A 57,671-nucleotide genomic window follows, 5' to 3' on the forward strand; every position below is an offset into this window, starting at 1 on the left:
AAAGGCTTTTCCCGAACGGAGCCCTACAGGAAAGAACCATGAATATTGCCCCCATGTATGTAAATTATGGAGAAGATTTTCTTTCTTCGTGCATTGAAAATTTCGAACCATTAGGCGGCGATTTTACGGTTTTATTGCCATAATTTTTAAATAATTCCGTCATTGCGAGGCACGAAGCAATCCTACAACTTTCGCTAAATTGAGCGCATTAAGATTGCTTCGTGCCTCGCAATGACGACTAATAGTATAAAATGAACTTCATCACCTTTACCGAAACCAACTTACGCGCCTTCACCTTCAACGTTTTTAAAAAAATGGGCTGCTCTGATGAACATGCTGAGCTGGCAACTGATGTGTTAATCCGTTCAGATTTACGTGGCATCGATTCGCATGGTGTGGCCCGGTTAAGTGGTTATGTTCGTCTTTGGGAAAAGAAAAGAATCAATGCTACACCAGATATTAAAATCGTACACGAAACGCCAACTACGGCAACGGTAGATGGCGATGCGGGTTTAGGTTTGGTGGTCGCGCCATTTGCAATGAAAGTTGCGATAGAGAAAGCCGAAAAATACGGAAGCGGCTGGGTATCGGTTAAAAATTCCAATCATTTTGGCATTGCGGGCTATCATGCTTTAATGGCGGTAGAAAAAGATATGATCGGTATCAGCATGACGAATGCCAGTCCGCTGGTTGCCCCAACTTATGCCAACGAACGTTTATTGGGTACAAACCCGATGTGTTATGCGTTCCCTGCGGGAAAATATCCTCCTGTAATTGTAGATATGGCCACAGCTGCAGCAGCAAATGGTAAACTGGAAATTGCCCAAAGAGCCAATAAAAGCATTCCGGATGGCTGGGTTCAGGATAAAAACGGCGAAAACTCTACCGATCCGAATGAGCTGAAAAGCGGCGGTTCCTTATTGCCACTGGGCAGCGATAAAGATCATGGCAGCCATAAAGGTTATGGACTGAGTGCCACAGTTGATATTTTATCTGCTGTGCTTTCAGGCGCCAATTACGGTCCCTGGGTGCCACCATTTGTTGCTTTTTTAGAACCTTCTGCAAACCCGGTTGGCGAAGGCCTGGGTCATTTTTTAGGTGCCATGCGGGTTGATGGTTTCAGGCCAGCGGCCGAATTTAAAGATCACTTAGATAATTGGGTAGAACGCTTTAAAAGTGCAAAAACCATTGATCCTGATAAAAAATTAATCATCCCCGGCGAACCGGAACATGAATTTGAACAGGAAAGAAAAATAAGCGGTATCCCGTTAATTGATATAGTGGTAAAAGACCTGAATGAGCTTGCAGTGAAATTGGGGATAGAAGAGTTGAAGTAAACTTGGGTTAACTGGTTAATTGTTGAAATTGGTTAATTGCAAAAGAAAACTTTAATAAAAGATCGTCATCTCGACTGGAATGCAGTGGAATGCCCGCCTGCTACGGGCAGGGAGAGATCTACCAAAATAGAATTCTCGACTTGCGTTGCACTCCGCTCGAAATGATGATACGATCCAACGCCAACCGCTTTCCGCTTTTATCTCAACCGCTCTGCCGAACGAATCAACCTTTCATCTTTGTTAATTCCAAAAATCGCCAATACAATAAATAAGATAGCCAAAGCTGGTAAATATGCACCAATACCGAAACTGGCACCTTCAATGCCCCCTGGTAATTTTTTCGCATAAATACTGCACCAGAAGGCGAAACCACCAATCAATATGATCGAAATAACAGCAAAGCGTTTTTGAAAAGTTCTCTTTCTGAAATTAAAAATATTGATGAAACAAAGGATAGCTATAGCAATATTGGTAATCAATAAGGGTAAAAATGCTTGTATTTTAAATGGAGAGCCTGCCTTGCCTGCAATAATTTGAAATAAGCCACTAGAGTACACGGCCATTTCTGTTCCTGTGGTTTGTTTACTGGCAATAGGCAAAAACAGCATTAAAATTAAAGTTAAAGCAGCTAAAAAAAACCAGATCGATTGTATTCTTTGTATCATGAATGTAAAATATATAACAACAAATCTAGCTTTTTTTGAGAAAAGAAAGAATAAAGTTCTTGAGTAGTTAAGCGCTTATTATAGTCAAATACGATTTAATAATAGATAGAAAGGATAAAATCTGTGTTTAGCTGTGTGCATCCGTGGTTAAAGAATCTTCGTTAAAGAACCATTTGCACCGAACGCCAAACTCCCGGCGCTAAACACTTCACTCATCACTTTGCCCTTTCCCCCTTAAACTGTATTTTTGCATCGCTTTGAGTAAAAAAAGGTATTTCATCCAATTGGCTTATGATGGCAGCTTGTATCATGGCTGGCAAATTCAACCCAATGCAATCACCGTTCAGGAATTGCTGGATAAAGCTATGTCTGTTTTTTTTCGTCAGCCGATAGAAACTCTAGGTTGTGGCCGGACAGATGCCGGTGTGCATGCCACTGATTTTTATGCCCATTTTGATGTTGGAGGCGTAGAAGAAGCGAAGGTTCTGAATGCTATTTCTGGTATTAACGCCATGCTGCCTTATCAGATTGCAGCAAAACGAATCATTCCGGTGCACGATGAGGCCCATGCCCGTTTTGATGCCACCGCACGTGCCTACAAATACTACCTTCATTTCGAAAAAAATCCTTTTAAGCTTAACCGTTCGTGGCTGATTAAAGATAAACTGGATGTAGAAGCAATGAACCAGGCTGCGTCACTTTTATTAAATTATACCGATTTCTCCTGCTTCAGCAAATCGAATACCCAAACCTTTACCAACAATTGCAAGGTAATAAAAGCTGTTTTCGAAAAGCAGGAAGATGGGTTGGTATTTACCATCCAGGCCGACCGTTTTTTAAGGAATATGGTGCGGGCGATTATGGGAACTTTGGTGCAGATTGGAAAAAAAGAAATAAATTTAGACGATTTTAAAGCAATAATAGAAAGCAAAAACCGCAGTAAAGCTGGCCAATCTGTACCCGCCTGTGGTTTGTATTTAGTAAAGATTGAGTATCCTTATATAAATGAAAGAATTAGAGGTTGATTTAATGAGTGAATGTGAAATGGCTATCGCCCATAATACTCACTCATTCACTCATTCAGAACTCACTCATTAAATAAAAAAATGGCAGTTACAGGCGACGTATATAACACCGGATTACTGAAACGTATTTTTCAATACGTAAAGCCCTACCGTGCCGTTTTTGTTTGGTCGGTTATTTTAACTATTCTATTGGCCGCCATTTCTCCTGTGCGCCCGTTTTTGATAAAATACACACTTGATCATTACATTTTAACCGGAAAATATGATGGTTTGGTGAATATGACGATGCTAATGATCTTCATGCTGGTGCTGCAAACGCTGATTCAGTATAACCATACACTTTTAACCAATACTTTAGGGCAATCGGTTATCCGCGACTTAAGGATCAATGTTTTTAACCACATTACCAGGCTTCGCCTTAAATATTTCGATAAAACACCCATCGGACAATTAATTACACGTACCGTTTCCGATCTCGAAACCATTGCAGATATTTTTTCGGAAGGTTTAATTTCCATGATCGGTGATAGTTTGCAGGTAGTAGTAATTGTTGGTGTAATGCTCTATACCGATTGGGAATTGAGTTTGGTGGTGCTTTTACCCATTCCGCTATTAATTATGGCCACCCGGAAATTCCAGAAAGCCATTAAAGTAGCTTTCCAGGAAATCAGGAATGAAGTATCCAACCTGAATACCTTTTTGCAGGAACACATTACTGGCGTTTCTATTGTGCAGTATTTCGCACGTGAAAAACAGGAATACCGGAAGTTTTATGCCATTAACAAACGTTACCGTGATGCCAATATCCGCTCTAACTGGTATTATTCTATATTTTTCCCGGTGGTAGAGTTAATTTCGGCCATGTCGTTGGGTTTACTGGTATGGTATGGTGCAAAAAGTATCCTTTCCAAGCCTTTAGATGTTACTCCCGGAACCATCACTCAGTTTATTATGTATCTGGGTATGGTGTTTACGCCGATCCGCCAGTTGGCCGATAAATTTAATACATTACAGATGGGAATGGTTGGTGCTGAACGTGTGTTTAAAGTTTTAGATACTGATGAAACTACACCCAACGAGGGTACGCAAAAACCTGCCAGATTAGAAGGGAATATTAAGTTCGAAAACGTTTGGTTTGCCTATAACGACGAAAATTATGTATTGAAAGACCTCTCCTTTGAGGTGAAAGCCGGCCAAACGGTGGCTTTAGTTGGGGCAACTGGCGCAGGTAAATCTTCTACCATCAACATCCTGAACCGCTTTTACGAAGTAAAAAAAGGAAATATTACGGTTGATGACATTCGTATCGAAGATTTTGACCTGGATTACCTCAGAAGCAACATCGCTACCGTGCTACAGGATGTTTTCCTGTTCTCAGATACGATTTTAAACAACATTACCCTCAATAACCCTGAAATTACTATCGATGAAGTGATAAACGCCGCTAAAAAGGTCGGCGCACACGATTTTATTGAACGTTTGCCCGGTGGCTATCAATATAATGTGATGGAAAGGGGCGCAACACTTTCAGCAGGTCAGGCGCAGCTGATTTCATTTATCCGTGCATTGGTGCACAATCCGGCTATTTTGGTTTTAGATGAAGCCACTTCATCAGTAGATACCGAAACCGAATTGTTGATCCAGAAAGCCATTGATAATTTAATGGAAGGCCGAACTTCGATTGTAATCGCCCACCGTTTATCCACCATCCAGAAGGCCGATCAGATTATTGTACTCGATAAAGGCGAAATCAAGGAAAAAGGCACACACCAGGAGTTGTTAAAGCTAAACGGCTATTATAAAAAACTTTACGATCTTCAGTTCTCTTCTAAAGGAATTGCTAAAGTTTAAAACTCATTTATTTTCAAGGATTTTCTTAATTTAACAGCTTCTTAAATCCAACAGGAAGATGAAATTATTAAAATTGATTGCCTTATTTTTACTTTCGGTGATAACTTTACAGGTTACTGCCCAGCAGAAAAAGTATGTAATGGTTATTCATGGCGGCGCAGGTACCATTCTTAAAAAGAATATGACTCCCGAAAAAGAAGCAGCCTATATAGCGGTCCTAACTCAGGCTTTACAGGCGGGATATGCCCAAATTAAAGCAGGTAAATCTAGCCTCGATGCTGTTGAAGCTACTATTCATGTTTTAGAAAACGATCCGCATTTTAATGCCGGCAAAGGTGCTGTTTTTACTCACGATGGCAGAAATGAACTCGATGCAGCCATAATGGACGGAAAAACGTTAATGGCAGGCTCGGTTGCCGGAGTAACGACCATTAAAAACCCAATTTCTGCAGCAAGGGCAGTGATGGAAAAATCGGAACATGTGATGATGGTAGGCGCAGGAGCAGAGCAGTTTGCCAAAGAAGTTGGTTTGGAAATCGTAGATCCGAAATATTTCTGGACAAAAGAGCGCTGGGATGGCCTGCAAAAAGCAATTAAAGAAGACTCAACAAAAGCTGTTCTCGATCATGGAAACAAAAAGTCGGAACTTTTGGGAATAAAAAATCACGATTATAAATTCGGTACCGTGGGCTGCGTTGCACTCGATAAAGCAGGCAATTTAGCTGCAGGAACCTCAACCGGAGGCATGACTAACAAAAAATATGGCCGTGTGGGTGATGCACCGATTATTGGCGCAGGTACGTATTGCAATAACGAAACTGCAGGTATTTCTTGTACCGGCTGGGGCGAATTTTACATCCGCAATGTAGTAGCTAAAACCATTTCCGATTTAATGGAATATAAAGGCATTTCAGTTGCCGAAGCTTCGAAAATTGTATTGGATAAAGTGGGCAAAATGGGCGGTGATGGAGGCTTGATTGCCTTAGATAAAAACGGTAACGTAGCAATGCATTTTAACACCGAAGGCATGTATAGGGGAACAATTACCGCAGATGGTAAAATTGAAGTTAATATTTATAAATAACTAAGTAGCTGTATTAATTAAAGCTTAAAGCTATTTGCACTAAATATAAAAATACACATATATATTCTTACTTATACCAAGCAAATGACATTTAAAGAATTTGTTAAGAAAATATTTGCCAATTTAACCTTTCAGGTTTTACTTGCCATCATTATAGGCATCTATGTTGGTGCTTATTTTCCTGGTTTTGCGCCCACGGCTAAATTAATCAGTCAGGGTTTTATTAACCTGATCAGCATGTTAATTGCCCCGATCATATTTTTTACTATTGTTTTGGGCATCGCACACATGGGCGATATGAAAAAGGTTGGCCGGGTAGGCGGTAAGGCACTATTGTATTTCGAAATTGTGAGTACGGTAGCCATTGCAATTGGTTTACTGGTGGCCAATATCTTAAAACCTGGCGCAGGAATGATCGCCAAAGCTGGCGATGCAACAAAAATTGCAGGTTATGCCGAACAAGCCAAAGAAATGAACTGGGCCGAATTTTTCCTGCACATCATTCCGCATAATGTAATTGCTGCTTTTGCAGAAGGAAACATCCTGCAGATTTTGCTTTTTGCCATTCTTTTTGGTTACGGACTGAATAAACTGGGCGACGAAGGAACCAGTGTTTTAAATGCTTTTGATAAAATATCGAAAGTGCTTTTTAAAATCATGAAGGTAATTATGCGTTTAGCACCCATCGGTGCTTTTGGTGGGATGGCTTTTAGCATCGGTACGCATGGCTTACAGAGTATAGTGGGGATGGCCAAACTGATGGGGTCGGTGTATTTAACCTGTATCCTCTTCATTTTTATTGTGTTAAACGGAATATGCAGATACTATAAATTCAGTTTGTGGCAGTACTTAAGATATATCCGCCAGGAAATTTTGATTGTATTGGGTACTTCATCTTCCGAATCGGCTTTACCTAGTATGATGCAGAAAATGGAATCCATCGGCTGCGATAAATCAGTTGTGGGTCTGGTTATTCCTACAGGCTATTCGTTCAATCTTGATGGTACCGCCATTTATCTGGCCATGGCAGTCATATTTCTTTGTCAGGTTTTTCATGTAGATTTATCACTCGGGCAGCAGATTACGGTTTTAGGCGTACTGATGGTAACTTCTAAAGGAGCGGCTGGAGTAACAGGAAGTGGTTTTATTGTGTTGGTATCAACCTTAACCGCTTTAAAAATTATGCCGATAGAACACATTTCCATATTGATTGGGGTAGACCGTTTCATGAGCGAAGCAAGGGCCATCACCAACGTAATCGGCAACGGAGTAGCCACAATTGTAATTGCCAAAAGCGAAAACCAGTTTGATGAAGAAAAGTATTTAAAGGCCATTCAGCCTGTAATGATAGAAAAAGAGGAAGAAGTTTAGTTGAGCAGTGAGCATTTGGAGGAATGAGTTTTGAGGATGCTTTGTAACTCCCAACTAAAAACTCCGAACTCCCAACTAATTACCTATCTTTGCAGCAGAAACATGCACACAGCTTGTTTAATTAATTCATAGCACATTGGCTCAGGAAGAACAAAATAACCGCAAAGAAAAGAGCGAGTTACACCCACGCAACAAACACCGTTCGCGTTACAATTTCAAACAACTTATTGCAACTTCAAAAGATTTAAGACGTTTCGTTTTTAAAAACGAGCATAACGACGATTCTATCGATTTTGCCGATCAAAATGCCGTAAAAGCATTGAACAGGGCATTGTTAAAATATTTTTACGATATCCAGCAGTGGGATATTCCTGCTGATTTTCTTTGTCCGCCTATTCCGGGCAGGGCAGATTATATCCATTATGTAGCCGATCTGCTAGGATCGAGCAATAAAGGTAAAAGTCCGAAAGGCGCTAACATTAATGTGCTCGATATTGGTGTAGGTGCTAACTGCATTTACCCGATTATTGGTCACCAGGAATATGGCTGGAACTTTGTAGGTTCAGAAATAGATCCGCTTTCGGTCGAATCTGCAAGACGCATTATCGAAGCCAATAAACCATTGCAGGGTGCCATAGAAATTCGTCAGCAATCGTCAAAAATGGGTATTTTTAGAGGGATTGTGGGCAGAACAGAGCGTTTTGATGCGGTAGTTTGTAATCCACCTTTCCATTCTTCCTTAAAAGAAGCTGAGCAGGGTACCCGCCAGAAATGGCGCAACCTTGGGGGAAATGAAAAAGAAGTAAAACACGTATTAAACTTTGGTGGAAACAAAGCCGAACTCTGGTGCCCGGGCGGCGAACGTGCCTTTGTAGAGCAGATCATTATCCAGAGTGCACAAATCAAAAACCAGGTTTTATGGTTCAGCTCTCTCGTTTCTAAAAGTGCTAATCTGAAAAGTATTTATAATGCTTTGGTTAAGGCCGATGCTTTCGAAGTCCGTACGGTGCAAATGAGCCAGGGACAAAAAATAAGTCGTTTCGTAGCCTGGACTTTCCATGATGAAGCTGCACAGGCCGAGTGGGTAAAAGGATGGAAATAGTCCTGAGTCTGTAGTCGTGAGTCTGTAGTCAAATAGCGATCGTTTCAAAAAAGGTAATATAGTAAAGCCGGATTAATTTTAGTTCGGCTTTTTTATTTTGAAAAGAGTCGTCATTGCGAGGAGAAACGACGAAGCAATCTTTCCGGCTTGAGATCCTTGTCAGAAAGATTGCTTCGTTGGCTGAAAAAGCCGTCTCGCAATGACTACCGTTTTATTTGAGTCTGTCATTGGTAATTTATTTCAGTACCTAAAAAATTGATCATTACCCATTATTTCTTCTCATAAACAATCATAATCACCAGATCGTTATCTGCATTTGGTGCAATACCGTGCGAACTCCCCGGTCGGGTTAAAATCGCATCGCCCGGTTTAACAGCAAAAGTTTTTCCGTTCATTTGCATGGTACCATTTCCACTAATTACATAATAAATTTCATCTTCTTTTTGCAAATGGTAACCGATGGATGAGCCTGGTTTCAGGATTCTTTTCCTAAAAGCTGTTTTCAGGTTTTTGGCTTCGGTGAAAAAGTTAAAGCCAGTGGTTTTACCTCCGCCGTTGTGGGTTCCGGCTTCCTCTTTCGCTACTTCAACATCATTTTGAAGGATGTATTTTGTGGTGTCGCCATTTTGTGCCGATGCTTTAAACGAAATGAAGGTTGCAGTAATAACGATTAAAACTAATATGGATTTTCTCATTTTGATATGATTTAACTTTCCGCTCAGATCTTTATTCGCTCCGCACGAAAGGTAAATTTAAGCGTTTTACCCTGTTGTTGCCAAAAGCATCTGTATTTTGTTACTAAACCCGATCGAAGTGGTTCCGGTTCTTCATCGGAAAGAACGGAGAGCGGGACTGAAGCCCTCCAAGAGAACTAAGCTGTTCATTTCCTAATCCTGAGAGGTCGTGTTTTGATGTGAAAAGGAGCGGCTTGTAATCCTTGGTATGGGTTCCGTCCTGCCATCCACTATAGCTCCGATAGAAGAAATCGGAGGCTGCCGTTCCGGTCAGGTTTATACCGAAAGGTTCTGCCCCGATACAATCCCTAAAGCAATTTGTTCTTTATCGCTGTAATTACGCCTAGTGGTTTTTACTTTTACCTTTAGTTCACTTCTGTCTTTCGTCTTCCCGCTTTGGTCTTTCTCACTAAAGCAACGAATCATTACATTTTCCTGAAAAAACGGACTAAATAATATGGTTTTAGATTTGAATTCCAGTTCAATAATATTAGCTTTGCACAAAAAAAATATTGATACATGAGCGTTTTAGTAAATAAAGATTCTAAGGTTATCGTTCAGGGTTTTACCGGAAACGAAGGAACTTACCACGCTGAGCAGATGCTGGCCTATGGTACAAACGTAGTAGGTGGTGTAACGCCTGGCAAAGGTGGGCAATTGCATTTAGAAAAGCCTGTTTTTAACACTGTTAAAGATGCTGTTGATCAAACGGGTGCAAATGTATCTATCATTTTTGTGCCACCGGCTTTTGCTGCTGATGCAATTATGGAAGCTGCCGAAGGTGGTATTAAAGTGATTGTTTGTATTACCGAAGGTATCCCTACAAAGGATATGATTCAGGTTAAAGAATATATCGCAGATCGTGATGTTACCCTTATCGGCCCTAACTGCCCGGGTGTAATTACTGCTGATGAAGCTAAAATTGGTATCATGCCAGGTTTTATCTTCAAAAAAGGTCACGTAGGTGTGGTTTCTAAATCAGGAACTTTAACTTATGAGGCTGTAGATCAGGTGGTTAAAGCTGGTTTAGGTATCACTACAGCTATCGGTATCGGTGGCGACCCGATTATTGGAACCCCAACTGTAGAAGCAGTTAAATTATTAATGAACGACCCTGAAACGCACGGTATCATCATGATAGGTGAAATTGGTGGCGGAATGGAAGCTGAAGCAGCACGCTGGATCAAAGAACACGGTACTAAACCAGTTGTTGGTTTCATCGCTGGTCAAACTGCGCCTCCGGGACGTAGAATGGGCCACGCTGGTGCTATTGTTGGTGGTGCTGATGATACTGCAGCTGCTAAAATGAAAATTATGCGTGAGTGTGGTATCCGTGTAGTAGAAAGTCCTGCTGAAATCGGTGCTGCAATGGCAGAAGAATTAGCAAAATAAGATTTTAAAAATCTCTTTATAAAAAAGCGTTTCGATTAAGTTCGAAGCGCTTTTTGTTTTTACATGTTGCCGCCGAAACATAGTAGGAAAAAAGAAACAGTAAATTAGTTGCCACGGAAACACAGAAGCACTGAAATAAAAAATTGAAAAAAATCAGGAAATTAATTAGCTTGCTTAAAATTTTCATTTATGGATTATCAAATAAGACAAGGTAATCTTCCCTATAAAAATGAAACTGATTTAATTATTAATGCTGCAATTGAAGTTCATAAGGATTTGGGTTGTGGTTTTCTTGAGATTGTTTATAAGGATGCGCTTTGTATAGAATTTGAAAGCCGCGGATACTTTTATGAGAGAGAAAAGCATTATCCTGTTTACTATAAGGATATTTTACTCCCGCATAGTTTTTATGCTGATTTTATAGTTTTTGATACTGTAGTTTTAGAAATAAAATCAAAAAGTGGAGTAGCGAATGAAGATTTGGCTCAAACTATAAACTACTTGAAATGCTCGGAATGTAGCGTTGGCTTAGTATTAAACTTCGGTAAGCCCACTTTAGAAATAAGACGCGTTGTTTTCTAAATCATTTTCCGTGTCTTCCGAGCTTCCGTGGCAAAAAAAACTTTTGGTGCATACAAAATTTAAAAAACTTTCTGAGTCTTCTATGGCAAAGCAGCGATCTGTTTAATGATGGCACTTCCAGCATTTAGAAATTCAATACGCTCAACAGGAAACCTTATATTGATTATCATCCCTTTGTAAACACTCATACAAAGCACTAAACCAGTAAACCAAAACCACATCTATAGCGTATATTAACGTATGAAAACGATGTTAAATAAACTATTTTTGATTTCTGCTGTTGTTTTAATTACAGGTCTTTCTGCCTGTGCTCAGAAACAGGATAAAGAAGCTGCAAAACAACCGAAGGAAACAGAACAAATTATACCAAAGAAAAAAATGAACTGGAATCCATTAACACCCGAAGAAGAAAGAGTAATTGTAAATAAAGGTACCGAATATCCTGGTACAGGTAAATACGAACATACAACAGATAAAGGAACTTATACCTGCAAACGTTGTAATGCTGCACTATACCGTTCTGAAAGTAAGTTTGATGCGCACTGCGGATGGCCGGCTTTCGACGATGAAATTAAAGGTGCTGTAAAACGTATTCCTGATGCCGATGGATCGCGTACAGAAATCGTTTGCGCCAATTGCGGCGCGCATCTTGGTCACGTATTTTTAGGCGAAGGATTTACCAATAAAGACACCCGTCATTGTGTAAATTCCATCTCTATGAATTTCGTGCCAGATCAAAAATAAGGTGGGTATAGTTGGGTTAGGTAGAGGCGTACGGCGATAAGCTGTACGCCTTTTTTAATGCACAAAATCAGGCTGTTTTTTCACAAATTATTGATTATAAACTAAATGCTTATATTTGCAGGCTCGATAAAGAAAATTTAGCCTATGAAGTATCTTCTGTTATTAAGTTTTTGTTTTCTGTTTCTGCAGGTCAAAGCACAAAATCCCGACACATCAAATGAGCCGGATAGTATCAAAAAAACAGTTCTCGCTACTTATTATCACAGAAAATTCGAAGGCCGCCGTACCACCAGCGGCGCCAAATACCGGGCAAAAAAACTTACGGCCGCCCACCGCTCTTTGCCAATGGGTACCCTGGTAACTGTAACCAATCCCGATAACGGAAAATCAGTAATAGTAAAGGTAAACGACCGTGGCCCATACTCCAAAAAACTCGCTATTGATCTTTCAGAACGTGCTGCGAAACAGATCGGCATCTACCGTAAAGGAATTGCTAAAGTTAGCCTCAGTTATACGGTTGAATAATACTCTTTCAGGCTCTATCTCAGACCTGTTATATTCCTAAAATTTAAGTTATTAACACTCTTTTTTGTTTGTTAAACCCTTTAAAAGAAACGATTAGCTTTTTTTTCGCTTGAAAATGATATTTAGCTGATCGTTTTTCCCCAGCAATCACACAGGGTGTTAACAACTTTGGTTCACAAAAAAGACCCGCCGTACATATATTTGTTTAACAAAGTTCTTTAACTTCTTGCGCCTGAAAACAAATATAAAAGCTTAGTTTTTAGTAATTTATACGTACATCATCCCGATTGTAATTTTAAATTCCCTAACTAAAAACTCAGTTGTTTGCTAGGCAATAGGGTTAGCACTTTCACAACAGCGTTTTGATAAAAGACATTACAATCATCATATAAAATTGATGGATGCGTGTCTTCGTCGGCTCTGTTAAAAAAATTGAATTAAAAACATCAGCGTATGGAACAGGAATTATTACTACAAGAAAACAAAGACCGATTTGTGCTTTTGCCGATTAAATACCCGGCAATTTGGGAAATGTATAAAAAGACCGAAGCTAGTTTTTGGACTGCAGAAGAGATTGATCTTTCTGATGATCAGAAACACTGGGATAATTTGAATGACGGCGAAAGACATTTCATTTCTCACATTCTTGCTTTCTTTTCTGCTAGTGATGGTATTGTGAACGAAAACCTTGCAGTAAACTTCATGAGTGAGGTGCAATTGCCGGAAGCACGTTGTTTTTATGGTTTCCAGATTATGATGGAGAACATCCATGCCGAAACCTACGCCCTGTTAATCGATACTTATATTAAGGATCCTGAAGAAAAAGATCGTTTGTTCCATGCCATTGATACTGTACCTGCAGTAAAAAGAAAAGCAGAATGGGCTTTACGCTGGATCGAAAACGGAACTTTTGCAGAACGTTTAGTCGCTTTTGCTGCGGTAGAAGGTATTTTCTTCAGCGGAAGTTTTTGCTCTATCTTCTGGTTAAAGAAACGTGGCTTAATGCCGGGATTAACTTTCAGTAACGAGCTGATTTCAAGAGATGAAGGTTCGCACTGCGAATTTGCTTGTTTGTTGTACAGTATGTTGAGCAATAAATTAAGCGAAGAAGCTGTTCACGGAATTATCAGCGATGCAGTAGAAATCGAAAAAGAATTTATTACCGATGCCTTACCGGTGGCGCTGATTGGTATGAATGCAAAGTTAATGAGTCAGTATATCGAGTTTGTGGCCGACAGGTGGTTACAGGAATTAGGTTACAAAAAAATCTATAATGCAACCAATCCGTTCGATTTTATGGAAATGATTTCATTGCAGGGTAAAACTAATTTCTTCGAAAAACGTGTAGGCGATTATCAAAAAAGCGGTGTATTAACCTCTGCTGATAATAATAAACAGGCGTTTTCTTTAGACGAAGACTTCTAGGTAGAATTTTGAATTGGTGAATGATGGAAGGAGTGAATGCTTTTTCATCAGTAGAAAAAATAAATAATTACAATGAATAGAGCCAGGGTGATGGGCGAATTAACATTCTCTTATTCAACTCACTCATTCAACCTTAATAAAACTTAAATCTCATAAAATATGTTCGTACTAAAAAGAGATGGCCGCAAAGAAGCGGTGCAATTTGACAAAATCACGGCCCGTATTCAAAAGCTGTGCTACAGTTTAAATTCAGACCTTGTAGACCCGATTGATGTGGCCAAGAAGGTAATCGAAGGTTTATATGATGGGGTTACTACATCAGAGCTGGATAACCTTGCTGCAGAAACGGCGGCATCGTTAACAACCAAGCACCCTGATTATGCTTTGCTGGCATCGCGTATCGCGGTTTCCAACCTGCATAAAAACACCACTAAATCATTCTCGGGTACGATGAAAATGTTGTACGAATATTTCGACCCGAAAGCGCAGAAAGCAGCTCCGCTTATCGCTGATGATGTTTATGAGATTATAGAAAAAAACAAGGATATTTTAGATAGCTCTATCATTTACGACCGCGATTTCGGTTTCGATTATTTCGGTTTTAAAACTTTAGAAAAATCATACCTGTTAAAAGTTAACGGTCAGATTGTAGAGCGCCCGCAGCATTTGTTTATGCGTGTTTCTGTCGGTATCCACAAAGAAGATATCGAAAGTGCAATCAAAACCTATAACTTAATGAGCGAGCGTTGGTTTACACATGCTACACCAACTTTATTCAATGCCGCTACACCAAAACCTCAAATGTCGTCGTGTTTCTTGTTAACCATGCAGGATGACAGCATCGAGGGAATTTACGATACATTAAAGCAAACTGCTAAAATTTCGCAAAGTGCAGGTGGTATCGGTTTAAGCATCCACAATATCCGTGCAACAGGATCGTACATCGGTGGTACAAACGGTACAAGTAACGGCATTATCCCAATGTTACGTGTATTTAACGATACCGCCCGTTATGTAGATCAGGGTGGAGGTAAACGTAAAGGTGCCTTTGCCATTTATTTAGAGCCCTGGCATGCAGATGTTTTCGAATTCTTAGATCTTCGTAAAAACCACGGTAAAGAAGAAATGCGTGCGCGCGATTTGTTCTATGCCCTTTGGATTAACGATTTGTTTATGCAACGTGTTAAAGATAATGGCGACTGGACCTTATTCTGCCCGCACGAAGCACCAGGTTTGGCCGATTGTTTCGGTAAAGAATTTGAAGAACTTTATACCAAATACGAAGCTGAAGGCCGTGGCCGTAGAACTGTTAAAGCCCAGGAACTTTGGTTTGCCATCTTAGATTCGCAAATCGAAACTGGTACACCTTATATGTTGTTTAAAGATGCAGCGAACAGCAAATCTAACCAGCAGAACTTAGGTACCATTAAAAGTTCTAACCTGTGTACAGAGATTATTGAGTACACTTCTAAAGATGAGGTTGCAGTTTGTAACTTAGCTTCTTTAGCATTACCTCGTTTCGTAATCAACGGTGCTTTCGATCACCAGAAATTATATGATGTAACCTATCAGGCTACTTTAAACCTGAACAAGATCATCGATCATAACTATTATCCGGTACAGGAAGCCGAAAATTCAAACATGCGTCACCGTCCGGTTGGTTTAGGTGTACAAGGTTTGGCTGATGCTTTTATCTTAATGCGTTTACCTTTCGAAAGTGATGAAGCTAAACGTTTAAATAAGGATATTTTCGAAACCATTTATTTCGCTTCAATGACTGCTTCGCACGATTTGGCTGTGAAAAATGGTCCTTACCAAACTTTTAAAGGTTCTCCTTTATCAAAAGGTAAATTCCAGTTCGACTTATGGAACGTAACACCAGATAGCGGCCGTTGGGATTGGGATGCATTACGCAAAAAAGTAGTTAAAGATGGTGTGTACAACTCATTATTAGTTGCGCCAATGCCAACTGCATCTACTTCGCAGATTCTAGGTAACAACGAATGTTTCGAGCCCTATACTTCAAACATTTATACCCGCCGAGTATTAAGCGGAGAGTTTGTGGTGGTAAATAAACACTTATTGAAAGATTTAGTAGCCCTTGGTTTATGGAACAACGATATGAAAAACCAGATCATATTGGCTAACGGTTCAATCCAGGCTATTGATGCTATTCCTGATTACATTAAAGAATTGTACAAAACTGTTTGGGAAATCAAGATGCGTAACATCATCGATATGGCTGCAGATCGTGGTGCCTATATCTGCCAGTCGCAATCGTTAAACTTGTTTGTAAACGCACCAAATACTTCAAAATTAACTTCAATGCACTTCTATGCATGGGAAAAAGGTTTGAAAACCGGTATGTATTACCTACGTACGCAGGCAGCTTCTCAAGCGGTTAAATTTACGGTAGAGAACCAAGGTGGTAAAGCGATTGAAGCGGTTATTCCTGCTGAAATGACACAAGATCAGGTTGCAGAAGAAATCGTTGACGGACCAGTTTGTTCAATGGAAGAAGGTTGCATTAGCTGTTCTGGTTAAGCTTAAAGACAGAAAGATCAAAGCGAAAAGCCTGCATCATCTCGTCATTGCGAGGCACGAAGCAATCTTAATGCGATAGTTGTTCTTCTCATCATAAAGCAATAAAATAGATAAGGTTTTGGGCAAACGCTCAAAACCTTATTTTTTGTTTATATTTTTGTATTAGTTCAGTAGTTCATTCGTCATTGGTAGATTAGTTTCTAAAGCGCCAAACACCAATGAACTAATGACGAATGAACCGATGAACACTCTAAAACATAGCAAACACGAAATCATTCCCTGCGAAAGATGCGGAACAGCTATTGAGTGCAAGGCAAATTCTTACACCAAATGCCAATGCAGCGTGGTGCAGCTCAGCATCAACGAAGTACAATACATTTCAGAACTCTATGATGGATGCCTTTGCGCCAAATGCCTTTTCGAATTACAGCAGGAGTATAGAGAAGAAATCGGGGTTTAATCTTTGCGTTTTCTTGGTAAAATAATTTGAAAAGCAGGTTTCTGTGTTTTTCGGTGGGCTTCGGTCCCGCTTTCCCTTCTGCCCCGATAAAAAAATCGGGGGCATCCGTCCAATCGGGTTTATTATATTCAGGTGCCGTGCTTTTTTTTAAAGGTTTTAGTTGTGCCTAAATCTAAATATTGTCTCCCAATCAGGTCAATTTCGTAGGTCTAAAAAAGGACAGATTTTACCCGTTAATTGTTAATTGTACAATTAAAATTTCTGCAGATATAGATCAAAACTAAAAAGGTCGTTTTTCAGTATTTATAAGCATTCAGGTAAGTGAAACCCAAAAATGTCATCTGCAGTTCGCATCCCTTAAATTGTTTATCTCAATGCTTCTTTCAGGCCTTAAAATCAATAAAAAATAGTTTAAAAATAAGTGTTAAAAATGGTAACAATGCATACAATTTGATGTCAATGTAGTGCTTGATAAATGGTTTATCAGGTTAAAAAAACAGAAAAATACAAAACGTTATGGAAGCGCTCATTTCTAATTACTGGTGGGTTTTAGTGGCACTGTTGTGCGCAGTTTTATACAAATATATTTTACGTTTCTTATTCGGGATGGTCATCGTACCCGAAGACAGGATCGGTTTGATTACCAAAAAATTCGTGCTCTTCGGTTCAGCAAAAGAATTGCCCGATGGCCGCATTATCGCGGTTAAAGGCGAAGCTGGTTTCCAGGGAAAAACACTGGCGCCGGGATTGTATTTCGGGATGTGGTTCTGGCAGTACAGTGTAACCATGGAACAGTTTACCATTATCCCGGAAGGAAAAATCGGATTGATTATGGCCAAAGATGGATCAGAAATTCCTACGGGAAATATTCTCGGACAAAAAGTAGAATCTGATAACTTTCAGGATGCCGTAAAGTTTCTCGAAAACGGCGGTCAAAGGGGAAGGCAAACTTCTTATATCACCTCGGGTTCCTATCGTATCAACACCATGCTCTTTCAGGTTTCGGTTACTGATATGATCCGCATCCAGGAAAGCATGGTGGGCATTGTAACCACATTGGATGGTTTACCGATTGAGGCGAACCAGATTGCCGGTAAAATGGTTGAGGGGCACAACAATTTCCAGGATTTTGATGCCTTTATCAAACTGGGTGGTAACCGTGGTTTGCAGCCGCAGGTAATTCTGGCAGGTTCTTATAACCTCAATCCCTGGGCTGTTCAATTGGAAGAAATCCCGATGATGGAAATAGCCATTGGTTATGTAGGCGTAGTGATCTCATTTATCGGGCAGGAAGGGAACGATTTAACCGGAGCCGACTTTAAACACGGTAATATTGTTGGTAAAGGATCTAAAGGCGTTTGGTTAGAACCACTTGGTCCTGGTAAATATCCGATTAACAAATACATTATGAAGGTAGAACTGGTGCCTACAACCAATCTGGTGCTAAACTGGGCATCGGCAAGGAGTGAGGCGCACAACCTGGATAAAAACTTATCAACCATTACCGTACGTTCGAGAGATGGTTTCCCGTTTAATCTGGATGTGGCGCAAATTATCCACGTACCTACAACAGAAGCGCCAAAAGTAATTGCCCGCTTTGGTAATATGGTCAATCTCGTTTCGCAGGTTTTAGAGCCAACAATTGGTAACTATTTCCGTAACTCGGCGCAGGGAAGCGATGTAATTGCTTTCTTAAGTACCCGTAAAGAGCGTCAGGAATCGGCTAAAGAGCACATCCGTAAAGTGCTTGATGAATATAACGTAAATGCCGTTGATACACTAATTGGTGATATTGTTCCGCCAGAATCGTTAATGAAAACCCTAACCGACCGTAAAATTGCGGAAGAACAAAAAGTTACTTACGAAACCCAGAAACAGGCACAGGAAACGCGCCAGGGGATGGAGAAAGAAACTGCCATTGCCGATATGCAAAAGGATATTGTGAAAGCACAACAAAGTGTAGAGATTGCCGAACGTACTGCAAGTGCAACGGTGAAAAAATCAGAAGGTGATGCCGCAGGTGTAAAATTAGCCGTTGGTGCAGAAGCCGAAGCCACAAAAATGAGGGCCCATGCCGAAGCAGAGGCCACCAAAGCAAGGGCACAGGCCGATTCGGAAGCCATTAAGTTAAAGGCTTCAGCAGAGGCAGAGCAGATTTCGTTAACCGGTAGTGCCGAAGCAGGTAAAATTCTGGCTGTAGGTAAATCAACTGCCGAGGCTTACGAACTTGCGGTTAAAGCTTTGGGTGGCGAAAACTTTACCCGTTATAAAATCACCGAGGAACTATCAAAAGGCAATGTAAAACTGATCCCTGATGTGCTTATTGGTGGCAATGGCGGTAATCATGGCGGCTCAGCAATGGACGGCTTACTGGGGCTTAAATTAATGGAATTAATGGATCCCGAAAAACGTAAAGAAGTGGTTGCCGTTGCAGAAATTGTAGAAACAAAACCAAAACCTAAAAAGGATAATATTAATCCATAATAGATTTTAATTAATTGGAAGGCCTCAGCGTTAGTTGGGGCTTTTTGTTTTGCTATTGTTTATTCTTAACCCGCATTATCGTCATTTCGAGCGGAGTGCAATGAAGCCGAGAAATCTGTCTCGAGATAGATCTCTCCGCTCCACTGCGTTTCGGTCGAGATGACGACCCTTTTTGTCTTTATACCTTAATCCTTTTTAGTAACTTTGCAGCCAGATTGAGAATGGTAGAATTTTGAATGATTGATTTTTGAATGACTGGGTTTTGAATGACTGAGTTTTGAATAAAGTGAATGGCTATACTTTGAGCAGTTCAATTATTCCATCATTTTCTCATTTAATCATTAGTCATTCCATCACTCGCTCATGAAATAATTTTAAAAAATGAAGAAAGTTAATGTTGGCCTGGTGCAGATGAGCTGTACTAAAGATAAGCAGGAAAATTTAGATAAAGCGATTGCGAAAGTAAGGGAAGCAGCAGCAAAAGGTGCACAGATTGTATGTTTGCAGGAGCTTTTTACTTCGCTGTATTTCTGCGATGTTGAAGATTATGATAATTTTGATCTGGCAGAAGCTATTCCCGGTCCGTCAACTGATGCGTTGCAGGTTGTAGCCAAAGAATTGGGTGTGGTAATTATAGCTTCACTTTTCGAAAAACGTGCTGAAGGTTTGTACCACAATACTACTGCAGTTTTAGATGCCGATGGTTCATATTTGGGTAAATACCGCAAAATGCATATTCCTGATGACCCCGCTTTTTACGAAAAATTCTACTTTACACCAGGCGATTTGGGCTATAAAGTTTTCCAGACTAAATTCGCAAAAATCGGCATTTTGATCTGTTGGGATCAATGGTATCCCGAAGCGTCACGTATCACAGCTTTAATGGGGGCTGATATTATGTTTTATCCAACTGCAATTGGCTGGGCAACAGATCAGGATGAAGAAACCAATCAGGATCAATACAATGCGTGGCAAACCATTCAGCGCTCGCATGCAGTGGCAAACGGTGTACCTGTTGTAAGCGTAAACCGTGTAGGTTTTGAGCAGGATGGTGCCATGAAATTCTGGGGCGGAAGTTTCGCCACAAACGGACAAGGAAAATTACTTTATCTGGCTTCACACGATCAGGAAGAAACGGAAGTGGTTGAACTGGATTTATCAGAATCTGATTTCTTCCGTAAACACTGGCCTTTTTTAAGAGACAGAAGGATCGATTCTTATCAACCGATCACAAAAAGATATATTGACGGGGATTAAGCAGAAAGGTTAAAGACCAAAGCTTCAAACGCCGAAATCGTCATTTCGAGCGAAGTGCAACGCAGTCGAGAAATCTATCAGAGATTCCTCCGTTCAGCCATGCTTCAGTAGAGATGACGATAATCCAATGTGAAACTTTAAATTATAGACTTAACGAATGTCAAACTTCCCTCCTAAAAAAGATTTAAATATCAATCAATTCGATTATTCACCTAAGAAACAAGGTTATGCTTTTCCTGCCGAATGGGCTAAACATGAGGCAACCTGGCTTAGCTGGCCGCATAAAGAAGCATCATGGCCGGGTAAAATCGAGACTATTTATAAACCTTATTGTCAGTTTATTAAAGCTGTTGCTGAGGGTGAAAAAGTGCGCATCAATGTGAAAGATGAGGAAATGAAAGCTTTCGCCATTGCTGAATTAATAAAAGTTGATGCCGATTTAAGTCAGGTTGAGTTTTATTTCAACGAAACCAACGATGCCTGGTGCCGCGATCATGGTCCGGCATTTGTACTTAAAGGGAACGAAAAAGCAGTGGTAGACTGGGGCTACAATGCATGGGGTGGTAAATATCCTCCATTCGACCTTGACGATGTTGTACCAACAAAAATTGCCAAACATTTCGATCTGCCTTTATTCGCACCTGATATTGTAATGGAAGGTGGTTCGGTAGAATTTAATGGTGCCGGAACAGTTTTAACTACCACAGCTTGTTTGTTAAACGAGAACCGTAATCCACATTTAACAAAAGAACAAATTGAGCAATATTTGCTGGAGTATTATGGACAGGATCAGGTTTTATGGTTGGGCGATGGTATTGTTGGCGATGATACCGATGGCCATATTGATGATATTACCCGTTTCGTAAACGAAGATACCGTTTTAACCGTTGTAGAAAGTAATCCTTTGGATGAAAACTATGTACTACTGCAGGAAAACCTCGAAGCGTTGAAAGCAATGAAACTGAAGGACGGCAGAGCATTAAACATTATTGAATTGCCAATGCCATCACCGGTAATTTATGACGATACCCGTTTACCGGCATCTTACGCTAACTTTTACATTGCCAATGCAGCGGTAATTGTTCCGGTTTTTGACGATGTGAACGACCAAAAAGCTTTGGATATTATTCAGGGCTGTTTTCCGGATCGCAAGGTGATCGGTATCAATTCAGTAGATATTATCTGGGGACTGGGTAGTTTCCATTGTTTAAGTCAGCAGGAACCAGCTGTTTAGTCCTTAGTCGTTAGTCAAAAGTCATTAGTCAATTTGGTTTTTAGTATTAACTTTACAACATTAAAACATTTCAATTTTACAACATTTCACAATGAAATTACTAGAAGGAAAAACAGCATTAATTACAGGTGCATCAAAAGGGATCGGCCGTAAAATAGCTGAAAAATTTGCCGAGCAGGGCGCTAATGTAGCTTTTACATATTTATCATCAGTAGAAAAAGGTGAGGCTTTAGAGCAGGAATTACAAAGCTTCGGGACGAAAGTTAAAGGTTACCGTTCTGATGCTTCTAAATTTGCTGAAGCAGAGCAATTGATCAACGATATCGTTGCCGAATTCGGTACCATTGATATTGTAGTAAACAATGCCGGTATTACCAAAGATGGTTTATTGATGCGCATGAGCGAAGAAAACTGGGACGATGTGATCAACATTAACCTGAAATCGATCTTCAATGTAACCAAAGCTGCTTCCAAAGTAATGATGAAAGCTCGTAAAGGTGTATTTATCAACATGAGTTCGGTTGTGGGCGTTACCGGTAATGCTGGTCAGGCCAACTATGCGGCTTCGAAAGCTGGTATTATTGGTTTTACAAAATCGGTGGCTAAAGAGTTGGGTTCGAGAAATATCCGTGCCAATGTAGTAGCTCCGGGTTTTATCCGTACCGAAATGACCGAAGTTTTAGATCCAAAAGTGGTTGAAGGCTGGGAAAAGGATATTCCTTTAAAACGTGCCGGAGAAACTGAAGATATCGCCAATGTTTGCGTGTTTTTAGCTTCTGATATGAGCGCTTACGTAACCGGACAAACTTTGTCTGTTTGCGGCGGGATGCTTTAAGAGGGTTAAGGGATTGAAAGGTTGGAAGGTTGAAAGGTTTTGGGCTCAGAACATTGCAACTTTCCAACCTTTTAACTTTCCAACTATTTTACAACATATTTCCCTTTCACCTCGGTAACATCCGGTTGGGTTTTATTCTTCTCAAAAGCCAAATATCCGGCCTGTAACGATTTCCAAAAGGTTGCTTGCTCCGGGAATTGAGCAATGTACTTTTTCATATTTCTATCCGTCATTTTGAAAGGATAAATGTTAACCGGAATCTTTTCCTGACCGGCATTTCTGGCTTCAACGCCTAAAATATATACTTCCTTAATTTTTTCATCCGTTAAAGGGATGCAGCCTACGGTTACACAATTGCCATGAATATAAATATCGCTTCCGGGCTTTCTGTCTTTTCCCGTCCGGGCGTAATCTACCGTGTTGGGATAATTCACACCTAAGGACAAATGAAAATTACTCATCGGGTTGAAAACGTTCACGTAATAAAATCCTTCTGGTGTTTGTCCGTCTCCTTCAAATACCTTCGGACCAATGGTGCCAGAATGCGCACAGAAATCGTATGTTCTGAATAAAGAATAGGTTTTTGCCGAATTGTTCTTTAACCAGATTTCGAGCTTGCCTTCTGTTTTATAAGCATTGATTACCATCGAAAACTGATCGCCATATCCGCCTGCCTCAACAAATTTTCTCAATGTTTCCCATTTTTCATGGTATGCCTTTTCTACCCTTTCAAATTTAATCTGGGTGGCTTTAAAATTGTTTTGGGCATTCACCATAAGGCTCAGGGATAGCAAAAATGTTAAACAGGTTAATTTCATAGAGATTGATTTGGTTAAAACTAACGAATTTATACTAATATTTAATCTTCAACATGTAACATGGCAAAGTGCAAAGCGTTTTGCGCATGGCATTGATTGGCAGAATGCCTATAGCCATCAACCATCAATCTGTGCAATTTGAACGAACCAATGACCAATGACGAATGAACCAATTAACAAAAGGCCTTGAAAATTTCCCTAAAATTACCATCTTTATGAATTATGACTGGTTTTTTTTCGGGTGCTTCTATTTTGTCTTTTCTAGGTTGCCTGGCTTTGGGCGTGCTGTACGCCTGGCTGCTTTATCGTGGTAACAAAAATCTGGATAAAAAACTTCAGTATGGTTTAACAGCATTACGGATTATCGTGGTGGCCACTATTGCCTGGTTAATATTTGCGCCGCTGATTAAAACCTTAAATTATACTTTAGATAAACCTGTCATCATTATCGGGCAGGATAATTCCCTGTCAGTTGGTCAGGTTAAAGCTGCTGGTTTCGACCAAAAGTTATATGAACGAAACCTTAAAACATTACAGGATAAGCTATCAAATAAATACGAAGTAAAAGTACTTCATTTTGGCGATCGGGTTGCTGATGGTTTCGACTTTAAGAATCAGGGAAAATTAACGGATGCAGCTGCCTTTTTTCAAAAAGTGAGGGATGAATATACCAACCGGAATGTTGGCGCCATTATTTTAGCAACCGACGGTATTTTTAACCATGGTGGAAATCCGCTTTACAGCATCAACCAGATCAATGCACCGGTTTATTCCATTGCTTTGGGCGATAGTATCCCAAAGCGTGATGTGTTGATTTCAAATGTCAATTACAATAACATTGTGTACCTGGATGATGATTTTACGATCGAAGTTCAGGTGCAGGCCTTCCAGAGTGACGGAGAAAACACTTCTCTAACAGTAAGTCAGAATGATGCAAAAATCGAACAACAAAATATAGCTGTTAATGGAAATTCGTTTGTTAAAACGGTTCCGGTAAAAATCCATGCGGGCAAAATTGGTGTTCAAAAATATACCGTTCAGCTGGGTGCTTTACCAAATGAAATTACGACAAGGAATAACGTTCAGACTTTCTATGTTGAGGTTATTGACGGACGGCAGAAAGTATTGTTAGCTGCAGCTGCACCACATCCTGATTTAAGCGTGTTAAAAGAGGCTATTTCACTCAATAAACATTACGAATCTAAACTTGCACTCGCGGATGATTTAAACGCAACAGATCCCTCCAAATTTGATTTGATTGTATTGTATCAATTGCCCGATGTTCAGAACCTGTCAACTGCCTTTCTCAAGAAGTTGACAGGCTTAAAAAAACCGATCTGGTATATTTTGGGTGGACAGAGCAATGTAAATGCTTTTAACCAGATTCAAAATCAGGTGAATCTAAGCTCTACCAATGGATCTGTACAGGAGGTATATGCAGATTTTGCCAATGGATTTACAAGTTTTAACCTTAGCGACGAAGATAAAAAGCAGTTTTCGGCCTTCGATCCGTTATTAAGTCCATTTGGCAGATTAACCGTAAACGCGGGTACCACGCCGGTTTTTAACCAACGTATAGGCAAAGTAAGCACACAACAGCCATTGTTATTTTTTGCAAACGAAAATGGTACAAAAACAGGTTATCTGATGGGAGAGGGGCTGTGGCGCTGGAAACTTTCGGAAGCAGAAAATGAAAATAACCAGTCGGTTTTAAACGACCTGATTTCAAAAACAGTTCAATATTTATCTGTTAAAGATGATAAGCGAAGGTTTAAGGTTTTTACCTCTAAATCGGCTTATGATGAAAATGAAGCCATCCAGTTTAATGGCACACTTTATAATGATAGTTATCAGCCTGTAAATGAAGCAGAGGTAAAACTTCAGGTAAAAAATGAAGCTGGAAAAGTATTTAATTATATCTTCTCCAAAACCGAAAACGGCTATCAATTGGATGCCGGAACGATGCCTGCCGGTAATTATTCTTACCTGGCCAATACAGAGCTTGGGGGAAAGAAATTTACCGCATCAGGAAGTTTTTATGTCAATGCGCTGATTGCAGAATATCAGCAAACAACTGCCAATCACCAGCTTTTAAATACCATTTCCAAACAGAGCAACGGCAAACTCTTTATGCCCGAAAACCTGCTTAAAATAGCCGATGAAATTGTCAAAAATGAGAACATAAAAACCATCAGTTATGAAGACCGAAAATACGACGAATTGATTAATATGAAATGGTTGTTTGGTTTAGTGCTGATTTTACTGGGTACAGAGTGGTTTTTGAGAAAACGTAATGGCGAATTGTAATGTAAAATGTAAGGAGGTAAGATGGATGATGTATTAATCCAATTTCAGTTCACAATATACCTTTAAAAGATCACTTAAAAACACTATTTATTCCAAATCGTCGTCCTGAATTTATTTCAGGATCTTAGTAATAGCTTATATTCAATTAACTTCGAAAGTGCTAGATGATAACATCCGGCACCAAGAATAGATAAAAACGCAATGCAGCACTACAACATTTCTACTTCAGAAGTTATTGAGGTTTTAGGAACCATTGCTTTTGCTATATCTGGTACTTTTACCGCAATGCAGCGTAAGCTTGATCCATTCGGCGTACTTATAATCGCTTTCGTTACCTCAATTGGTGGTGGTACAGTTCGAGATTTGTTAATTGGCGATACCCCGGTTGCCTGGATGCGTGACATGCAAACCTGCCTAATCATTTTATTCACGGCATTGGCAACTATGTTTTTTAAAACGCACGTGCAGAAAATGAAAATCACGTTGTTTTTGTTTGACAGCTTAGGTCTTGGCTTATTTACTATGGTTGGATTATTAAAAGGGATCACTTTTGGTTTAAATCCGGGTATATGTATTGCGTTGGGTACCATTACAGGTTGCTTTGGAGGAATTATTAGAGATACATTGCTCAACACGATACCTCTGGTATTCAGGAGGGAAATTTATGCCACAGCCTGTATATTTGGTGGTTTGTTGTATTATTTATTGGTATGGTTAAATGTGGAGAGCGTGGTGGCAAAACTTTCGGTAGTGGCTTTTATTTTCGTTTTGCGTATCATCGTGGTGAGGTTTAAACTTTCTCTGCCAAAATTTGAGTATTAGGAATGGGTTAACTGTATAAATTGTTTACCCTTCGACTACGCTCAGGGGGTTAAATGCGGAGTCAAAATGCCCATTAAATTGCTTAATTGTTATATGGCTAAATTGTTAACTGCAAATTGCCAACTGTGAACTGAACTCCGAACTCAAAACTCTGAACTCCCAACTAATCTTTCTTCTCCTCCTGGATAATCACAAAAACATCTTCATTGTCTTTTTTCATGAAGTATTTTTCACGGGCAAATTTTTCAGCCGTGTTCAGGTTGGTATTCAGTTCGTTAAGATCTTTTTTAACCTGAGCGGTTTCTTTCTCGAAATATTCTTTTTCTTCCTGCAATTTATTGGCCTGACTGCGGTACTCATACTGCGACATCATATCGTTTTTATCGAAAAATAGCATCCACAGCGCAAAAGCGACAGTAGCAAGGAAATATTTATTGCGGAAAAGATCTATTAAACGTTTCATATATTTCTCAAAAAATCGTTATTGCAAGGTACGAAGCAATCTCAAAGCAATAAATTTTTATTAGTCAAGCTCAAGTAGTAAGATTGCTTCGTGCCCCGCAATGACGTAAATGTAAATAAAAACATCCGAAGATTTTAAATCTCCGGATGTTTCGCAAATAAGTTTTTCAACTTGTTAACACCATAGCATTGGGTTTAAACCCAATGCTATGAATTATTTTTTAGCGTATTTGAATTTTGAACCGATGAAACGTGCGTTTTCACCTAATTCTTCCTCAATACGTAATAATTGATTGTATTTTGCAATCCTGTCTGAACGTGATGCAGAACCGGTTTTAATCTGTCCGCAGTTTAATGCAACAGCTAAATCAGCAATCGTAACATCTTCAGTTTCGCCAGAACGGTGACTCATTACCGAAGTATAACCGCTGTTTTGTGCCAAAGTTACCGCATTGATGGTTTCAGTTAAAGAACCGATCTGGTTTACTTTTACCAAAATTGAATTAGCAGTAGCCTCATCAATACCACGTTGTAAGCGCGTTACGTTGGTTACAAATAAATCATCACCAACCAGTTGTACATGGTCTCCGATTTTATTGGTTAAGCTTTTCCAGCCAGTCCAGTCGTTTTCATCCATACCATCTTCAATAGAGATAATCGGATATTTTGCAGAAAGATCAGCTAAATATTGTGCCTGCTCTTCGCTAGAACGAATTACTCCGGTAGCACCTTCAAATTTAGTATAGTCGTATTTACCATCTTTGTAGAACTCAGATGATGCACAGTCTAACGCTAAACAGATTTGTGAACCTGGTTTGTAACCAGCGGTTTCAATTGCTTTTAATACCGTCTCGATTGCATCTTCAGTGCCATCAAAAGTTGGTGCAAAACCACCTTCATCACCTACTGCAGTAGATAAACCCCTGTCGTGAAGAATTTTTTTCAAGCTATGGAAAACTTCAGTTCCCCAACGTAAAGCCTCAGAGAAAGAAGGCGCGCCAACCGGCATAATCATAAATTCCTGAAAAGCAATAGGTGCATCAGAGTGAGAACCACCGTTAATGATGTTCATCATCGGAATTGGTAAAGTGTTAGCATTAACACCACCAATGTAACGGTATAAAGGCTGGCCAATTTCATCAGCAGCAGCTTTAGCAGCAGCTAAAGAAACACCTAAAATCGCGTTAGCACCTAAGTTACCTTTGTTTTCGGTACCATCAAGGTCTAACATAATTTTATCAATTGTATTTTGCTCAAAAACATCAATACCTCTTAATGCATCAGCAATTTTAGTATTTACATTTTCTACGGCTTTTAAAACACCTTTACCTAAATATGTAGATTTATCACCATCACGTAATTCAACAGCCTCATATTGCCCGGTAGATGCACCGCTTGGTACAGCTGCACGGCCAAAAGCGCCTGCCTCTGTTACTACTTCTACTTCTACTGTTGGATTGCCTCTCGAATCGAGAATCTGTCTGGCATGGACATTAACGATTATGCTCATTTTTATTTAATTTTTTGTTGATTTTTTAACCTGCTTAGTGTACAAAGTACAATTACTAAGTGCAACATCAAAGTTAGTATATTTTTTAAATAAATAAAGCGTTTTAAGGGTTAATGTTACGATAGTTGTTTGAGTTAACCGATGGTTAATTTTAAGTTAATATGGGTTGTTAAACGCTAGTTCTATCTTCTGATCCTTATAAGCATAAACCATTAATTTTTTTTTGAAAAGCAATTGCAGTATTACATCGGTTGGGGTTGGCCCCGCTTTTCATTTCAAGTCCTCACTCGTTCCTCGTTCCGGGCTTTCCATTTCAATCGGGTTTAAATTACTTTGGTTCGGTAATTTATAGGAAACTATGCCTGAAAGTGCCGTCATCTCGACTGGAACGTCCCGAATATTCGGGAGAGAGATCTATCTAGACAGATTTCTCGACTTCGTTGCACTCCGCTCGAAATGACGACACCGCGAGGGTAGTTATCTCCTTATTTTTTAGCTTGTGCCAAAAGTTCTGTGTTCAAACGCACATATTCATCAATATTTTGTGCTTTTGCTGCATCAATGCCTTGTTGAGCTGTAGTTGCTGCAGCCATTTTATCGCCCATTTTCAATTGGATACGGCCTTTCCATAATTTAAACCAGGGTGCTTTCTGATCTGATTTTTCTGCTTCCGTCATCCATGCTAAAGCTTGTTTTAAATCTTTTCCGTTTTGGAAATAATACAGTGCAGCATTAAAATATGGCTTTTTCTCACCTTTCATGGCTTCGGCAATGTTGGCCATCACTTTTTCGTCGATAGAAGTGGTGATATTGATGGTATAAGCACTATTTTCCCACATCATGTTCAAAGCTGCCGAAGTTTCGGTAACTGCCGCAAACTGCATGGTTAGGGTTTCTACTTTATCTTTTAAAGCGATCGTTTTTACTTTTACGCGAAGTACATCATCACTTTCCTTATAAGTATAAGCGCCCCATTGGTCGGGCGTTTTGCTAAAAATAACGGTCCATTCGTTTTTACCCGGGATACTAAACAAGCCATATTCACCAGCAGCTAAATCTTTACCTTCAATTTTAACGGCATCCGTAAATTTAATGCGAGTGGCAGCATTTGCCCCGTTGCGCCAAACTGTGCCCAATGGTTCCATACCACCAAAAATTTTACGGCCTTTAACATTTGGGCGCGAGTAGATTAAAGTAATTTTACCCAACCCGAAATCCTGAATGATGGTTTGTCCGCTACTCGGTTGTGGAAATTTTGCCTCCTGGGCATTTGCGAAATCTGCGGCACCTAAAAGTGCAACAAACAGCAATACTGATTTGATCGATAATTTCATTGTTTTGTTGTTTTGGTTTTTACGAATTTACGCAATAAGCTCCGGGTTTAACAAAAGTTTTAATGCTGTAGTTAAATCAGTTGATTTTTCCTGAAACCAAAAATCAGCTCGTCAAAATATTCGCCGTTTTTAAAAATAGTGGCTTTTAATTCTGCCTCGAAAACAAAACCTGCTTTTTTCAAAACCTGTTGCGAGGCCAGGTTGGTATGCGATGTCCGTGCGAAAATCCTTTCGATATCGAATGTTTCGAAACCGTATTTGAGCATTTCTTTCACTGCTAACGGAACAATGCCTTTGCCCCAATGTTCTTCGGCAATCCAGTAGCCCATTTCTGCACTTTTACTGTAAATATCGGCCAGCTGGTGCACACCTATTGATCCGATTACCTCGCCGTTATACTCAATGGCTTTAATTTGTAAAGGGTTGTGGCTTAAAGCGAGTTGAATAAAAGCTTCCCCATCTTTTTTCTCGTATGGAAAAGGGAATTTATTGGTTAAATATTTCGAAATGTTGAAGTTATTGGCATGTTTAACCAAATTTTCAACATCACCGGGCTGGTAAGGACGTAAAGTTAGCTGCATTGAGTTACGATTTATCTAGATGAGGTCAGGTTGTAACTTTTCAATAAAAATAAAGTCAGAAATAAAATGATTTTATGCTGCACTTCAATCAATTTGAAAAATCTTATTTCGATCATCTTGTTTTAAAGATAGATAATATTAAGCTCCCGGAAGGCATTTTCTGGATAAAAGGGAGCAATGGTACCGGAAAAAGTACGTTATTGAAAGCGATTGCCGGAATATTATCTTTTAAAGGAGAAATCGCGATTGGAACCGTTTATTTAAAAAATCATGGTGTTTCTTATCGGAAAATGGTCAATTTTGCCGCTGCCGAGCCGTTATTTCCTGAATTTTTAAGCGGAGCAGAAATGATCGCCCTTTTTGCAAAAGCCAAGGGCGCTATTCCTGGTCAGGCTGAGCACTTAGTTACCGGTATCGGAATGCAGGATTATATCAACAATCCCTTAAGTTCCTATTCCAGCGGTATGCTGAAAAAACTTTCGCTGGTGCTGGCTTTCCTGGGGAAACCAAAATTGATTTTGCTGGATGAACCTTTAAATACCATCGATGCAGAATCTCTTGAGGTATTGTACCGCTGGATTAACGAAAAGCATGAGAAAAAAAGGATTAGTTTCATCTTATCATCGCATCAGCCTTTAGATGCATTAAAACTGCCCGGACTTAATCAGATTAATATTGAGGATAAAAAATTAACCCTAAATTTTTAATGTCTCCACACTTGAATATTGCTTTAAGGAAAATATTTGTAGATGGGTTTTACCGTACCCATGCCGGTATGCTGGTATTCGTTTTCGTCATGTTGATCAGTTACTGTTTGTTCATTAACACCTTAGGCACCGTCATGCCTGATCAGATAGATTTCTGGCAGTTTTTCTTTACCATTAGTTTGGTGAGCAATCCGTTAATTATGGCTTTTTATCTTGTGGCGAGCGCATTGTATGCCTATAAAGGCTTAAAATATGTATTTAACCAGCTTGTCTTGCCCCAACAGGAGTTTTTATACTATAGTTTTATGTCATCTTCAAAAAAGCAACAGTTTCTCAGCTGGTGCGCGGTATTGGCTTACATATTTATCCCGGTTTGGTGCTATACATTGTATGCCACAATGATTGGGTTCGTATTTGGTTTTAATCTTATTTCTATTGGGATTTTGTTCTTTCAGCTGCTGCTGATTATTGCAGGTGCTTCTATCATTCTAAAAGAAAGTAATCGTTTAATTGAAAGCAGTAAACCCAACTGGCTAATCAGAGTAAGCCGGAAATGGAATAAACCTGTGTTTTTATTGTATAGCTTTCAGGTTTTTAACCAATCCAAACTGGCCTATTTATTAACAAAAATGCTTTCGTGGGTATTGATTTCAAGTGTTTTTATGCTTTTTTCTGATCTGGAAGATAATTTCAGGTTACTCATGCTCATTACTTCCTGTATTGTTGTGGCACATATTGTGCTCATTTATCAGGAGAAAATTTTCAATGATCGATATTTGTCTTTTTTGCCAAATTTTCCATTCTCAAGGGTAAAAGTATTTTTTGGCTTCTGCTTAAACTATCTTATTTTATTATTGCCCGAAATATGCTGGATGACTACGCGTTTTGGCTCATTAATTTCACTCGAATTAGTCGCATTTGCTTTTTCCGCTATCCTTTTATTTAGAAATTTGCTTCTGCTGAATGAGATTCAGGTTAAAGGATTTTTGATAGGTGTTTTTTGCCTGTTTTTCCTCTTTTATGTGTTTATTATGTTTGGCTTAGGCTTAATGCTAATTCCATTAAACATTATTGTGGCTTGGTTAGTATTCAGGAGAAATTGTTTGAACGATCATGCTTTAAATTAATCACCTTAACTTTGAGAGCATACTATATTTCAATTATGTCTCAATCAATTCGAGGCCAGAAATTCTTTTGAAGTGCTTTTTATTAAGTGTGGCAATTTTTATTTTTCTGGCTAATGCTGTTGCTCCAATAAAAATGTCGGGAATTTCAATTAAACTATTTCTCTTTTTAAGCTCTTTTGTAATTTCTATAGCAATATCACTTGCTGATTTGTCGAAAGGAAGTATGGTTACCTGACCGAAAAAATCTTTCCAAAAATCGATCTCCTCTGCTTTTGCACCAATCATAATCTCATATTCGGTAATAATGGAGACTGCAAAAATATTATAAACTTTGGTTAACTGGTAGAATGTACTTTTCTCTTTTATTCGTTTTCGATAAAAATCAATTAAAATAGATGTATCCAAACAAACTATTTCATTCTCCATGAATTGAAGTTTTTTCTATGTGCCTGATGTTCTTTATACTGTTCTTCACTCATTACAGGGCCTTTGAGCAAAAAATCTTGAAAATCAGATAAGTCCTTCGATGCTTTTTGTTCAATAAACTCTTCGTTTAAAACTGATTTTAATTGTTTTATTTTGGCTGCAGGAAGTTTTTTTATTGCAGCTAACAATTGTTCATAGCCTATGTCGATTGTTATTTCCATATATCAAAAATACACAATTTTAAATTTAAAGCAAGGCAGTGATTTTTAGTTGTTTTAACTAATTCTACCCTAATATTGAATTCGTTTCTTAAATATTAGCAAATACAAAGTTTAACCTTGCCAGTTCCGTTTTGATCTGGTTCATGCCGATTAAACCACCCGACATACCGCTTGATTGCTGAAAAATATTGACGGTTAGTCCGCCATCATCACCTGGTGCCATGGTTACGCTAAATTTATAATAAGTTACAAAAGCCCCAAGTAAAAGACGTTTAATGCGGCTGCCTTTTTCTAAGATTAGATTTCCGAACTGATCATGAGTAACGTTATAACCTTGCTGTTCCATCAGCTCAGTTACTTTTTTTGTCATTTCCTCTACGGAAACATTTTGGTATAAATTCGAAATCAGTCCATCAACAGTTTGAAGGTTTTTTACAAAAAGCGCCATATTATTTATCGTTTGGGATTATTTTAATTCGTCTAATACCTTAAACAACTTTTTGTTGATACTGTTTCCGCTATAATTATTAATATTGATGACCACCACATATTTGTTACCAGCGGCATCGGTGTGATAACCTGCAAATGCCGAAACATCGTTTATGGTTCCGCTTTTAATTTTCATGCCGTTATACTCTGGTAATGCTTTGTAATAATCAGGAAACCAATTCTCTTTTTGAATTTGGAAAAGCACACTAGCCATGGCCGAAGTGGTTATCCTATCGCCTGGAGAAAGTCCGCTGCCGTCAATAATATTCAATACAGTTCTGTCAATGCCCTTATCTGCCCAAAAATTGATCTCAGTTTCAGCACCTTTGCTCGTGGTACCCGCTTTACCTGATTTTATGGCAATGGTTTTTAAAAGTGATTCTCCGTATAAATTGATACTTTTCTTTAAAAACCAGTAGGTAATCTCGCTCAAACTTGGAGAGCTGATGGTACTTATTTTTTGGGTAACCGAAGGAGTGATCTGATTGTTCAAAGTCATTAACCTTGCCGTTGTGGCTTGCTGACCGGTCGAAATCCCCAGCCTTTTCAAGGTGTCCTGCAAACGATAGGCGCAATCAAAAGCAGGGTCGGGGAGGGCTATAGAAATCCCTGTTTTGGCAATGCCTATTCCCCAGCTTCCGCGGAGGTAAGCAACATTGCTGTAAGGTGGAAGAAAAGCGTAAGCGCGGTCACCAGAACCCGAACTGCCGGTTTTGAGTTCATTTACAATCTGCAAATAAGGTGTTGCCGGAACTGTTTTCACAACTTTTACTTCATCTGTTGTGCTGTTTCCCGGTTTTAAATGGATATCAAATTGATTTTCCCGCCAGGCTAAACCCGAAGTTCCGGCACCATAATAATTGCCAATATCCTGCCAAACCCAACCTTCGGGTGTGGTTTGGGTACCGAAAATGCGGTCGTCGCCAATTATTGTACCTTCAATTTTTTTAATGCCTGCAGTTTTTATGGCTGCAACCCACGTGCTTAAAACTACATTTTCTTTATTTTGATAACGCCACGAACCCAAAGTTGGGTCGCCGCTACCGATAATGATCAGGTTGCCTTTTAATGTTCCATCTGTGGTAATTGTTCCGGTATAGGCCAAAGTAGTTTGAAACTGAAAATCTTTTCCTAAAATGCTGAAAGCCGTAGCCGCGGTAATGGTTTTTAAGGTTGAAGCCGTGGCCAGACCAATCTGCTCATTTTTGGCAAATAGTGTTTTGCCGGTATTGGCATCTAAAACACAAAGTGAAACAATGGCGTGTTTTGCCTGCTCATCATTTAACAGGTTATTAAAAGCTTTTTCGAGGTTTTGGATTCTATTTTGAGCGTTTGCTGAAATTGTTAAACACAGCGATAGAGACAATATTTTAAAAAAATTCATTATTTGCAGGTGATTATTTTATATCAGGAAACTGGTATAGTTGGCTTTATTTATAACGTATGTTTCATTTGTAGGGTATGCATCTAAAAAAGTTGAAGGAAACTTTACTTTTTTATTTGCGTTCCACTTAATCTCTATGGCATTTATTTTTCCATCAACCTCTTCTATTAAATCAATTTCCTGTTGTTGGAAACTGCGCCAGAAATAATATTTCGCATGTTTTCTTTTGTTATTACTGGCTTTTATATATTCAGATACAATATAATTTTCGAACAGCTGACCTGCATCCTGTCGTAGGTTGAGCGTGCTGAAATTTTCGATTACTGCATTTCGGATTCCTGTATCATAGAAGTATATCTTTTTGCTTTTTTTAATTTCGTTCCGCAGGTTACTGCTGTAAGCACCTAGCCTAAATACAACGAAACATTGTTCTAATAAATCGATGTAACGCTCAACAGTGAGTTTATCGGCTTCGATCATTTGGCCAAGTTCAGTATAAGAAACTTCGTTACCAATCTGAAGGGCTAATGCCTGTACCAGTTTTTCAAGTTGCAAGGGTTTTCGGATGCCTGTTAGGGATAAAATGTCTTTAAAAAGATAACTGTTTGCCAAATTTAATAACAACTCTTTTTCTTCCCCAGGATAATTGATCGCATCAGGATAAGTACCATAAACTAATCTTTTTTCTAAAGCCTGTTCTTCAATAAGTACGTTCGTTTCATCAACAAGTTCTGCAACTGAAAAAGGGAAGAGGTGATATTCGAATTTTCTTCCGGTTAGCGATTCTTTGATACCCACAGCTAAATCTAACGATGAAGAACCGGTAACCAGCAACTGGATATCAGTAAAGTTATCTACAATCAGTTTTAAAGTTAAGCCAATATTGGTAACACGTTGAGCTTCGTCGATAAAAATGATTTTGTTCGGACCAATGATTGATTTAAGCCTTTCGATACTGATATCGGTCAGGGTTGCCCTTACGTTTGCCTCGTCACAATTTAAAAATACAAAGGGCAATCCTGTTTTTTTAACAATTTGCTTTAACATAGTAGTTTTACCCACTTGCCTCGCCCCGGTGATAATAATGGCTTTTTGCTTAAAAAACTTGGACTCAATGTGATCCTGAAGATTCCTGATAATCATCTCATAATATTTGCTATACTCAAATTTAGCAAAATTATCTGCTAATCACTAAATTATATATAATTTAGTGATTATGATCTCTTTTTTATATGTAATTTAGTGATTATAATCCCTTAATTAAATATTTTGATATTTATAAATTAGCCATTAAATAATTTATTACGTTTAATTTCTTTTCCCTGCCTTAATTTAATTGCGTGGTAAAAGCTGGGTACATCATTCGTCCATTTTTTGAGGGTGAAAACAATCGCGAGTATTTCTATTCTGGTTACTACGCCGATCCAAAAGCAAAGCTCAAATAATACTATCGATTGACAATGAACCATAATTTCGACTAATGAAGCGAATATTGTTAAGGTCCAGATTTTAGCGCCGATAGAATGGGTAGCAATTTCTTTTTTGAACTTGATATAACTTAATATATAAGTTGAAGCTTCAAACGCACCGAGAATGATCAGTTTTACAAGGTTGGCTTTAAAGAAATCAGGACATTGAATGTAAGTTGCAACCGCTACGGAAATGAAAAATACCTGATCGATGCCTGAATCCAGTCGCCTTAACTTTTCGGAAGAGATATTGAGCTTACGGGCAATAATGCCATCAAAAACATCGGTTAACAAACCAATGGATAATAAGGTGATGGCTAAAAAAGAATAATGGCTAACATGGAAAACGCTTAACTGGATGATTCCAAAACCGATAAGTAATCTGGAATAAATTAAAGCGATTGGAATATGTTTCATTGTTAGAGCGCATAAAAAAGAGAATGTATCATAATAGTTTCTCTAACTTTGTCAAGTTGAGCCACTCGAAACGCCTTAGACGAAGTTCTGGCAGGTCCTTCGACAAGCTCAGGATGACATTCTGTATTATGATACATTTTATAAAAAAGCCCCCCGATTTTACATCGGGGGGCTTGTATTTTATTGATTAAACCAATTCTTTCTGAATCAGGTATTCGGCAATCTGAACGGCATTGGTTGCAGCGCCCTTGCGTAAGTTATCGGCAACAATCCAAAGGTTTAATGCTTTAGGTGCTGATTCATCTCTACGGATACGGCCTACAAAAACTTCATCTTTTTCATGGGCATCTTTCGGCATTGGGTATTTCAAGTTGGCTATATCATCAACAACAATTACACCTGGTGCTTTTTCTAAGATGCTGCGCACTTCAGCTAAATCGAAATCATTTTCGAACTCAATGTTAACCGACTCAGAGTGACCGCCCATTACCGGGATACGAACCGTTGTAGCGGTAACTTTAATGTTATCGTCGCTCATAATTTTGTTCGTTTCCTTAACCATTTTCATTTCTTCTTTGGTATATCCGTTTTCGGTGAAAACATCGATATGCGGAAGAACGTTTAAGTCGATTTCGTATGGATAAGCTTTTGGGCCATCAATGCCTTTACGCTCGTTCATTAATTGCTCAACCGCTTTAACACCTGTACCGGTAACCGATTGGTAGGTAGAAACCACTACACGTTTAATTTTGTATTTATCGTGTAAAGGTTTTAAAACCACCACCATCTGGATAGTAGAGCAGTTTGGGTTGGCAATAATCTTGTTATCGATAGAAAGTTCGTGTGCATTAACTTCGGGTACAATTAATTTAATTGCAGGATCCATTCTCCATGCAGAAGAGTTGTCGATAACCGTTGTTCCGGCCTCTTTAAAACGTGGCGCATGCTCTAATGAAGTATTTCCACCTGCTGAGAACAAGGCGATATCAGGTTTCATGCTGATTGCAGTATCCATGCTAACAATTGGGAACTTCTTACCCTTAAAAGTAATTTCCTTACCAACACTCTTTTCTGATGCTACAGGAATTAACTCTGTTAAAGGGAAATTTCTTTCCTCCAATACTTTTAACATGACAGTGCCAACCAATCCGGTTGCACCTACTACTGCTACTTTCATTTTAATTTTTTTTATATTATTAATTATTTGATATGAGCCCAAATATGCTAAAAATTAAGCTTATATCCCTATTGTTACCAATTAAATTTGCTTTTAATATTTGGAATTTTAAGTTTTCGATAGAAAATATGGTGAGCAAAGACTTCCGAGGTTTTGTTGGGGCGGGGTACCGCCAACTTCGGAAGTCTGGGACGAAATCTATAAAGTTGGTATTTAGTGATGTTTTTGTTTTGGAAAGCAGGTTCAGTGCCTATCGGTTACGAAAGTCCTGCCATCCGCTTTATCCCGATGAAAAATCGGGATGCCCGCTGCTGTCAGGTTTAGATAACCTAGGTCTGTAACCCTAGCGCAAAATATGACTAACGAATTAAAGGTTTGATGTTTTGAAGATAGATCTCTCCATTTCGCTATGCTTCAGTCGAGATGACGATAAGCGCGGAAAAACCTCGCAGGTTTGAGAAACCTGAGAGGTTTGGAGATAAAATTTAAATTAAACTTGCTTTGATATAATCGCAGCTTGTTTTAATGGAGCCAATCGGATCCGGCTGATAATTATTTTCGTGCTCTACAAAGAAATGCTGCATACCGGCTAATTTGGCCTGTGCAAAAATGGTTTTGAAATCAATTGATCCTTTGCCCACTTCGGTGTTTAATTCTGGTTTCGCTTTGTCCATGTCTTTTACGTGCCACATCGGAAAACGGCCCGGATATTTCTTAAAAAGTGCCAGCGGATCGTTACCTGAACGAACTACCCAATATAAATCCATTTCGAAGTTAACGAGGTTTTTATCGGTTTCACTCAAATAGACATCGTAACCGGTAGTATCGCCGAGATTTTTAAATTCAAAATCGTGGTTGTGGTAGGCAAATTTTAAACCAGAAGCTTTTACAATTTCAGCCACCTTGTTAAAATCGCTTGCCGTTTTTTTGAAACCGTCTGCACCCTTGCTCATATCAACATGTGCACCGGCAATGGTAAAATACTTACCACCAATTGCAGCTGATGATTCGATATCAGCCTTTAATCTATCGGCATTCCCGGTTTTTACGAAATCATCCATGTGGTAATGACCACTTGGTGCTTTTAAACCATTGGCGTCAAGTAAAGCTTTAAATTCCTTTGGTGTTAAGCCCCAGAATTTTCCGTTAGCAAATCCATAGGTTTCTACTTCCTTGTATCCGGCTTTTGCTACTTTTTCGATAATACCTTTAACATCTTTTGGCAATTCATCGCGTAGGGTGTACAATTGCAAACCAACATTTTTGCTTACTTTATCAAAAGCAAATGATGGGATTAGTAAAGCCGCACCGGCTGCTAATCCTGCCTGTTTTAAAAATGTTCTTCTTGAATTCATCGCTAAGATTTAAATAATTTCTTTTTTAATAAATGCACAGCTTGCGGTAACAGAACCAAGCGGATTTGGCTTGTAATTGGTTTCGTGCTCAACGAAGAAATGTTTCATGCCCGAAAGTTTTGCCTGGGCAAAAATAGGTTTGAAGTTGATAGAACCTGTTCCAACTTCTGCATTTAATGCCGGATTGGCTTTGTCCATATCTTTAACATGCCACATGGTAAAACGGCCCGGATTTTCTTTAAATAATTTAATCGGATCGTTACCCGAGCGTATTACCCAATACAAATCAAGTTCGAAATCAACAAACTTTTTATCGGTTCCTTTTAACAGGATTTCGTAGCCCGTGGTATCACCATGTTTTTCGAATTCGAAATTGTGGTTATGGTAAGCCAATCTAATCCCTGCAGTTTTTGCCATTTTACCGGCTTCGTTAATTCTAAGGGCAATTTTTTTATAGTCATCAGCATTTTTTCTGATGCTATCGTCTAACCAGGGAATGGTTACATATTCGCTGCCCAGTACTTTTGCTGCTGCAATTGCCGCTTTTAATTCTGTGGTATTTCCGTCGGCCAGGTAGGTACCTAAACCGTAGTGTCCGCTTGGTGCTTTTAAACCATTGGCATCCAACAATGCTTTAAATTCTTTAGGTGTTAATCCCCAAAACTGATCTTTTATAGAAAAACCATAAGTTTCAACTTCTTTAAAGCCTGCTTTTGCCACTTTGGCAATGGTTCCTCTAACATCTTTAGGAAGCTCGTCCCTTAAAGAATATAACTGTAAGCCTACTACTTTTTTATCAGGAGCAAAGGCAAAAGATGGAACCAAAAGTGCTGCCGCTGCAGCCATACTAGAGTTTAGTATAAAACTTCTTCTTGATATCATAGGTATAGTTTTAAATGTCGCAAATGGCAACGGCCTTTTTTAACGAGGCTATTTTATCAGCGTTTTTAGGTATAAATTCTTGTGCAACAAAACCTTTAAATCCGGTTTCAGCAATGGCTTTCATAATGGCCGGATAATAAAGTTCTTGTGTATCATCAATTTCATTTCTACCCGGAACGCCGGCGGTGTGGTAATGTGCAATGTACTGATGGTAATCTCTGATATTCCTGATTACATCACCTTCATCAATCTGCATGTGGTAAATGTCGTATAGTAACTTAAAGTTTTCAGATCCTAGACGTTTGCAAAGCTCAGCTCCCCACGAGGTTCTGTCGCACTGGTAATCTTTATGGTTCAGTTTACTGTTTAATAACTCCATTACCAGAACAACATTGTGTTTTTCGGCCAGTGGCATCAATTGTTTCAGTCCTTTAACACAATTGTTCCAACCCGTTTCATCATCTTTGCCACGGCGGTTTCCGCTAAAACAGATGAGGTATTTATATCCGGCTTCTGCAACCAGCGGAATCATTGCAGTGTAGTTCTGGATTAACTTTTCGTGGAATTTTTCGTCGTTAAAACCATCGACCAGATTAATCTCCGCACCATTGCACATGGTCGATTCAAGTCCATGTTTTTTTAAGGTAGGCCAGTCTTTTGGGCCAACTAAATCGATGCCTTTAATGCCGATTTTTTTTGCTTCGATGCAAAGTGTTTCTACGTCTAAACTGCTAAAACACCAACGGCAAACCGCATGGTTAATATTTCCTTTTAGGCTTAACGGCTGATCTGATTCTGGTTTATCCATTGCTAATGCTGAAAATCCTGAAGAAACACCAATCGCAGCAGTTCCTGCGATGATGTTCTTTAAAGCATTTCTTCTATTTAGTTTCGAGGCCATTTTAAACTGCTTTAGCTTCTATTTCAGATTTGGTTTTATCGTTGAACAGCAGGGCGAATAATAAGAACACTGCCGCAGCAATTCCCGCGGGGATAATCCAAACCATTTTCCAATCGGTTACATCACCGGTTTTGTACATGTCGGTAATTAATCCGGCTACTTTAAAGCCAATCAACATGCCCACGCCATAAGTTGCAAGCGTGATGATACCCTGTGCCGCACTTTTGAATTTTTCTCCCGCTTTTGAGTTGGTATAAATCTGACCAGAAACAAAGAAGAAATCGTAACAAACGCCATGAAGGGCAATTCCAATAATTAACATGAAACTCAGGTTGCCTGCATTGCCATAAGCAAATAGCACATAACGTACCGCCCAGGCCAGCATACCTACGATAATGGTTTTCTTAAAGCCATATTTTGAAAAGAATACCGGAATCGCCAACAAAAATAATGCTTCGGAAACCTGGCCTATGGCCATTTTGCCAGTTGGATTGGAAACTTTGATGTCTGCAAGGAAAAGACCTGCATTCTGGTAATAAAATGCTAATGGAATACAGATCAGGATAGAAGAGATGAAGAAAACAGCGAAATTTTTGTCTTTCAGCAATTTTAATGCATCTAATCCTAAAATGTCGCCAATTTTTATTTTTTCATCTTTAGCAACTTTTGGAGGAGTTGCAGGTAAAGTAAAACTAAACAGGCCTAATACCAAAGAAGCGATACCAGCCATAAAAAAGGTACTTTTCAATAATCCTGCCTGAATGCCTTCGGGAGAATCCCAGTGAAATGCAAAACTGATTAACAAACCGGCAATGATCCAGCCGATGGTACCAAATACCCTGATGTTTGCAAATTCTTTTTCAGCATCTTTCATTTGGTTAAAAGAAACAGAATTAACCAATGCAAGGGTTGGCATGAATAAAATCATGTACGCTAAAACGTAAGGATAAAAAACACTTACATCCGGTGCATTATACATTTGATACATTAAAATAGCACCAATAATGTGTAATACCCCTAAAATTCTTTCAGCGTTAAAATACCTGTCGGCGATAAGGCCTATGATAAAGGGGGCAATTATGGCGCCCCATGATTGGGTTGAAAATACAGACCCAATTTCAGAATTGGTTGCCTTTAAGTTGGTGTTTAGGAAGGCTCCTAAAGTTACAAACCATGCGCCCCAGATAAAAAATTCCATAAACATCATGGCAGAGAGTTTAAAGCGAGTAGTGCTATTCATTTGGCTAGTAATTATGTAAAATGATTGAGGTAAGAGGGATGATGGAAACGTATCCCCAAACTCATCTTACAATGTTATAATATTTTATGTGGATTTAGTAAGAGGGATTTTGTAATTCACATTATACAGCTTCCCTCTTACATTTTCCATTAATTATGAAAATATAAGTTTTAGATAATGGTCTAATTCACATGATCCATTACATTTTCCGTTTTAAAATTCTTTTAAAGATGTTTTATTTCAAACACCATTAGATTTAATAAGAGGGGTTTGCAATTCACATGGTCCATTTTCCCTCTTACATTTTCCATTTTTATAGTTCTTTTATCGAAATGTTTTTATACCAAACTTCATCTCCGTGATCTTGTAACGCAATTTTACCGGTTTTAAAGGTTCCCCAGTTTTCCCATGTTGCAAATTTGCTGCCTGCAACAATTTTTTTCCAGTTATCATCCCAAAGGGTAGTTTTTACAACCTCAACGCCGTTTAAAATTAAAGTTAAATTACCTTTTTTACTAATAATTTCTGCTTTATTCCATTGGCCAACAGGTTTAACGGGCTCAGATGAACTTTTTACAAGATCGTAAAGATCACCAGCACGGTGTTTGGTGATTTTTCCGTCAGGGTGACCATCGTTATCGATAACCTGCATTTCTAAACCTGTAGAATAGGTAGCATGGTATTTAGGCTCTTCGTGTACATAAAAAATTAAACCGCTGTTGGCTTTTGGAGCTACTTTCCATTCATATTTTAAATGGAAATCGCCATATTCTTTATCGGTAACTAAATCGCCACCGCCATCAGTGCCTTTTTTTGCTAAATCTAAATGTAGTGCACCGTCCTGAACCTGCCAGCCGCTACCAACCGTAGTTTTGTTGTAGGTATGCCAACCTGTTGTAGTTTTACCATCAAACAGTGGTTTAAAGCCTTTTTGAGCTTTAGATATTTGCGTAACTGCTAATACAATCATAGCAGAAAGGAAGATTTTTTTCATATTTTTTAAATTAAACCTCATAGGGTTTTGGAACCTGCGAGGTTTGTGAATGTGTTTTATTAAAGAGTTAAATTGTTCCAGCCTTTGCGGTATTCGCGTTTTACAAACTGGTTTGCTTCATCGAAATTGGTTACTTTCATGTTGTCATTATCCCAAAGCATTTTAGTGTACCTGCCCGGATAAGTAACTTTGCCATTTACGGTTTTCTGGATATCGAAACTTCTGATCGCTAAATTAGCCATCAATAAGGCTTCGGTTAAAGGACCTGCAATTTCGAAAGGAGAACTTACTTCCTGTTTGCCATAACCTGCTATTGCTGCTTCTACCCATTGCTTATAGTGTCCGTTTGCACCATCTGGCACGCGGGCATATTTTGGGGCAACTTTAATGTCTTTATTTTTGCTTAAAGGCAATAATTTAGGGTTTGCACTATAAGTTTCAGACATCATTTTGCCTTTTGTACCAATAAACAGGGTACCATTACCGCCATCGCCAAAAGTTTCGTTTGCTTCTAATTCTTCCGGACGTTCTGGCTGAATACCACCGTCCATCCAGTGTAAAGTAACATCACCTTTGGTTTTATTCGTTTTAGGGAATTTTAAGGTAACATGGCTTGACGGAGGGCAGCTTTCAGGGAAGTAACCACGTTTAAATTCGTCAACATAAACAGAACCCACACTGGCTTCTACTTCTTTGGCGTACTTTAAATTTAACACGCTGAAAGGCGCTTCAATTAAGTGACAACCCATATCGCCCAATGCACCGGTTCCGTAATCCCACCAGCCACGCCAGTTAAAAGGAACCAGTTTATCAACAAAATCTTTTTCAGGAGCAGTTCCAAGCCATAAATTCCAGTCTAATTCTTTAGGAATCTGGGCTTTTTGGGTAGGCCATGGAATACCCTGCGGCCAAACCGGACGGTTGGTCCAGGCGTAAACGGTATGAACATCACCAATTAGGCCTGCTTCGTACCATTCTTTCATCTGGCGCGGACCATCGTTTGATGCACCCTGATTTCCCATTTGGGTAACTACTTTATATTTTTTGGCGGCAGCAGTTAAGATACGCGCCTCATAAATATCGTGTGTTAAAGGTTTTTGTACGTAAACGTGTTTGCCCAACTGCATGGCAGCCAAAGCCTGGATGGCATGGTTATGATCGGGGGTTGAAACAGAGACAGCATCGAAGTTTTTATGTTCTTTATCGAGCATTTCGCGCCAGTCTTTATAGTATTTAGCCTTAGGAAAAGCTTTTACACTATTGGCAGCACGGCGATCGTCAACATCGCATAAAAAAGCAATATCTGCTTTTCCGCTCTTGTTGAACATATCTAAATCGCTCTGGCCTTTGCCGCCAACACCAATGCCGGCAACCAGTAAGCGATCGCTAGGTGCCAAAAACCCTTGTCCGCCCAATACATGGCGGGGCACGATCATAAATGCTGCGGCAGCGATTGCCGAAGTTTTAATAAAATCACGACGGTTACTCGTGTTTTTATTTTCTTGCTCTGTTTTCATAGTAGTAAATCGATTTGCTAATTTGGTTAAAATTATTTTTTAAGGGATAAAATGTACTTTACCATTAATTTTGCATCGTCTTTTTTAAGGGTCGCGTGGGCAGTCATTGGCATATTGCCCCAAACTCCGGTACCTCCTTTAATAATTTTATCGGCCAACATATTAATGTTTTTCTCAGTAGCCGGATATTTTTTTGCAATATCTACATAAGCAGGACCGATAATTTTGTTGGTTTTGTTGTGGCAGCCCAAACAGTCATTTTTATTGATCAGTTTTTCGCCCGGATTTGATTGAAAAGCAGCGTGATTCGTCATTGTTGCTGTGGCAACTACGGTTTTCTCTCTTGCTAAATCTGCTTTTGAAAATGAAGCCATAAAAATGACTACAGCGCCTAAAATTAAAAATGTTTTTTTCATGTCTTGTGTGTTGTTTTGTGTTTTGTTAATCTTGTAATCCTAATATTCTTTTATTGAAAGCGCTATCACTGCCTGATGCTGCAAAATCATCAAATGCCTTATCTGTTACGTTGATAATATGCTTTTTGATAAATTCTGCACCTTCGCGGGCACCATCTTCCTGGTTTTTAATACAGCATTCCCATTCCATAACAGCCCAGCCTTTAAAATCATATTGTGCCAATTTACTAAAAATGGTTTTAAAATCAACCTGTCCATCTCCGGGTGAGCGGTAACGGCCGGCGCGGTTAGCCCAGCTTTGGTAACCACCAAAAGTGCCTTGTTTGCCTGTAGGATTAAATTCTGCGTCTTTTACATGGAAAGCTTTGATGCGTTCGTGGTAAAAATCGATGTACTGAATGTAATCCAATTGTTGCAGCACAAAGTGTGACGGATCATACAATAAGCATGCCCGCGGGTGATTATTTACTGCGGCAAGGAACATTTCGTAGGTTTCGCCATCAAATAAATCCTCTCCGGGGTGTATTTCATAGCAAACATCAACACCACACTGGTCGAACTCGTTTAAGATCGGCGTCCAGCGTTTAGCCAGTTCAGCAAAACCTTCTTCAACCAATCCGGCAGGGCGTTGTGGCCACGGGTGGAAATATTGCCATAGCAATGAGCCGCTAAATGTTGCATGTGCATTTAAGCCCAAATTTTGAGAAGCTTTTGCAGCATATTTCATTTGTTGTACAGCCCATTCTGTTCTTGCTTTCGGGTTTTTATGCACTTCTTTTGGTGCAAATGCGTCAAAAAGGTCATCGTATGCCGGGTGTACGGCCACCAGCTGACCTTGTAAGTGGGTAGAAAGCTCAGTGATTTCTAAACCATAGGAAGCAATTTTTCCTTTCAGTTCGTCAGCATAAGTTTTGCTTTCAGCCGCTTTTTGAAGATCAATAAATCTTGTATCGAGCGTTGGCATCTGGATGCCTTTAAAACCTAACCCCGCTGCCCATTCGCAAATGTTTTCTAAAGAATTAAATGGTGCTTCGTCGCTTATAAATTGTGCTAAAAATACTGCTGGTCCTTTTATCGTTGTCATACCGGAAGGTTATAGTTTATAATCGTGCCATTTTTGATCTGATTGACTGGAAGCCACTACATTTTCGATAAATGCCATTCCTCTTACGCCATCTTCTGCACCTGGAAAATCCAGCATTTCTGCAGTAGGCTGCTCATTATTTAGCTTTGCATTTACGGTTAACGCGAAGTTTTTGTAAATATTGGCAAATGCCTCTAAATAGCCCTCAGGGTGACCGCCAGGTGTACGGGTATTGTGCTGTGCGAAACTGCCCATATAACCGTTACCAGTTCTGTAGATCTGTGCAGGAGCGTTCAACCATCTTACAATCATGGTGTTTGGTTCCATCTGGTGCCATTCCAGGCCACCTTTTTCGCCGTAAACCCTGATTTTTAGAGCATTTTCTTCTCCCGCAGCAATCTGCGATGCCACAAGAACACCATTGCTTCCATTATCGAATTTTAACAGTACGTTACCATCATCATCAATGGCTCTGCCCGGTACCACAATATTTAAATCGGCACATATTTTTGTGATTTTTAATCCTGAAATGTATTCGGCAAGGTGTGCGGCATGTGTGCCAATATCGCCCATGCTACCGCTTTTTCCGGTTTTAGACGGATCGGTGCGCCAGGCGGCCTGTGCATTACCTTCGCGTTCTGATAGGGTACTTAACCAGCCTTGAGGATATTCAACTACAATTTTACGGATGGTACCTAAAACACCTTCACTAACTATTTGTTTGGCCTGTTTAACCATCGGGTAACCCGAATAGGTGTGGGTTAAACATAATGTTAAGCCTGTTTCTTCAACTTTTGCTTTCAGCTGTTTTGCTTCTTCCAAAGTTAAAGTCATTGGTTTTTCGATTACCACGTTAAAACCTTTGTCCAAAGCCATCATAGCAGGGGCAAAGTGGGCAAAATTTGGGGTTACTATGGTTACGAAATCTATTCTTTCATCTGCTGGCAATTCACTTTCCTTAGTCAGCATTTCTTCGTAATTGGTGTAGATCCTGTTATCAGGAAGGAAAAGCAATTTTCCAGATTCGTACCCGATTTCAGGGTTTACACTTAAAGCTCCGGCAGATAATTCGATCAGGCCATCCATATTGGCAGCCAAACGGTGTACGGCACCGATAAAAGCGTCTTTTCCACCGCCTATCATGCCCATTCTTAATTTTCTTTTCATTGTTGAGGTATGGGGCATAGGGCTAAAGGCTTAGGGCATAGGGTAATTAAACCCTACACCTTAAACCTTTTACCTTAAACCTTTCTAGATATTCTTTTTCTTTAATTCTTTAACAGCATAATCGCAGGCGCGTGCAGTTAGCGCCATAAATGTTAACGATGGGTTTTGACAGGCGATTGATGGCATACAAGATCCGTCGGTTACAAAAACGTTGTTCACTTCGTGCATCTGGTTCCATTTGTTCAATACAGAAGTTTTTGGATCGTTACCCATTCTTGCAGTACCCATTTCGTGGATCGCCATACCCGGATAACAGCCATTATCATAAGTTTTGATGTTTTTCATGCCCGCTTTTTCTAACATTTCGGCAGCATCATTCATCATATCCACACGCATTTTTTTCTCGTTCTCTTTGTATTCGCAATCAATGGCCAATACTGGCTGTCCCCATTTATCTTTTTTGCTATGGTCGATGTAAACCTTGTTTTCGTAGTAAGGAAGCATTTCTCCGAAACCGCCCAATCCCATGGTCCATTTGCCTGGTTTGGTCATTTTCTCTTTCAAATCTGCACCGAACGATAATTCAGCCACATCGCTTTGCCAGTTGGCCCTGCTTGCACCGCCCTGGTATCCGAAACCACGTAAATAATCGCGTTTATCGTTTCCGATGTTCTGGTACCTCGGTACGTAAATTCCGTTTGCACGGCGGCCATAGGTGTATTTATCGTCGAAACCTTCTGCTTCGCCGGATGCGCCGCAACGGAAATGGTGATCCATTAAATTGTGACCTAACTGACCACTTGCATTACCTAAGCCATTTGGATGGGCTTCTGATGTTGAATTTAATAGAAGGAATGTAGAACCTAATGTAGAACCATTTACAAAAACAATTTTAGCATAAAACTCCATTGTTTTGTTGGTTTGTGCATCAATTACCATTACACCTTTAGCTTTCTTCGTATCCTTATCATAAATAATATGGTTTACGATAGAATACGGGCGTAAGGTTAATCGCTTTGTAGCCATAGCCGCAGGCAGGGTAGAAGATTGTGTACTGAAATAAGCGCCAAACGGACAACCACGGCTACATAAATTTCTGTACTGGCAATTACCACGACCTTTATGGGGTACCGTTAAATTGGCGGTACGGCCAATCATAATGATCCGCTCTCTTTTATAGTGTTCTTCTACACGTGCTTTTACCGATTTTTCTACAATGTTTAAATCCATTGGGGGTAAAAACTCCCCGTCAGGGCAGGTAGGCCAGTTTTCTTTTGAACCGCTGATTCCGGCAAAACGTTCTGCATAATCGTACCATGGCGAAAGTTCGGCATAACGAAGCGGCCAATCTACACCATGACCATCTTTTTTATTATCCTCAAAGTTATGATCGCTTAAGCGGTAACTCTGGCGGCCCCACATTAATGATTTTCCTCCAACGTGGAAACCACGGTACCAATCGAAACGTTTATCTTCGGTGTATGGGCATTCTAAATCGTTTACCCACCATTTTTCGTTTGCTTCCTGATAAGGATAATCTCTTTTTTGTACAGGGTGGGTACGTTTTTGCTCTTCGGTTAACCTGCCTGCATGTTTAAAATCCCATGGGTTTTTCATGGCGGTTTCGTAACCGGTAATGTGCTCAATGTTCATTCCTCTTTCGAGCATCAGTACACGTAAGCCTTTCTCTGTAAGTTCTTTTGCAGCCCAGCCGCCACTTATCCCCGATCCTACTACAATAGCATCGTAAGTATTTTCTGCTTTTAAATCTGTATTTAAATTCATGATGTTTTGTTGTTGAGGTTAGAAATTAGGTTGCCCAAGATCTTTGGCCTGGCTTTAAAGGTGCGTTACCATCGTATCGGCCCGGGATAAGCACATATTCGCGTGCTTTAGTGCAACCAATCTCTGAAGAATAATAACCGAGCAGCGTTAAATCCCTTGCAGTGATGAAAAAGTAAGTCAGGTCTTTGTTTTCTTCTGATTTACTTTCTTTTTGTGCAAGTGCGATTGTTCTTAAATCGATCATCAATTTTTTGCGGTCGGCTGGTGTTAACGTGATGTAGCTTTTACCGAAATCTTTCATTGATTTTGCCTGAAGATCTTTAAATCCCTTCGCAAATGAGGTTTGCATCTCAGCAGGGTAACAATCTTTCATCATCATCGGAATAAACTTACCTAAACCTGCGGCTTTGGCACCGGCAGATGTTTTGGTAGTCGGGACAATAATATCAGCAAATTCGGCAAAAATCTTTTCATCTTCCAGCGAATAATTCACAAAGTTTTTTTCGTTTTCAGGGAGCGTAAAACTTTCAAATAAAACGCCCATTGTACTTGCGGAAATTGCTCCTCCCAGCAAGAATGCAACGTTTTTAAGTGCTTCTCTTCTGTGCATCGTCTTTATGGTTTTATATATTGGTTATATATGTGTTGAATTAGTAATATTAGAAAAAATATAGCGTAAACAATAAATTTTTGCCGTTAAATTATTTTACTGCAATGCGATTGTTACCGAATAGAATTGTTCTAAATAAATAGTTTTTTCTTACTTTATTGTCATTTAAAGCAAGATTTTATCGGCAATTTACTTGGTGTAAAAAGTACATTTAGTATAGGTGAGCAGCTTATTTACTAATAAATCCGTAAAGCGGGCTTTTTAACAGAGAAATTCTTCCTAAAGCAAGGTCTTTTTTGATGTAATTCTAAATTCAGCATTTGGCAATTTAAGGTCAACTACCAATGATCCAATTAAAATTTTCAAAATCTGGCGACCGGTTTACAATTCAACAATCACACCATTCACAATTAACCAATTCAAATAATTTATACAATTAACCTTTTTAACAATTCAGCAATCTAACAATCGCACCATTCAACAGTTTAAACAATTTATACAATTAACCTTTTTAACAATTCAGCAATCTAACAATCGCGCTATTCACAATTAACCAATTTATACAATTAACCTTTTAACATTTCAGCCATTCAACAATTAATTGACAATTAGCGATTAACAATTAACCAATTTAAACATTTAACCGGTTAACCATTCTTCATTTTATCTCATTTTTTTACCTTTGCTCAATCTCAAAAAAATTATGCAAGAAAAAATTGTTGTCTTAGGCTCTAACGGGCAAATTGGTACCGAGTTGGTAACCATGTTACGTAAAATATATGGTGATGATCATGTAGTTGCATGCGATATACGCAGGCCTGATTACGACATCAAAAACTCTGCACCGTTTGAATTTGTTAATGTGCTGGATAAAGAAATGATCAATGGTATTTTCCATAAATACAGACCAACACAGGTGTACCTTTTAGCAGCTTTACTATCGGCAACAGGTGAGCAAAACCCTAAACTGGCATGGGATTTAAATATGAATGGTTTGCTGAATGTTTTAGATTTGGCTTTAGAATATAAAACGGCGAAAGTATATTGGCCAAGCTCTATCGCTGTATTTGGTCCAAATTCGCCTAAAGATAATACCTCGCAATATTGTGTAATGGATCCGAATACCGTTTACGGAATCAGTAAACTGGCCGGAGAGCGTTGGTGCGAATATTATAACCAAAAATACGGGTTGGATGTACGCAGTATCCGTTATCCGGGATTAATCAGCTGGAAAGCAGCTCCAGGTGGCGGTACAACAGATTATGCGATCCACATTTTCCACGATGCGCTGAAAAAAGGAAGTTACCAGAGTTTTTTAAGTGCTGAAACGGAATTACCGATGATGTATATGGATGATGCGATCCGCGGAACCATTGAACTGATGGATGCGCCGGCAAATCAGATTTCGGTACGCAGCAGTTATAATTTCGCCGGGGTAAGTTTTACACCGGAGGTTTTGGCAGCTGAAATCAGAAAACATATTCCGGAATTTACCTTAACTTACGCGGCTAATGACCCCCGCCAGCAGATTGCAAACAGCTGGCCACGTTCTATCGACGATAATTATGCTGCAAAGGACTGGGGATGGAAACCAGAATTCGATTTATCGAAACTGACAATTGACATGTTAAATAATTTAAAGAAATAATATTTTGGTTAACTGTTTAAATCGGTTAATTGTTTAAATCGTTGCATGGTGCAGTTAACCGATTTGGGCAATTAAACAGTTAACCAATCAGAACTAAAACAATGGGAAGAGCATTCGAATTTAGAAAAGAGAGAAAATTTAAGCGCTGGGCCAAAATGGCGGTTCAGTTTACGCGTATTGGTAAAGATATCGTAATGGCAGTGAAGGAATCGGGGCCTCATCCGGAAACCAACTCGCGTTTACGTACGGCAATGCAGAATGCAAAAGCAGTAAACATGCCTAAAGATAGGGTAGAAGCGGCTATTAAACGTGCTTCTGATAAATCGATGGCCAATTATGAGGAAATTGTATATGAAGGTTATGCGCCTCACGGTGTTGCAGTTTTAATTGAAACAGCTACTGATAATACCAACCGTACAGTGGCCAACGTTCGCAGCTATTTTAACAAAACTGATGGCTCTTTGGGTAAAACCGGATCATTGGACTTTGTTTTTAACCGTAAATCTATTTTCCGTTTTGTACCGGCTGAAGGTTTGGATCTGGAAGAGCTGGAGTTCGAACTGATTGATGCGGGTTTAGAGGAACTTTATGTAGAGGCTGATGAAGAAGGAAACGATATTGCCGTAGCGCAAGGTGCCTTCGAAAACTTTGGTTCTTTGCAAAAAGCACTGGAAGAAAAAGGTATTGAATTAAAAAGTTCAAAACTGGAGCGTATTGCCCTTTCTCACCACGAGGTTACCGAAGAGCAGGCAGCTGATGTACTTAAACTGATTGATAAGTTAGAGGAAGATGATGATGTGCAGGCGGTTTACCATAATATGGCTGAGTAATAGCAATTAATATTTATAGAAAAAGGTCCCGGTTTTGCATCGGGACCTTTTTTTTGTAATAGTGTCGTCATCTCGACTGAAACGCAGTGGAATGGAGAGATCTATCCCGAGATAGATTTCTCGACTTCGCTGCACTCCGCTCGAAATGACGATATTTTATTATTTCTTATGCGAAAACAACCAGCTTAACAACTCCGGTTCTGCGAATGTGCTATCCCAGCTGTTGTGATTTGCATTTGGGTAAAGGGTAAATTTCACTTCATCACCTACGGTTTTTAAGCGCTCGGCAATGGCAATAGAGAATGCCGGATCAACAATGTCGTCTTTTGCACCATGGAAAATCCATAACGGTACTTTCTGATATTTTTTAATGTTATTGGTATTGTCACCGCCACAAATGGCAATGGCAGCTGCAAATTTACGGCGCTCTCTTCTTAGCAGCTCATAAGTACCCATAGCCCCCATTGATAAACCACCAACATAAACCTGATCTTTGTTTACATAAGGCTTTTTAAGGAAGTTTTTAACCATTCCCTGTAAAGCATGCATCACTTTAGTCGGTTTGCCACCCTCTACAAAACTGATTTTTCTTTTACCGCTGGCATCTTTTTCAAAATTGGCATTGGCCCAAAAATCGTTCTGCGGACACTGAGGAAATACTACAATGGCAGGGAAATTTTTGCGTACATCAGGTTTTAAGAACAGTTTTCCGCCATGCACCAGCTGACTGGCATTATCATTTCCTCTCTCTCCACTTCCGTGCAAAAAGAACACGATCGGGTATTTTTGGTCGGGATTAAAGTTTTCCGGGAAGAGTATTCTGTAGTAAATAGAATCCTTTCCTTTGATATAACTTCCCTTATCATATTTTTTAAAATCCTGAGCGTTTAAAAAGAGTACTGAAAAAAGAATGCAGATGGTTAAAAAAATCTTTTTCATCCGTTTTATATTATTTTTTTAATGGTGATGAGGTCATCATGATTTGTTATTTCAAGGTATGTATTGGTAAATCATAATGGTTTCATGCAACAAAAATAGGAAACCCTGGTTACTTTGCAATAATATATGTTGCGGCTTGGTTTAATAATGTGCTATTTGCTAGTTTCAGCCTGTTTTCTTGGTTTGTTGACTATAAAATTTACTACAAAAATAAATGTGATTAGTATGAACAGATTGATAAGAAAATATCTGATAGAAAAACCAAAATCAGATGCTAAATTAGAGTCAGTTAGTTTACCCCCGGAGTAAACATAGAAGCTAAATGGAAAGCCTAATTTAGTAAAGCCATCTGAAGCAGCATTGTTTTCAAATGTGAGTAAAGTAAAAAGGAAATAAACTGAAATTGCAGATATTGTTGGAATAGTCTTTAGTTTCATTTCAGTTTAAATTTAGTTTGCCATTTCGATAAGCATGCATGATATTGATTTTTTAATAACCTGTTATCAAAAGTCGTTTGTTTAAAATAATGTTTTATGGACAATATAGTTTGGTTCGAACATCTATGCTGATCCGATAGCCAGGATTATTTTACCATCTTTTTAGCATGAAAGACCCTGAAATAAATTCAGGGTGACGACCGCTATAACCTAAAGATGATTAAAATACAGCAAAGGAAAAATTTACAATAGAAGTAAGGTTACTCTATTATATAAAATCACGTTCTGTTTTCTTTTTTAACAAAAATAGAAAACCCTGGCTACTTTACACAGCGCAGGGTTCGTAACCTAACCAAAATGTCTTTATTTCAGGGTAAAAGCAGCTTCTTTTACATCACGTGAATTAGTACCGATAAATACTTTAAAATCGCCAGGTTCTGCCACAAATTTCAGGTCTGAATTGTAAAATTTAAGATCGTTTTCCGAAATATTAAAAGTAATTGTTCTGCTTTCACCAGCTTTTAAACTTACCTTTTGGAAGCCTTTTAATTCTTTAACGGGACGGGTAATGCTGCCCACAAGATCCTGGATATACAATTGAACCACTTCTTTACCCTCATATTTGCCCGTATTGCTTAATGTAACTGATGCAGTAATCGTTTTTCCTTTGGTTAAGGTATTAGAAGTTAATTTAATGTCGCTATAAGTAAATGTGGTATAGCTCAAGCCATAACCGAAAGGATATAAAGGATCGTTGCTTACATCTAAATAATTAGAACGGAATTTTTCGAACCATTTACCTTCTGCCAACGGTCGACCGGTATTTTTATGCGCATAATACAAAGGCACCTGACCAACATTTTGAGGAAAAGTTGTACTCAGTTTACCAGATGGATTAACATCTCCGAAAAGTACATCGGCAATGGCACTTCCTGCTTCACTTCCAGGGAACCAAACATTTAAAATCGCCGGGATATTTTCCTGCTCCCAGTTTAATGCCAGCGGACGGCCGGTAAATAATACCAAAACAACTGGTTTACCTGTTTTAGCCAGTGCTTTTAACAGGTTTTTCTGAGTTTCAGGAATCTGGATATCGGTTACACTGCTGCTTTCGCCGGTAAATTCAGAACCTTCACCAATGGTGGCCACAATTACATCCGATTTTTTTGCAACTTCTAAAGCTTCTTTGATCATTTCGGCTTCCGAACGCGGATCGCGTTTATAGGTAGGGTTGTGGATGTTTACATAACGGTGTTCCATGGTAGAATCGGCCAGAAAGTTGGCTCCACGTGCAGTTAATATTTTCGCATTATTACCCACAGCATTTTTTAAACCCTGCAACACCGTTACCGATTGATCGAAAAGGGCAGCAACACTCCATGTACCATACATGTTAGCCGTATTATCGGCCAGTGGACCAATTAAACCAATCGTGCCTGATTTTTTAAGTGGAAGTAAATTGTTGTTGTTTTTTAACAGCACAAAGCTTTCGCCGGCAACTTCGCGGGCAACCTGGCGGTTAGCGGGACTAAAAACCTCTTTTTCTGCTCTTTCGGGATTACAAAATTTATAAGGATCGGTAAACAGGCCTAATTTATATTTTGCCTGAAGCACCAACCTGCAGGCCCTGTCGATCTGCGCAATACCTACTTTTTTCTCTGCTAATGATTTTTTTAGGGTACCCAAAAATCCTTCACCAACCATATCCATATCAATACCTGCATTTAAAGCCAATGCCGAAACGGTTTGTAAGTCGCCCATGCCATGTGCAATCATTTCAGGGATACCGGTATAATCGGTTACTACGAAACCTTTAAAGCCCCACTGGTTGCGTAAAACATCGGTCATTAACCATTTACTTCCGGTTGCAGGGATGCCATCAACTTCGTTAAAAGAAGCCATTACACTTGCAGCACCTGCATCAACTGCGGCTTTGTATGGTGGGAAATATTCGTTGTACATGCGTACTTTGCTCATGTCGGTGGTATTGTAATCTCTACCAGCCTCGGCAGCACCATAAAGGGCATAATGTTTTACACAGGCTAAAATCTCGTTATTAGCCTGTAATTTTCCTTGATAACCTTTTACCATGGCAGCTGCAATCTGCGAACCTAAATAAGGGTCTTCACCACTTCCTTCTGAAATACGTCCCCAGCGCGGATCTCTTGAAATGTCAACCATAGGAGAGAAAGTCCAGTTGATGCCGCTTGCGCTGGCTTCTATTGCTGCCACACGTGCTGATTTTTGCACACTTGCCATATCCCAGATACAACTTACGCCTAATGGAATCGGAAATACCGTGTTGTAACCATGGATTACGTCCATGCCAAAAAGCAAAGGAATTTTCATACGGCTGTTTTCTACCGCGATTTTTTGCACGGCTTTGATCTTATCTACCCCCTTGATGTTAAATAAACCACCAACTTGTCCTTCTTTGATTTTTTTAGAAATGTCGCTGCTGTTGGCCTGTCCGGTTGTGATATCTCCAGAACTTGGCAAGTTCAGCTGACCAATCTTTTCCTCAACGGTCATCTTCGCCATCAGGTTACTGATGAAGGTATTCATCTTCGCTTCTTCCGCCGAAACAGGTTTTTTGGTTTGTGCTGATCCGTTCAGTACAAGCAGGGTTAAAAAAACAACCAGGATATTCGCTCTCTTCATTATATGTGTGTTTTATTTTTTTCTTCAATTTTGCTGGCAAACTAAAATTGCCTTACGGTTTTATCGTATTTAATGTTGATCGTTACAAACGATCGGTTATTTTCACGCTCGTTAGAAACGAGCGTGAGCGCTTGTTTAATTGGCCTTCCTCACGAACCACTGGCGCTCGTTTCCAACGAGTGCTTAGGATAGCTTACGATTCTATCGTATTTATATTGATCGTTACAAACGATCAGTTATTTCCACGCCCGTTATAAATGAGCGTGAGCACTTGTTTAATCGACCTTCCTCACGAACTGCTGGCGCTCGTTTCCAACGAGTGCTTAGATAGCCTTACGATTCTATCGTATTTATATTAATCGTTACAAACGATCAGTTATTTCCACGCCCGTTATAAACGAGCGTGAGCACTTGTTTAATCAACTTTTTTTACTTCTGTTTTTACTGATACGCCATTTTCATTTATGGCCTCTATGGCAAAATAATATGCTTTCTGGCTGTCCATTGCTTTAAACCAGTATTCGTTAAAATCGTGGATCATGATGCAGTTATACAGTTTATCCGGTGCTGTGCCATAGTAGAGGTTATAGGCAAACGCATTATCAACAGGCTCCCATTTGATGTAGGCGCTGCGTTTGTCTTTTTCTGTTCTTAATACAATCAGGTTTTTCACTTTTGTGGGTTTTTCGCCATTTCCATTTCCGAAAACACGTAAACCACTAATGGCAAATTTTCCGGTAGGCATGTGGATGTTTACCATTTTGATAAACCTTGTTTTTACTGGTTTTTGGAGTTCGATGTAATCATGCGGAACATCCGTTTTATTCTGGCTTTTATCAATCAGAGTAGTCCATTTTTTACCATCTCTTGAGGAAAGGATTTTGTATTGGTGGTAAGTGCCTGTTTGTTTACCTAAAAATTCAGCATCCTGATCAGCATAATTGATTTGTATGGCATTAACCGTTGCCAGGCTACCCAAATCAGTCTGGATCCATTCGCCGTTATTGGCTGTTTTGGCACTCCAGTAGGTTTTAATGCTTTCATCAACTGCATTATTGGCGTTGAAACTCCCCAATGTTGAAGAAACGGTTACCGGCTTTTTATAGTTGATGAGCATCCAGCCCGGACCCGCAGGCCCGCCTTCTTTTCTTTCAGCAGGTAAGTAAAGCGGATAATCGCCAAAGGCCGTATTGGTCCACATCACGTCGTCTTTATCAAAACCGGTAGGCCAGATGCCAATTCTACGCTCCCATGTATTTTTTACACAGATAATGCTGGTTGAAACATGCCAGTAATTTTTGCT

At 39.3% G+C, this 57,671-nt stretch carries 53 protein-coding genes (2 of these 53 cut by a window edge); 24 read left to right on the forward strand and 29 right to left on the reverse strand.

The window, feature by feature from the left end; genetic code table 11:
• A protein-coding gene (gene bshC, locus ACTJKC_RS13865; protein ID WP_440792726.1) for a bacillithiol biosynthesis cysteine-adding enzyme BshC crosses the window boundary here: on the forward strand, positions 1-143 show its 3' end. 1,444 nt of this gene lie to the left of the window's left edge; 143 of the gene's 1,587 nt are visible here — the last part of the coding sequence; its start codon lies off the left edge, out of view; the stop codon is at positions 141-143.
• A 108-nt stretch (positions 144-251) separates the two neighbouring features.
• Complete coding sequence (locus ACTJKC_RS13870) at positions 252-1,337, forward strand: Ldh family oxidoreductase (protein ID WP_440792728.1); 1,086 nt, start codon at positions 252-254, stop codon at positions 1,335-1,337.
• A 197-nt stretch (positions 1,338-1,534) separates the two neighbouring features.
• On the opposite strand, the gene ACTJKC_RS13875 is transcribed toward ACTJKC_RS13870, so the two are convergent.
• On the reverse strand, positions 1,535-2,002 hold the full coding sequence (locus ACTJKC_RS13875; protein ID WP_440792730.1) for a DUF4293 domain-containing protein: 468 nt from the start codon (positions 2,000-2,002) through the stop codon (positions 1,535-1,537).
• Positions 2,003-2,259: 257 nt separating this feature from the next.
• On the opposite strand from ACTJKC_RS13875, the gene truA reads away from it, so the two are divergent.
• From truA to rlmF, 5 genes are all read left to right on the forward strand, one after another.
• Complete coding sequence (gene truA, locus ACTJKC_RS13880; protein ID WP_440792732.1) at positions 2,260-3,027, forward strand: tRNA pseudouridine(38-40) synthase TruA; 768 nt, start codon at positions 2,260-2,262, stop codon at positions 3,025-3,027.
• An 81-nt stretch (positions 3,028-3,108) separates the two neighbouring features.
• Positions 3,109-4,878: an ABC transporter ATP-binding protein gene (locus ACTJKC_RS13885; protein ID WP_440792734.1), complete on the forward strand. Its 1,770-nt coding sequence runs from the start codon at positions 3,109-3,111 to the stop codon at positions 4,876-4,878.
• A gap of 58 nt (positions 4,879-4,936) precedes the next feature.
• Complete coding sequence (locus ACTJKC_RS13890) at positions 4,937-5,962, forward strand: isoaspartyl peptidase/L-asparaginase family protein (protein ID WP_440792736.1); 1,026 nt, start codon at positions 4,937-4,939, stop codon at positions 5,960-5,962.
• 84 nt (positions 5,963-6,046) lie between these two features.
• Positions 6,047-7,333 (forward strand): C4-dicarboxylate transporter DctA, encoded by a 1,287-nt coding sequence (gene dctA / locus ACTJKC_RS13895; RefSeq protein ID WP_440792739.1) that lies wholly within the window; start codon positions 6,047-6,049, stop codon positions 7,331-7,333.
• Between the two features lie 136 nt (positions 7,334-7,469).
• Positions 7,470-8,435, forward strand: a complete 966-nt coding sequence (rlmF, locus tag ACTJKC_RS13900) for a 23S rRNA (adenine(1618)-N(6))-methyltransferase RlmF (protein ID WP_344852967.1) — start codon at positions 7,470-7,472, stop codon at positions 8,433-8,435.
• A gap of 269 nt (positions 8,436-8,704) precedes the next feature.
• Here the strand turns inward: rlmF and ACTJKC_RS13905 are convergent, their stop codons facing one another.
• Positions 8,705-9,130, reverse strand: coding sequence for a cupin domain-containing protein (locus tag ACTJKC_RS13905; protein ID WP_440792741.1), 426 nt, complete (start codon positions 9,128-9,130; stop codon positions 8,705-8,707).
• Positions 9,131-9,445: 315 nt separating this feature from the next.
• Entirely contained in the window at positions 9,446-9,673 is a 228-nt protein-coding gene (locus ACTJKC_RS13910; RefSeq protein ID WP_440792743.1) for a hypothetical protein, read from the reverse strand.
• 15 nt (positions 9,674-9,688) lie between these two features.
• Between ACTJKC_RS13910 and sucD the strand changes: the two genes are divergently transcribed.
• The 11 genes from sucD to fabG all read left to right on the forward strand — a co-directional run bounded on the left by sucD (position 9,689) and on the right by fabG (position 22,651).
• Positions 9,689-10,561: a succinate--CoA ligase subunit alpha gene (gene sucD, locus ACTJKC_RS13915; RefSeq protein WP_090501663.1), complete on the forward strand. Its 873-nt coding sequence runs from the start codon at positions 9,689-9,691 to the stop codon at positions 10,559-10,561.
• A 189-nt stretch (positions 10,562-10,750) separates the two neighbouring features.
• A complete protein-coding gene (locus tag ACTJKC_RS13920; protein WP_344852969.1) occupies positions 10,751-11,143 on the forward strand; it encodes a GxxExxY protein in 393 nt (130 codons plus the stop codon).
• Positions 11,144-11,383: 240 nt separating this feature from the next.
• Positions 11,384-11,887, forward strand: a complete 504-nt coding sequence (locus ACTJKC_RS13925; protein WP_113951018.1) for a methionine-R-sulfoxide reductase — start codon at positions 11,384-11,386, stop codon at positions 11,885-11,887.
• A gap of 144 nt (positions 11,888-12,031) precedes the next feature.
• Complete coding sequence (locus tag ACTJKC_RS13930) at positions 12,032-12,412, forward strand: septal ring lytic transglycosylase RlpA family protein (RefSeq protein ID WP_344852970.1); 381 nt, start codon at positions 12,032-12,034, stop codon at positions 12,410-12,412.
• Between the two features lie 453 nt (positions 12,413-12,865).
• Positions 12,866-13,837 (forward strand): ribonucleoside-diphosphate reductase small subunit, encoded by a 972-nt coding sequence (locus ACTJKC_RS13935; RefSeq protein ID WP_025145778.1) that lies wholly within the window; start codon positions 12,866-12,868, stop codon positions 13,835-13,837.
• 159 nt (positions 13,838-13,996) lie between these two features.
• Positions 13,997-16,381 carry a ribonucleoside-diphosphate reductase subunit alpha gene (locus tag ACTJKC_RS13940; RefSeq protein WP_344852971.1) on the forward strand — a complete coding sequence of 795 codons (2,385 nt, stop codon included), beginning with the start codon at positions 13,997-13,999 and terminating at the stop codon, positions 16,379-16,381.
• A gap of 241 nt (positions 16,382-16,622) precedes the next feature.
• Positions 16,623-16,841 carry a cysteine-rich CWC family protein gene (locus ACTJKC_RS13945; protein ID WP_344852972.1) on the forward strand — a complete coding sequence of 73 codons (219 nt, stop codon included), beginning with the start codon at positions 16,623-16,625 and terminating at the stop codon, positions 16,839-16,841.
• 516 nt (positions 16,842-17,357) lie between these two features.
• Positions 17,358-19,325: an SPFH domain-containing protein gene (locus ACTJKC_RS13950; protein WP_440792748.1), complete on the forward strand. Its 1,968-nt coding sequence runs from the start codon at positions 17,358-17,360 to the stop codon at positions 19,323-19,325.
• Positions 19,326-19,706: 381 nt separating this feature from the next.
• Positions 19,707-20,582 carry a carbon-nitrogen hydrolase gene (locus tag ACTJKC_RS13955; RefSeq protein ID WP_344852974.1) on the forward strand — a complete coding sequence of 292 codons (876 nt, stop codon included), beginning with the start codon at positions 19,707-19,709 and terminating at the stop codon, positions 20,580-20,582.
• A 157-nt stretch (positions 20,583-20,739) separates the two neighbouring features.
• Complete coding sequence (locus ACTJKC_RS13960; RefSeq protein WP_440792750.1) at positions 20,740-21,816, forward strand: agmatine deiminase family protein; 1,077 nt, start codon at positions 20,740-20,742, stop codon at positions 21,814-21,816.
• 91 nt (positions 21,817-21,907) lie between these two features.
• Entirely contained in the window at positions 21,908-22,651 is a 744-nt protein-coding gene (gene fabG / locus ACTJKC_RS13965; protein WP_113951028.1) for a 3-oxoacyl-[acyl-carrier-protein] reductase, read from the forward strand.
• 83 nt (positions 22,652-22,734) lie between these two features.
• On the opposite strand, the gene ACTJKC_RS13970 is transcribed toward fabG, so the two are convergent.
• On the reverse strand, positions 22,735-23,469 hold the full coding sequence (locus ACTJKC_RS13970) for a L,D-transpeptidase family protein (RefSeq protein ID WP_440792752.1): 735 nt from the start codon (positions 23,467-23,469) through the stop codon (positions 22,735-22,737).
• Positions 23,470-23,691: 222 nt separating this feature from the next.
• Here ACTJKC_RS13970 and ACTJKC_RS13975 point away from each other — a divergent pair, with 222 nt between their 5' ends.
• Positions 23,692-25,776, forward strand: a complete 2,085-nt coding sequence (locus ACTJKC_RS13975) for a hypothetical protein (RefSeq protein WP_440792754.1) — start codon at positions 23,692-23,694, stop codon at positions 25,774-25,776.
• A gap of 201 nt (positions 25,777-25,977) precedes the next feature.
• Positions 25,978-26,598, forward strand: a complete 621-nt coding sequence (locus ACTJKC_RS13980) for a trimeric intracellular cation channel family protein (RefSeq protein ID WP_344852979.1) — start codon at positions 25,978-25,980, stop codon at positions 26,596-26,598.
• A 163-nt stretch (positions 26,599-26,761) separates the two neighbouring features.
• Here the strand turns inward: ACTJKC_RS13980 and ACTJKC_RS13985 are convergent, their stop codons facing one another.
• The 4 genes from ACTJKC_RS13985 to ACTJKC_RS14000 all read right to left on the reverse strand — a co-directional run bounded on the left by ACTJKC_RS13985 (position 26,762) and on the right by ACTJKC_RS14000 (position 30,485).
• Positions 26,762-27,061 carry an FtsB family cell division protein gene (locus tag ACTJKC_RS13985; RefSeq protein ID WP_113951033.1) on the reverse strand — a complete coding sequence of 100 codons (300 nt, stop codon included), beginning with the start codon at positions 27,059-27,061 and terminating at the stop codon, positions 26,762-26,764.
• A gap of 213 nt (positions 27,062-27,274) precedes the next feature.
• Positions 27,275-28,570: a phosphopyruvate hydratase gene (gene eno, locus ACTJKC_RS13990; RefSeq protein ID WP_344852980.1), complete on the reverse strand. Its 1,296-nt coding sequence runs from the start codon at positions 28,568-28,570 to the stop codon at positions 27,275-27,277.
• 485 nt (positions 28,571-29,055) lie between these two features.
• The gene (locus ACTJKC_RS13995; protein WP_440792757.1) at positions 29,056-29,904 is read right to left on the reverse strand and encodes a DUF2911 domain-containing protein; all 849 of its coding nucleotides are present in this window, start codon (positions 29,902-29,904) and stop codon (positions 29,056-29,058) included.
• 71 nt (positions 29,905-29,975) lie between these two features.
• Positions 29,976-30,485, reverse strand: a complete 510-nt coding sequence (locus ACTJKC_RS14000) for a GNAT family N-acetyltransferase (RefSeq protein ID WP_440792759.1) — start codon at positions 30,483-30,485, stop codon at positions 29,976-29,978.
• 74 nt (positions 30,486-30,559) lie between these two features.
• Here ACTJKC_RS14000 and ACTJKC_RS14005 point away from each other — a divergent pair, with 74 nt between their 5' ends.
• On the forward strand, positions 30,560-31,192 hold the full coding sequence (locus tag ACTJKC_RS14005; protein ID WP_440792761.1) for an ABC transporter ATP-binding protein: 633 nt from the start codon (positions 30,560-30,562) through the stop codon (positions 31,190-31,192).
• Positions 31,192-32,319 (forward strand): hypothetical protein, encoded by a 1,128-nt coding sequence (locus ACTJKC_RS14010; RefSeq protein ID WP_440792763.1) that lies wholly within the window; start codon positions 31,192-31,194, stop codon positions 32,317-32,319. Before ACTJKC_RS14005 ends, ACTJKC_RS14010 begins: the two co-directional genes overlap by 1 nt.
• A 33-nt stretch (positions 32,320-32,352) precedes the next feature.
• Here the strand turns inward: ACTJKC_RS14010 and ACTJKC_RS14015 are convergent, their stop codons facing one another.
• From ACTJKC_RS14015 to ACTJKC_RS14100, 18 genes are all read right to left on the reverse strand, one after another.
• Complete coding sequence (locus tag ACTJKC_RS14015) at positions 32,353-32,745, reverse strand: type II toxin-antitoxin system VapC family toxin (RefSeq protein ID WP_440792765.1); 393 nt, start codon at positions 32,743-32,745, stop codon at positions 32,353-32,355.
• Positions 32,730-32,966 carry a hypothetical protein gene (locus tag ACTJKC_RS14020; protein WP_440792767.1) on the reverse strand — a complete coding sequence of 79 codons (237 nt, stop codon included), beginning with the start codon at positions 32,964-32,966 and terminating at the stop codon, positions 32,730-32,732. The genes ACTJKC_RS14015 and ACTJKC_RS14020 overlap by 16 nt, the downstream gene beginning before the upstream one ends.
• An 88-nt stretch (positions 32,967-33,054) precedes the next feature.
• Positions 33,055-33,414: a hypothetical protein gene (locus ACTJKC_RS14025; RefSeq protein WP_440792769.1), complete on the reverse strand. Its 360-nt coding sequence runs from the start codon at positions 33,412-33,414 to the stop codon at positions 33,055-33,057.
• An 18-nt stretch (positions 33,415-33,432) separates the two neighbouring features.
• A complete protein-coding gene (dacB, locus tag ACTJKC_RS14030; protein WP_440792771.1) occupies positions 33,433-34,839 on the reverse strand; it encodes a D-alanyl-D-alanine carboxypeptidase/D-alanyl-D-alanine endopeptidase in 1,407 nt (468 codons plus the stop codon).
• Between the two features lie 18 nt (positions 34,840-34,857).
• Entirely contained in the window at positions 34,858-35,982 is a 1,125-nt protein-coding gene (locus ACTJKC_RS14035) for an ATP-binding protein (RefSeq protein ID WP_440792773.1), read from the reverse strand.
• A 140-nt stretch (positions 35,983-36,122) separates the two neighbouring features.
• Positions 36,123-36,725: a CDP-alcohol phosphatidyltransferase family protein gene (locus ACTJKC_RS14040; RefSeq protein WP_440792775.1), complete on the reverse strand. Its 603-nt coding sequence runs from the start codon at positions 36,723-36,725 to the stop codon at positions 36,123-36,125.
• A 187-nt stretch (positions 36,726-36,912) separates the two neighbouring features.
• The gene (locus tag ACTJKC_RS14045; protein ID WP_440792777.1) at positions 36,913-37,902 is read right to left on the reverse strand and encodes an aspartate-semialdehyde dehydrogenase; all 990 of its coding nucleotides are present in this window, start codon (positions 37,900-37,902) and stop codon (positions 36,913-36,915) included.
• Positions 37,903-38,387: 485 nt separating this feature from the next.
• Entirely contained in the window at positions 38,388-39,257 is an 870-nt protein-coding gene (locus ACTJKC_RS14050) for a sugar phosphate isomerase/epimerase family protein (protein WP_344852990.1), read from the reverse strand.
• Positions 39,258-39,266: 9 nt separating this feature from the next.
• Positions 39,267-40,139 carry a sugar phosphate isomerase/epimerase family protein gene (locus ACTJKC_RS14055; protein WP_440792780.1) on the reverse strand — a complete coding sequence of 291 codons (873 nt, stop codon included), beginning with the start codon at positions 40,137-40,139 and terminating at the stop codon, positions 39,267-39,269.
• A 10-nt stretch (positions 40,140-40,149) separates the two neighbouring features.
• Positions 40,150-41,040, reverse strand: coding sequence for a hydroxypyruvate isomerase family protein (locus tag ACTJKC_RS14060; protein WP_344852992.1), 891 nt, complete (start codon positions 41,038-41,040; stop codon positions 40,150-40,152).
• Position 41,041: 1 nt separating this feature from the next.
• Entirely contained in the window at positions 41,042-42,280 is a 1,239-nt protein-coding gene (locus ACTJKC_RS14065; protein WP_440792782.1) for a nucleoside permease, read from the reverse strand.
• Between the two features lie 313 nt (positions 42,281-42,593).
• Positions 42,594-43,274: a 3-keto-disaccharide hydrolase gene (locus ACTJKC_RS14070; protein ID WP_344852994.1), complete on the reverse strand. Its 681-nt coding sequence runs from the start codon at positions 43,272-43,274 to the stop codon at positions 42,594-42,596.
• A gap of 59 nt (positions 43,275-43,333) precedes the next feature.
• Positions 43,334-44,791, reverse strand: coding sequence for a Gfo/Idh/MocA family protein (locus tag ACTJKC_RS14075; protein WP_344852995.1), 1,458 nt, complete (start codon positions 44,789-44,791; stop codon positions 43,334-43,336).
• Positions 44,792-44,823: 32 nt separating this feature from the next.
• A complete protein-coding gene (locus ACTJKC_RS14080; RefSeq protein ID WP_440792785.1) occupies positions 44,824-45,207 on the reverse strand; it encodes a c-type cytochrome in 384 nt (127 codons plus the stop codon).
• A 25-nt stretch (positions 45,208-45,232) separates the two neighbouring features.
• Positions 45,233-46,291 carry a sugar phosphate isomerase/epimerase family protein gene (locus tag ACTJKC_RS14085; protein ID WP_440792787.1) on the reverse strand — a complete coding sequence of 353 codons (1,059 nt, stop codon included), beginning with the start codon at positions 46,289-46,291 and terminating at the stop codon, positions 45,233-45,235.
• Positions 46,292-46,300: 9 nt separating this feature from the next.
• Entirely contained in the window at positions 46,301-47,458 is a 1,158-nt protein-coding gene (locus tag ACTJKC_RS14090; protein WP_440792789.1) for a Gfo/Idh/MocA family protein, read from the reverse strand.
• Between the two features lie 84 nt (positions 47,459-47,542).
• Positions 47,543-49,243, reverse strand: a complete 1,701-nt coding sequence (locus ACTJKC_RS14095) for a GMC family oxidoreductase (RefSeq protein WP_344852999.1) — start codon at positions 49,241-49,243, stop codon at positions 47,543-47,545.
• 25 nt (positions 49,244-49,268) lie between these two features.
• Complete coding sequence (locus ACTJKC_RS14100; protein WP_344853000.1) at positions 49,269-49,853, reverse strand: gluconate 2-dehydrogenase subunit 3 family protein; 585 nt, start codon at positions 49,851-49,853, stop codon at positions 49,269-49,271.
• A gap of 703 nt (positions 49,854-50,556) precedes the next feature.
• Between ACTJKC_RS14100 and ACTJKC_RS14105 the strand changes: the two genes are divergently transcribed.
• The gene (locus tag ACTJKC_RS14105) at positions 50,557-51,501 is read left to right on the forward strand and encodes an NAD-dependent epimerase/dehydratase family protein (protein ID WP_440792792.1); all 945 of its coding nucleotides are present in this window, start codon (positions 50,557-50,559) and stop codon (positions 51,499-51,501) included.
• A 101-nt stretch (positions 51,502-51,602) separates the two neighbouring features.
• On the forward strand, positions 51,603-52,331 hold the full coding sequence (locus ACTJKC_RS14110) for a YebC/PmpR family DNA-binding transcriptional regulator (RefSeq protein ID WP_025145740.1): 729 nt from the start codon (positions 51,603-51,605) through the stop codon (positions 52,329-52,331).
• 159 nt (positions 52,332-52,490) lie between these two features.
• On the opposite strand, the gene ACTJKC_RS14115 is transcribed toward ACTJKC_RS14110, so the two are convergent.
• From ACTJKC_RS14115 to ACTJKC_RS14125, 3 genes are all read right to left on the reverse strand, one after another.
• Positions 52,491-53,270 carry a prolyl oligopeptidase family serine peptidase gene (locus tag ACTJKC_RS14115; protein WP_440792794.1) on the reverse strand — a complete coding sequence of 260 codons (780 nt, stop codon included), beginning with the start codon at positions 53,268-53,270 and terminating at the stop codon, positions 52,491-52,493.
• Positions 53,271-54,070: 800 nt separating this feature from the next.
• Entirely contained in the window at positions 54,071-56,368 is a 2,298-nt protein-coding gene (gene bglX, locus ACTJKC_RS14120) for a beta-glucosidase BglX (RefSeq protein ID WP_440792796.1), read from the reverse strand.
• Positions 56,369-56,783: 415 nt separating this feature from the next.
• Positions 56,784-57,671: the 3' portion of a discoidin domain-containing protein gene (locus ACTJKC_RS14125; protein ID WP_440792798.1), read on the reverse strand. The gene runs 867 nt beyond the window's last position; the window shows 888 of its 1,755 coding nt (coding positions 868-1,755); its start codon lies beyond the right edge, outside the window; it ends in the stop codon at positions 56,784-56,786.

Source organism: Pedobacter sp. 22226 (assembly GCF_052045455.1).
Taxonomy (GTDB): Bacteria; Bacteroidota; Bacteroidia; order Sphingobacteriales; family Sphingobacteriaceae; genus Pedobacter; species Pedobacter jeongneungensis.

Bases quoted from the DNA above. Each gene is read 5' to 3' on its own strand.
- ACTJKC_RS13870 (WP_440792728.1), top strand. From the start codon at position 252: ATGAACTTCATCACCTTTACCGAAACCAACTTACGCGCCTTCACCTTC.
- ACTJKC_RS13875 (WP_440792730.1), bottom strand. From the start codon at position 2,002: ATGATACAAAGAATACAATCGATCTGGTTTTTTTTAGCTGCTTTAACT.
- ACTJKC_RS13885 (WP_440792734.1), top strand. From the start codon at position 3,109: ATGGCAGTTACAGGCGACGTATATAACACCGGATTACTGAAACGTATT.
- ACTJKC_RS13890 (WP_440792736.1), top strand. From the start codon at position 4,937: ATGAAATTATTAAAATTGATTGCCTTATTTTTACTTTCGGTGATAACT.
- dctA (WP_440792739.1), top strand. From the start codon at position 6,047: ATGACATTTAAAGAATTTGTTAAGAAAATATTTGCCAATTTAACCTTT.
- ACTJKC_RS13905 (WP_440792741.1), bottom strand. From the start codon at position 9,130: ATGAGAAAATCCATATTAGTTTTAATCGTTATTACTGCAACCTTCATT.
- sucD (WP_090501663.1), top strand. From the start codon at position 9,689: ATGAGCGTTTTAGTAAATAAAGATTCTAAGGTTATCGTTCAGGGTTTT.
- ACTJKC_RS13920 (WP_344852969.1), top strand. From the start codon at position 10,751: ATGGATTATCAAATAAGACAAGGTAATCTTCCCTATAAAAATGAAACT.
- ACTJKC_RS13925 (WP_113951018.1), top strand. From the start codon at position 11,384: ATGAAAACGATGTTAAATAAACTATTTTTGATTTCTGCTGTTGTTTTA.
- ACTJKC_RS13930 (WP_344852970.1), top strand. From the start codon at position 12,032: ATGAAGTATCTTCTGTTATTAAGTTTTTGTTTTCTGTTTCTGCAGGTC.
- ACTJKC_RS13935 (WP_025145778.1), top strand. From the start codon at position 12,866: ATGGAACAGGAATTATTACTACAAGAAAACAAAGACCGATTTGTGCTT.
- ACTJKC_RS13940 (WP_344852971.1), top strand. From the start codon at position 13,997: ATGTTCGTACTAAAAAGAGATGGCCGCAAAGAAGCGGTGCAATTTGAC.
- ACTJKC_RS13945 (WP_344852972.1), top strand. From the start codon at position 16,623: ATGAACACTCTAAAACATAGCAAACACGAAATCATTCCCTGCGAAAGA.
- ACTJKC_RS13950 (WP_440792748.1), top strand. From the start codon at position 17,358: ATGGAAGCGCTCATTTCTAATTACTGGTGGGTTTTAGTGGCACTGTTG.
- ACTJKC_RS13955 (WP_344852974.1), top strand. From the start codon at position 19,707: ATGAAGAAAGTTAATGTTGGCCTGGTGCAGATGAGCTGTACTAAAGAT.
- ACTJKC_RS13960 (WP_440792750.1), top strand. From the start codon at position 20,740: ATGTCAAACTTCCCTCCTAAAAAAGATTTAAATATCAATCAATTCGAT.
- fabG (WP_113951028.1), top strand. From the start codon at position 21,908: ATGAAATTACTAGAAGGAAAAACAGCATTAATTACAGGTGCATCAAAA.
- ACTJKC_RS13970 (WP_440792752.1), bottom strand. From the start codon at position 23,469: ATGAAATTAACCTGTTTAACATTTTTGCTATCCCTGAGCCTTATGGTG.
- ACTJKC_RS13975 (WP_440792754.1), top strand. From the start codon at position 23,692: ATGACTGGTTTTTTTTCGGGTGCTTCTATTTTGTCTTTTCTAGGTTGC.
- ACTJKC_RS13980 (WP_344852979.1), top strand. From the start codon at position 25,978: ATGCAGCACTACAACATTTCTACTTCAGAAGTTATTGAGGTTTTAGGA.
- ACTJKC_RS13985 (WP_113951033.1), bottom strand. From the start codon at position 27,061: ATGAAACGTTTAATAGATCTTTTCCGCAATAAATATTTCCTTGCTACT.
- eno (WP_344852980.1), bottom strand. From the start codon at position 28,570: ATGAGCATAATCGTTAATGTCCATGCCAGACAGATTCTCGATTCGAGA.
- ACTJKC_RS13995 (WP_440792757.1), bottom strand. From the start codon at position 29,904: ATGAAATTATCGATCAAATCAGTATTGCTGTTTGTTGCACTTTTAGGT.
- ACTJKC_RS14000 (WP_440792759.1), bottom strand. From the start codon at position 30,485: ATGCAGCTAACTTTACGTCCTTACCAGCCCGGTGATGTTGAAAATTTG.
- ACTJKC_RS14005 (WP_440792761.1), top strand. From the start codon at position 30,560: ATGCTGCACTTCAATCAATTTGAAAAATCTTATTTCGATCATCTTGTT.
- ACTJKC_RS14010 (WP_440792763.1), top strand. From the start codon at position 31,192: ATGTCTCCACACTTGAATATTGCTTTAAGGAAAATATTTGTAGATGGG.
- ACTJKC_RS14015 (WP_440792765.1), bottom strand. From the start codon at position 32,745: ATGGAGAATGAAATAGTTTGTTTGGATACATCTATTTTAATTGATTTT.
- ACTJKC_RS14020 (WP_440792767.1), bottom strand. From the start codon at position 32,966: ATGGAAATAACAATCGACATAGGCTATGAACAATTGTTAGCTGCAATA.
- ACTJKC_RS14025 (WP_440792769.1), bottom strand. From the start codon at position 33,414: ATGGCGCTTTTTGTAAAAAACCTTCAAACTGTTGATGGACTGATTTCG.
- dacB (WP_440792771.1), bottom strand. From the start codon at position 34,839: ATGAATTTTTTTAAAATATTGTCTCTATCGCTGTGTTTAACAATTTCA.
- ACTJKC_RS14035 (WP_440792773.1), bottom strand. From the start codon at position 35,982: ATGATTATCAGGAATCTTCAGGATCACATTGAGTCCAAGTTTTTTAAG.
- ACTJKC_RS14040 (WP_440792775.1), bottom strand. From the start codon at position 36,725: ATGAAACATATTCCAATCGCTTTAATTTATTCCAGATTACTTATCGGT.
- ACTJKC_RS14045 (WP_440792777.1), bottom strand. From the start codon at position 37,902: ATGAAAGTAGCAGTAGTAGGTGCAACCGGATTGGTTGGCACTGTCATG.
- ACTJKC_RS14050 (WP_344852990.1), bottom strand. From the start codon at position 39,257: ATGAATTCAAGAAGAACATTTTTAAAACAGGCAGGATTAGCAGCCGGT.
- ACTJKC_RS14055 (WP_440792780.1), bottom strand. From the start codon at position 40,139: ATGATATCAAGAAGAAGTTTTATACTAAACTCTAGTATGGCTGCAGCG.
- ACTJKC_RS14060 (WP_344852992.1), bottom strand. From the start codon at position 41,040: ATGGCCTCGAAACTAAATAGAAGAAATGCTTTAAAGAACATCATCGCA.
- ACTJKC_RS14065 (WP_440792782.1), bottom strand. From the start codon at position 42,280: ATGAATAGCACTACTCGCTTTAAACTCTCTGCCATGATGTTTATGGAA.
- ACTJKC_RS14070 (WP_344852994.1), bottom strand. From the start codon at position 43,274: ATGAAAAAAATCTTCCTTTCTGCTATGATTGTATTAGCAGTTACGCAA.
- ACTJKC_RS14075 (WP_344852995.1), bottom strand. From the start codon at position 44,791: ATGAAAACAGAGCAAGAAAATAAAAACACGAGTAACCGTCGTGATTTT.
- ACTJKC_RS14080 (WP_440792785.1), bottom strand. From the start codon at position 45,207: ATGAAAAAAACATTTTTAATTTTAGGCGCTGTAGTCATTTTTATGGCT.
- ACTJKC_RS14085 (WP_440792787.1), bottom strand. From the start codon at position 46,291: ATGACAACGATAAAAGGACCAGCAGTATTTTTAGCACAATTTATAAGC.
- ACTJKC_RS14090 (WP_440792789.1), bottom strand. From the start codon at position 47,458: ATGAAAAGAAAATTAAGAATGGGCATGATAGGCGGTGGAAAAGACGCT.
- ACTJKC_RS14095 (WP_344852999.1), bottom strand. From the start codon at position 49,243: ATGAATTTAAATACAGATTTAAAAGCAGAAAATACTTACGATGCTATT.
- ACTJKC_RS14100 (WP_344853000.1), bottom strand. From the start codon at position 49,853: ATGCACAGAAGAGAAGCACTTAAAAACGTTGCATTCTTGCTGGGAGGA.
- ACTJKC_RS14105 (WP_440792792.1), top strand. From the start codon at position 50,557: ATGCAAGAAAAAATTGTTGTCTTAGGCTCTAACGGGCAAATTGGTACC.
- ACTJKC_RS14110 (WP_025145740.1), top strand. From the start codon at position 51,603: ATGGGAAGAGCATTCGAATTTAGAAAAGAGAGAAAATTTAAGCGCTGG.
- ACTJKC_RS14115 (WP_440792794.1), bottom strand. From the start codon at position 53,270: ATGAAAAAGATTTTTTTAACCATCTGCATTCTTTTTTCAGTACTCTTT.
- bglX (WP_440792796.1), bottom strand. From the start codon at position 56,368: ATGAAGAGAGCGAATATCCTGGTTGTTTTTTTAACCCTGCTTGTACTG.